Origin of the sequence: uncultured Alsobacter sp., from assembly GCF_945952055.1 — a bacterium.
In the GTDB taxonomy this organism is placed as follows: Bacteria; Pseudomonadota; Alphaproteobacteria; order Rhizobiales; family Beijerinckiaceae; genus Alsobacter.
In genome coordinates this window covers 1-53,919 of record NZ_CAMFHB010000023.1, presented here as the reverse complement: position 1 = coordinate 53,919, position 53,919 = coordinate 1, and the positions used below count along the sequence as shown (strand labels likewise).

The 53,919-nt window shown below is 70.2% G+C and carries 57 protein-coding genes and 1 tRNA gene (1 of these 58 only partly in view); 25 read left to right on the top strand and 33 right to left on the bottom strand.

What is annotated here, in order from left to right:
• Together radC and map are read right to left on the bottom strand one after the other, a co-directional pair.
• A protein-coding gene (radC, locus tag Q0Q47_RS17535; protein WP_293862664.1) for a DNA repair protein RadC crosses the window boundary here: on the bottom strand, positions 1-17 show its 5' portion. 691 nt of this gene lie to the left of the window's left edge; only the first 17 of its 708 coding nucleotides appear in the window; it begins with the start codon at positions 15-17; the stop codon falls past the left edge of the window.
• 15 nt (positions 18-32) lie between these two features.
• The gene (gene map / locus Q0Q47_RS17530) at positions 33-857 is read right to left on the bottom strand and encodes a type I methionyl aminopeptidase (RefSeq protein ID WP_293862662.1); all 825 of its coding nucleotides are present in this window, start codon (positions 855-857) and stop codon (positions 33-35) included.
• A gap of 160 nt (positions 858-1,017) precedes the next feature.
• On the opposite strand from map, the gene Q0Q47_RS17525 reads away from it, so the two are divergent.
• Positions 1,018-1,890, top strand: coding sequence for an FkbM family methyltransferase (locus Q0Q47_RS17525; protein WP_293862660.1), 873 nt, complete (start codon positions 1,018-1,020; stop codon positions 1,888-1,890).
• Positions 1,891-1,921: 31 nt separating this feature from the next.
• On the opposite strand, the gene sfsA is transcribed toward Q0Q47_RS17525, so the two are convergent.
• Complete coding sequence (gene sfsA, locus Q0Q47_RS17520; RefSeq protein ID WP_293862658.1) at positions 1,922-2,635, bottom strand: DNA/RNA nuclease SfsA; 714 nt, start codon at positions 2,633-2,635, stop codon at positions 1,922-1,924.
• A gap of 141 nt (positions 2,636-2,776) precedes the next feature.
• Between sfsA and Q0Q47_RS17515 the strand changes: the two genes are divergently transcribed.
• The 4 genes from Q0Q47_RS17515 to Q0Q47_RS17500 all read left to right on the top strand — a co-directional run bounded on the left by Q0Q47_RS17515 (position 2,777) and on the right by Q0Q47_RS17500 (position 5,977).
• On the top strand, positions 2,777-3,532 hold the full coding sequence (locus Q0Q47_RS17515; RefSeq protein ID WP_293862656.1) for a competence/damage-inducible protein A: 756 nt from the start codon (positions 2,777-2,779) through the stop codon (positions 3,530-3,532).
• Between the two features lie 20 nt (positions 3,533-3,552).
• Complete coding sequence (gpt, locus tag Q0Q47_RS17510) at positions 3,553-4,059, top strand: xanthine phosphoribosyltransferase (RefSeq protein WP_293862654.1); 507 nt, start codon at positions 3,553-3,555, stop codon at positions 4,057-4,059.
• Positions 4,060-4,234: 175 nt separating this feature from the next.
• Entirely contained in the window at positions 4,235-5,818 is a 1,584-nt protein-coding gene (locus Q0Q47_RS17505) for an AMP-binding protein (RefSeq protein WP_293862652.1), read from the top strand.
• A 74-nt stretch (positions 5,819-5,892) separates the two neighbouring features.
• A tRNA-Leu gene (locus tag Q0Q47_RS17500) sits at positions 5,893-5,977 on the top strand.
• Between the two features lie 192 nt (positions 5,978-6,169).
• On the opposite strand, the gene Q0Q47_RS17495 is transcribed toward Q0Q47_RS17500, so the two are convergent.
• Positions 6,170-7,348, bottom strand: a complete 1,179-nt coding sequence (locus tag Q0Q47_RS17495) for an FAD-dependent monooxygenase (RefSeq protein ID WP_293862748.1) — start codon at positions 7,346-7,348, stop codon at positions 6,170-6,172.
• 99 nt (positions 7,349-7,447) lie between these two features.
• Complete coding sequence (locus tag Q0Q47_RS17490; RefSeq protein WP_293862650.1) at positions 7,448-7,708, bottom strand: zinc-finger domain-containing protein; 261 nt, start codon at positions 7,706-7,708, stop codon at positions 7,448-7,450.
• A 155-nt stretch (positions 7,709-7,863) separates the two neighbouring features.
• On the opposite strand from Q0Q47_RS17490, the gene Q0Q47_RS17485 reads away from it, so the two are divergent.
• The gene (locus tag Q0Q47_RS17485) at positions 7,864-8,628 is read left to right on the top strand and encodes an alpha/beta fold hydrolase (protein WP_293862746.1); all 765 of its coding nucleotides are present in this window, start codon (positions 7,864-7,866) and stop codon (positions 8,626-8,628) included.
• Complete coding sequence (locus Q0Q47_RS17480) at positions 8,625-9,515, top strand: alpha/beta hydrolase (RefSeq protein WP_293862648.1); 891 nt, start codon at positions 8,625-8,627, stop codon at positions 9,513-9,515. The genes Q0Q47_RS17485 and Q0Q47_RS17480 overlap by 4 nt, the downstream gene beginning before the upstream one ends.
• Before the next feature lie 72 nt (positions 9,516-9,587).
• Here Q0Q47_RS17480 and Q0Q47_RS17475 read toward each other — a convergent pair whose 3' ends face one another.
• Positions 9,588-10,403: an enoyl-CoA hydratase-related protein gene (locus Q0Q47_RS17475; RefSeq protein WP_293862646.1), complete on the bottom strand. Its 816-nt coding sequence runs from the start codon at positions 10,401-10,403 to the stop codon at positions 9,588-9,590.
• 99 nt (positions 10,404-10,502) lie between these two features.
• Between Q0Q47_RS17475 and cysE the strand changes: the two genes are divergently transcribed.
• Both cysE and Q0Q47_RS17465 read left to right on the top strand, forming a co-directional pair.
• Positions 10,503-11,348, top strand: a complete 846-nt coding sequence (gene cysE / locus Q0Q47_RS17470) for a serine O-acetyltransferase (RefSeq protein ID WP_293862644.1) — start codon at positions 10,503-10,505, stop codon at positions 11,346-11,348.
• Positions 11,349-11,540: 192 nt separating this feature from the next.
• Positions 11,541-11,753 carry a DUF3126 family protein gene (locus Q0Q47_RS17465; RefSeq protein WP_293862642.1) on the top strand — a complete coding sequence of 71 codons (213 nt, stop codon included), beginning with the start codon at positions 11,541-11,543 and terminating at the stop codon, positions 11,751-11,753.
• A 15-nt stretch (positions 11,754-11,768) separates the two neighbouring features.
• On the opposite strand, the gene Q0Q47_RS17460 is transcribed toward Q0Q47_RS17465, so the two are convergent.
• Positions 11,769-12,482, bottom strand: a complete 714-nt coding sequence (locus tag Q0Q47_RS17460; protein WP_293862640.1) for a hypothetical protein — start codon at positions 12,480-12,482, stop codon at positions 11,769-11,771.
• 128 nt (positions 12,483-12,610) lie between these two features.
• Between Q0Q47_RS17460 and Q0Q47_RS17455 the strand changes: the two genes are divergently transcribed.
• Positions 12,611-12,952, top strand: coding sequence for a hypothetical protein (locus Q0Q47_RS17455; protein WP_293862638.1), 342 nt, complete (start codon positions 12,611-12,613; stop codon positions 12,950-12,952).
• 51 nt (positions 12,953-13,003) lie between these two features.
• Positions 13,004-13,537 (top strand): gamma carbonic anhydrase family protein, encoded by a 534-nt coding sequence (locus Q0Q47_RS17450; RefSeq protein WP_293862636.1) that lies wholly within the window; start codon positions 13,004-13,006, stop codon positions 13,535-13,537.
• Positions 13,538-13,541: 4 nt separating this feature from the next.
• Here Q0Q47_RS17450 and Q0Q47_RS17445 read toward each other — a convergent pair whose 3' ends face one another.
• From Q0Q47_RS17445 to cysK, 4 genes are all read right to left on the bottom strand, one after another.
• Entirely contained in the window at positions 13,542-14,198 is a 657-nt protein-coding gene (locus Q0Q47_RS17445) for an NrsF family protein (protein WP_293862634.1), read from the bottom strand.
• A gap of 195 nt (positions 14,199-14,393) precedes the next feature.
• Positions 14,394-15,035 (bottom strand): transglutaminase-like cysteine peptidase, encoded by a 642-nt coding sequence (locus tag Q0Q47_RS17440; RefSeq protein WP_293862632.1) that lies wholly within the window; start codon positions 15,033-15,035, stop codon positions 14,394-14,396.
• 315 nt (positions 15,036-15,350) lie between these two features.
• Positions 15,351-16,847: a pyridoxal-dependent decarboxylase gene (locus tag Q0Q47_RS17435; RefSeq protein ID WP_293862630.1), complete on the bottom strand. Its 1,497-nt coding sequence runs from the start codon at positions 16,845-16,847 to the stop codon at positions 15,351-15,353.
• Positions 16,848-16,859: 12 nt separating this feature from the next.
• Complete coding sequence (gene cysK, locus Q0Q47_RS17430; RefSeq protein ID WP_293862628.1) at positions 16,860-17,957, bottom strand: cysteine synthase A; 1,098 nt, start codon at positions 17,955-17,957, stop codon at positions 16,860-16,862.
• A gap of 120 nt (positions 17,958-18,077) precedes the next feature.
• Here cysK and Q0Q47_RS17425 point away from each other — a divergent pair, with 120 nt between their 5' ends.
• Positions 18,078-20,069, top strand: a complete 1,992-nt coding sequence (locus tag Q0Q47_RS17425) for a transcriptional regulator (protein WP_293862744.1) — start codon at positions 18,078-18,080, stop codon at positions 20,067-20,069.
• Positions 20,070-20,332: 263 nt separating this feature from the next.
• Here the strand turns inward: Q0Q47_RS17425 and Q0Q47_RS17420 are convergent, their stop codons facing one another.
• Together Q0Q47_RS17420 and Q0Q47_RS17415 are read right to left on the bottom strand one after the other, a co-directional pair.
• Positions 20,333-20,938, bottom strand: a complete 606-nt coding sequence (locus tag Q0Q47_RS17420; protein WP_293862626.1) for a PilZ domain-containing protein — start codon at positions 20,936-20,938, stop codon at positions 20,333-20,335.
• A 116-nt stretch (positions 20,939-21,054) separates the two neighbouring features.
• Positions 21,055-21,651 (bottom strand): PAS domain-containing protein, encoded by a 597-nt coding sequence (locus Q0Q47_RS17415; RefSeq protein ID WP_293862624.1) that lies wholly within the window; start codon positions 21,649-21,651, stop codon positions 21,055-21,057.
• Between the two features lie 407 nt (positions 21,652-22,058).
• Here Q0Q47_RS17415 and Q0Q47_RS17410 point away from each other — a divergent pair, with 407 nt between their 5' ends.
• Entirely contained in the window at positions 22,059-22,856 is a 798-nt protein-coding gene (locus Q0Q47_RS17410) for a rhomboid family intramembrane serine protease (RefSeq protein ID WP_293862622.1), read from the top strand.
• A gap of 155 nt (positions 22,857-23,011) precedes the next feature.
• Entirely contained in the window at positions 23,012-23,440 is a 429-nt protein-coding gene (locus tag Q0Q47_RS17405; protein WP_293862620.1) for a CBS domain-containing protein, read from the top strand.
• A gap of 115 nt (positions 23,441-23,555) precedes the next feature.
• Here Q0Q47_RS17405 and Q0Q47_RS17400 read toward each other — a convergent pair whose 3' ends face one another.
• From Q0Q47_RS17400 to folE, 3 genes are all read right to left on the bottom strand, one after another.
• Positions 23,556-24,518, bottom strand: coding sequence for a patatin-like phospholipase family protein (locus Q0Q47_RS17400; protein WP_293862618.1), 963 nt, complete (start codon positions 24,516-24,518; stop codon positions 23,556-23,558).
• Between the two features lie 85 nt (positions 24,519-24,603).
• A complete protein-coding gene (gene hisI / locus Q0Q47_RS17395; protein ID WP_293862616.1) occupies positions 24,604-25,020 on the bottom strand; it encodes a phosphoribosyl-AMP cyclohydrolase in 417 nt (138 codons plus the stop codon).
• A gap of 110 nt (positions 25,021-25,130) precedes the next feature.
• Entirely contained in the window at positions 25,131-25,769 is a 639-nt protein-coding gene (folE, locus tag Q0Q47_RS17390; protein WP_293862614.1) for a GTP cyclohydrolase I FolE, read from the bottom strand.
• Between the two features lie 163 nt (positions 25,770-25,932).
• Between folE and Q0Q47_RS17385 the strand changes: the two genes are divergently transcribed.
• Positions 25,933-26,379: an iron-sulfur cluster assembly scaffold protein gene (locus Q0Q47_RS17385; protein ID WP_293862612.1), complete on the top strand. Its 447-nt coding sequence runs from the start codon at positions 25,933-25,935 to the stop codon at positions 26,377-26,379.
• 244 nt (positions 26,380-26,623) lie between these two features.
• On the opposite strand, the gene Q0Q47_RS17380 is transcribed toward Q0Q47_RS17385, so the two are convergent.
• Positions 26,624-27,484 (bottom strand): MipA/OmpV family protein, encoded by an 861-nt coding sequence (locus Q0Q47_RS17380; protein WP_293862610.1) that lies wholly within the window; start codon positions 27,482-27,484, stop codon positions 26,624-26,626.
• A gap of 157 nt (positions 27,485-27,641) precedes the next feature.
• Between Q0Q47_RS17380 and yidD the strand changes: the two genes are divergently transcribed.
• Together yidD and thrS are read left to right on the top strand one after the other, a co-directional pair.
• Complete coding sequence (yidD, locus tag Q0Q47_RS17375) at positions 27,642-27,995, top strand: membrane protein insertion efficiency factor YidD (protein ID WP_293862742.1); 354 nt, start codon at positions 27,642-27,644, stop codon at positions 27,993-27,995.
• A gap of 56 nt (positions 27,996-28,051) precedes the next feature.
• Complete coding sequence (thrS, locus tag Q0Q47_RS17370; protein ID WP_293862608.1) at positions 28,052-30,046, top strand: threonine--tRNA ligase; 1,995 nt, start codon at positions 28,052-28,054, stop codon at positions 30,044-30,046.
• A gap of 290 nt (positions 30,047-30,336) precedes the next feature.
• Here thrS and Q0Q47_RS17365 read toward each other — a convergent pair whose 3' ends face one another.
• From Q0Q47_RS17365 to Q0Q47_RS17355, 3 genes are all read right to left on the bottom strand, one after another.
• Positions 30,337-30,711: a cytochrome c gene (locus Q0Q47_RS17365; protein ID WP_293862606.1), complete on the bottom strand. Its 375-nt coding sequence runs from the start codon at positions 30,709-30,711 to the stop codon at positions 30,337-30,339.
• Between the two features lie 92 nt (positions 30,712-30,803).
• Positions 30,804-31,769 (bottom strand): hypothetical protein, encoded by a 966-nt coding sequence (locus Q0Q47_RS17360; protein WP_293862604.1) that lies wholly within the window; start codon positions 31,767-31,769, stop codon positions 30,804-30,806.
• A gap of 32 nt (positions 31,770-31,801) precedes the next feature.
• Entirely contained in the window at positions 31,802-34,282 is a 2,481-nt protein-coding gene (locus tag Q0Q47_RS17355; protein ID WP_293862602.1) for a YfhO family protein, read from the bottom strand.
• Positions 34,283-34,469: 187 nt separating this feature from the next.
• Here Q0Q47_RS17355 and Q0Q47_RS17350 point away from each other — a divergent pair, with 187 nt between their 5' ends.
• From Q0Q47_RS17350 to Q0Q47_RS17340, 3 genes are all read left to right on the top strand, one after another.
• On the top strand, positions 34,470-35,057 hold the full coding sequence (locus tag Q0Q47_RS17350; RefSeq protein WP_293862599.1) for a nitroreductase: 588 nt from the start codon (positions 34,470-34,472) through the stop codon (positions 35,055-35,057).
• A 16-nt stretch (positions 35,058-35,073) separates the two neighbouring features.
• Positions 35,074-35,682 carry a flavin reductase family protein gene (locus Q0Q47_RS17345; protein ID WP_293862597.1) on the top strand — a complete coding sequence of 203 codons (609 nt, stop codon included), beginning with the start codon at positions 35,074-35,076 and terminating at the stop codon, positions 35,680-35,682.
• 288 nt (positions 35,683-35,970) lie between these two features.
• Positions 35,971-37,203 (top strand): MFS transporter, encoded by a 1,233-nt coding sequence (locus tag Q0Q47_RS17340; protein ID WP_293862595.1) that lies wholly within the window; start codon positions 35,971-35,973, stop codon positions 37,201-37,203.
• Between the two features lie 24 nt (positions 37,204-37,227).
• On the opposite strand, the gene Q0Q47_RS17335 is transcribed toward Q0Q47_RS17340, so the two are convergent.
• Genes Q0Q47_RS17335 through Q0Q47_RS17310 form a run of 6 tightly spaced genes read right to left on the bottom strand, consistent with a single transcriptional unit; the run spans position 37,228 to position 40,400 of the window.
• Positions 37,228-37,929: an SDR family NAD(P)-dependent oxidoreductase gene (locus Q0Q47_RS17335; protein ID WP_293862593.1), complete on the bottom strand. Its 702-nt coding sequence runs from the start codon at positions 37,927-37,929 to the stop codon at positions 37,228-37,230.
• 14 nt (positions 37,930-37,943) lie between these two features.
• Positions 37,944-38,186: a hypothetical protein gene (locus tag Q0Q47_RS17330; RefSeq protein ID WP_293862591.1), complete on the bottom strand. Its 243-nt coding sequence runs from the start codon at positions 38,184-38,186 to the stop codon at positions 37,944-37,946.
• Entirely contained in the window at positions 38,183-38,965 is a 783-nt protein-coding gene (locus Q0Q47_RS17325; RefSeq protein WP_293862589.1) for a hypothetical protein, read from the bottom strand. The genes Q0Q47_RS17330 and Q0Q47_RS17325 overlap by 4 nt, the downstream gene beginning before the upstream one ends.
• Positions 38,962-40,017, bottom strand: a complete 1,056-nt coding sequence (locus Q0Q47_RS17320) for a Rieske 2Fe-2S domain-containing protein (protein ID WP_293862587.1) — start codon at positions 40,015-40,017, stop codon at positions 38,962-38,964. Before Q0Q47_RS17320 ends, Q0Q47_RS17325 begins: the two co-directional genes overlap by 4 nt.
• 13 nt (positions 40,018-40,030) lie before the next feature.
• Entirely contained in the window at positions 40,031-40,171 is a 141-nt protein-coding gene (locus tag Q0Q47_RS17315; protein ID WP_293862585.1) for a hypothetical protein, read from the bottom strand.
• A gap of 4 nt (positions 40,172-40,175) precedes the next feature.
• Positions 40,176-40,400: a hypothetical protein gene (locus Q0Q47_RS17310; protein ID WP_293862583.1), complete on the bottom strand. Its 225-nt coding sequence runs from the start codon at positions 40,398-40,400 to the stop codon at positions 40,176-40,178.
• Between the two features lie 261 nt (positions 40,401-40,661).
• On the opposite strand from Q0Q47_RS17310, the gene Q0Q47_RS17305 reads away from it, so the two are divergent.
• Both Q0Q47_RS17305 and Q0Q47_RS17300 read left to right on the top strand, forming a co-directional pair.
• Positions 40,662-41,219 carry an adenylate kinase gene (locus Q0Q47_RS17305; protein WP_293862581.1) on the top strand — a complete coding sequence of 186 codons (558 nt, stop codon included), beginning with the start codon at positions 40,662-40,664 and terminating at the stop codon, positions 41,217-41,219.
• A gap of 337 nt (positions 41,220-41,556) precedes the next feature.
• A complete protein-coding gene (locus tag Q0Q47_RS17300; protein WP_293862579.1) occupies positions 41,557-43,452 on the top strand; it encodes a caspase family protein in 1,896 nt (631 codons plus the stop codon).
• 21 nt (positions 43,453-43,473) lie between these two features.
• Here Q0Q47_RS17300 and Q0Q47_RS17295 read toward each other — a convergent pair whose 3' ends face one another.
• The 5 genes from Q0Q47_RS17295 to Q0Q47_RS17275 all read right to left on the bottom strand — a co-directional run bounded on the left by Q0Q47_RS17295 (position 43,474) and on the right by Q0Q47_RS17275 (position 47,820).
• Positions 43,474-43,938, bottom strand: a complete 465-nt coding sequence (locus tag Q0Q47_RS17295) for a hypothetical protein (protein ID WP_293862577.1) — start codon at positions 43,936-43,938, stop codon at positions 43,474-43,476.
• Between the two features lie 156 nt (positions 43,939-44,094).
• Positions 44,095-44,463 carry a response regulator gene (locus Q0Q47_RS17290; RefSeq protein ID WP_293862740.1) on the bottom strand — a complete coding sequence of 123 codons (369 nt, stop codon included), beginning with the start codon at positions 44,461-44,463 and terminating at the stop codon, positions 44,095-44,097.
• An 11-nt stretch (positions 44,464-44,474) separates the two neighbouring features.
• Positions 44,475-45,956, bottom strand: coding sequence for an ATPase domain-containing protein (locus Q0Q47_RS17285; RefSeq protein WP_293862575.1), 1,482 nt, complete (start codon positions 45,954-45,956; stop codon positions 44,475-44,477).
• Between the two features lie 2 nt (positions 45,957-45,958).
• Positions 45,959-46,729, bottom strand: a complete 771-nt coding sequence (locus Q0Q47_RS17280; protein ID WP_293862573.1) for a sensor histidine kinase KdpD — start codon at positions 46,727-46,729, stop codon at positions 45,959-45,961.
• A 674-nt stretch (positions 46,730-47,403) separates the two neighbouring features.
• Entirely contained in the window at positions 47,404-47,820 is a 417-nt protein-coding gene (locus Q0Q47_RS17275; RefSeq protein WP_293862570.1) for a cupin domain-containing protein, read from the bottom strand.
• A 92-nt stretch (positions 47,821-47,912) separates the two neighbouring features.
• On the opposite strand from Q0Q47_RS17275, the gene Q0Q47_RS17270 reads away from it, so the two are divergent.
• Positions 47,913-48,815 (top strand): LysR family transcriptional regulator, encoded by a 903-nt coding sequence (locus Q0Q47_RS17270; RefSeq protein ID WP_293862568.1) that lies wholly within the window; start codon positions 47,913-47,915, stop codon positions 48,813-48,815.
• A 133-nt stretch (positions 48,816-48,948) separates the two neighbouring features.
• Here the strand turns inward: Q0Q47_RS17270 and Q0Q47_RS17265 are convergent, their stop codons facing one another.
• Positions 48,949-49,719 (bottom strand): MBL fold metallo-hydrolase, encoded by a 771-nt coding sequence (locus Q0Q47_RS17265; protein WP_293862566.1) that lies wholly within the window; start codon positions 49,717-49,719, stop codon positions 48,949-48,951.
• 78 nt (positions 49,720-49,797) lie between these two features.
• On the opposite strand from Q0Q47_RS17265, the gene Q0Q47_RS17260 reads away from it, so the two are divergent.
• Complete coding sequence (locus tag Q0Q47_RS17260; protein ID WP_293862564.1) at positions 49,798-50,718, top strand: LysR family transcriptional regulator; 921 nt, start codon at positions 49,798-49,800, stop codon at positions 50,716-50,718.
• 376 nt (positions 50,719-51,094) lie between these two features.
• Here the strand turns inward: Q0Q47_RS17260 and Q0Q47_RS17255 are convergent, their stop codons facing one another.
• Positions 51,095-51,970: a restriction endonuclease gene (locus Q0Q47_RS17255; RefSeq protein WP_293862562.1), complete on the bottom strand. Its 876-nt coding sequence runs from the start codon at positions 51,968-51,970 to the stop codon at positions 51,095-51,097.
• Positions 51,971-52,365: 395 nt separating this feature from the next.
• On the opposite strand from Q0Q47_RS17255, the gene Q0Q47_RS17250 reads away from it, so the two are divergent.
• Positions 52,366-53,829: a DEAD/DEAH box helicase gene (locus tag Q0Q47_RS17250; protein WP_293862560.1), complete on the top strand. Its 1,464-nt coding sequence runs from the start codon at positions 52,366-52,368 to the stop codon at positions 53,827-53,829.
• Positions 53,830-53,919 lie beyond the last annotated feature (90 nt).

Sequence of the window (53,919 nt, the reverse complement as noted above, 5' to 3'; positions counted from 1 at the left end):
AGCACCGGATCGTCCATGGGAAGCCTCAGGCCCTAGGTTTGCGCGGGGGGCTGGTCCCAGCCCTTGGGGGACAGCGTGAAGATCTCGCAGCCGGTCTCGGTCACACCGATGGAGTGCTCGAACTGCGCCGAGAGCGAGCGGTCGCGCGTCACGGCCGTCCAGCCGTCGCCGAGCACCTTCACGTGGGGGCGGCCGAGATTGATCATCGGCTCGATGGTGAAGAACATCCCGGCCTTCAGCGGCACGCCCTCGCCGCGGCGGCCGTAGTGCAGGATGTTCGGCTCGTCGTGGAACAGCCGGCCGAGGCCGTGGCCGCAGAAATCGCGCACCACCGAGCAGCGCTCGGCTTCGGCGAACTCCTGGATCGCGGCGCCGATGTCGCCCGTCGTGGCGCCCGGCTTCACGGCGGCGATGCCGCGCATCAGCGCCTCGTAGGTCACCTCGACGAGCCGCACGGCCCGGCGCGGCACGTCACCCACCAGGTACATGCGCGAGCTGTCGCCGTGCCAGCCGTCCAGCACCAGCGTCACGTCGATGTTGACGATGTCGCCGTCGCGCAGCGGCTTGTCGTTGGGGATGCCGTGGCAGACCACGTGGTTGATGGAGGTGCAGATGCCCTTGCGGTAGCCGCGGTACATCAGCGGCGCCGGGTAGGCGCCGTGGTCCATGGCAAACTCGAAGATGGCGTCGTCGAGCACTTCCGTGGTGACGCCCGGCTTCACCAGAGGCACCAGCAGGTCGAGCGCCTGGGCCGTGAGCTGGCCGGCGCGGCGCATGCCCTCGAAGCCTTCAGGGCCGTGGAGCTTGATCTCGCCGGTCTTGCGCCCGGCAGCATGGCTCGCGTCGACGAACGTCATCGCAGTGTCCCGCGTCTCGCGCCGTCAGGATGGACGGCCAGGCCCCTTCCGGCACCCGGCCTCTCACATGGGACAAACCGCGCGCGCATGCAAGCGCCGCCATGGCGTCCCGGCGCTTGCCGCTGGCTTTCGCGGGCGTGACGCGCTACTCGTCGCGCCCATGACGGACCTTCAGGCCAGATCCGCCGCGCAGGCGCAGAACACCCCGGGCAACGAGACCCGCCCCTTCGGCGCGTATCGTCCCTCGCCCATGCTGGAGCGGCTCATCGCCTTCACGCGGCGCATGCCGCGCAGCTGGCTGGGGCGCCGGCTGGCCTACGCCACGCGCCAGATCGCGTTGTGGACGCTCGACGGCCGGCCGATCGACATGGAGTCGATGGGCGCGCGCATGCGGCTCTACCCCTACAACAATGTCTGCGAGAAGCGGCTCCTCTTCACGCCGCAGTATTTCGACGCCGACGAGCGTGCCATCCTCGAGGCCCGCATCACGGACGGCTTCGTGTTCGTCGACATCGGCGCCAACGTGGGTGGCTACGCCCTCTTCGTGGCCACCCGCGCCGGGACCCGTGGCCGGGTGCTCGCGGTGGAGCCGCAGCCCAAGGTGTTCGAGCGGCTGGTCTACAACATCCGCCAGAACCCGCTCGGCACCGTGAAGGCCGTCGATTGCGCCGTCGCCGACAAGGCCGGCGAGGTGACGCTCTTCGTGGACGAGAAGAACCACGGCGAATCGAGTGTGAAATACGTCGGCACCGCCAACGGACCCTCGGTTCGCGTCGCCGCCAAGACCCTGATGGATCTTCTCGCCGACGAGGGCTTCGATCACGTCGACGCCATCAAGCTCGACGTCGAGGGGGCCGAGGACCTGATCCTGGAACCCTTCCTGAGGCTCGCGCCCGACAGCCTGCTGCCGCGCCTCTTCCTCATCGAGAACGGCACCGGCCGCTGGCAGGTCGACCTGCCCAAGCTGCTGGCGGGCCGCGGCTACAAGCTCATCGCGAAGACCCGCGTGAACCTCGCCTTCGAGCGGGGCTGACCGCGCGGCTGGTCTCGCGCCTGTCAGCGCCTCACGCCTCCACCGGCACCGGCCTGTCGAGCCAGATCCCCTCGGGCGTGATCCGGCAGCACCAGGCCAGCGCCTCGACGCCTCGTGCCTTGGCGCGGGCGAAGGCGGCGGCGTAGCCGGGGTCGATGTCACCGGCGAGCGCAAAGCGGTCGGCGGCCATCTGCACGACGAAGAGCATCACCGCCCGGTCGCCTGCCTCCACCCGGTCGCCCAGCTCGTCGAGGTGCTTGGCGCCCCGCGACGTCACGGAATCGGGGAATTCGGCCAGGCCCGGGGTGCGCATCAGGTGGACGTTCTTGACCTCCACGAAGCAGGGCGGGCGGCCGGGATCCTCGAGCAGCAGGTCGACCCGGCTGTTCTTGCCGTACTTCACCTCGCGGCGCAGGACCGCATAGCCGGCGAGTTCGGGAATGACCGCCGACGCCACGGCCTCGGCCGCGATGGAGTTGGGATGGGCCGTGTTGATGCCCACGAGTTCGAGCCCGCGCCCGAAATCGGCTTCCACGATCTCCCAGGAATGGGCGAGCTTGCGCGCCGGGTTGTCGGAGCGCGACAGCCAGACCCGGTTACCCTCGCCCTGCAGCCCCATCATCGAACCCGGATTGGCGCAGTGCGCCACGATGGTCTCGCCCGTGGCATCGAGCACCACGTCGGCGAGGAAGCGCTTGTAGCGGCGCACGAGGCGCCCGGGCACGAGAGGGGCGGGAAAGAGCATGGGGCCTGTCTTCGCGGGTGGGGACCGGGGCAAATTGGCGCGATTCGGCCAAAACAACACCGTTTATGAACAGCCGTCCCCGCCGTTCGCCTTGAGCGGGGGAGGCGGGCGCGCTACATCCCGGCTCTTCCGGAGATTGCCATGACCGAGCCCGCGCCCGTCGTCACCGCCGCCGTCCTCGTCATCGGGGACGAGATCCTGTCCGGCCGCACCAAGGACAAGAACATCGGCACCATCGCCGACTACTGCACCGCGCTCGGCATCGACCTGCGCGAAGTGCGGATCGTTCCCGACGTGGAGGAGGAGATCGTCGCGGCGCTCAATGCCCTGCGCGCTCGCTGGGACTACGTGTTCACCACGGGCGGCATCGGCCCGACCCACGACGACATCACGGCCGACGCCGTGGCGAAGGCCTTCGGGGTCGGCATCTCGCACGACGATCGGGCCGTCGCCATGCTGCGCGAGCGCTTCCCCAATCCGGCCGACCTCAACGAGGCGCGGCTGCGCATGGCCCGCATCCCGCACGGGGCCGACCTCGTCGACAACCCGATCTCCAAGGCGCCGGGCTTTCGCATCGGCAACGTGATCGTGATGGCCGGCGTGCCCTCCATCATGCAGGCCATGTTCGACGCGGTGGCGCCCACGCTGCGCACCGGCGTGAAGATGCTGTCGACGTCGATCGACAGCGGCGGCCTGCCCGAGGGCGCCTACGGCTCGGCGCTGGCGACCGTCCAGAAGGCCCATCCGGGCACCGTCATCGGGTCCTATCCGTCCTTCGACGGCCAGCGCTTCCGCAACCAGATCGTGGTGCGGGCCCGTGATCCCGAGCTGCTCGAGACGGCGAAGGTCGCCGTCGAGGCCATGCTCGTCGAACTGCACGCCAACCGTCCGTCCTGACGCCCGAGGGGAAACACACCATGTCGCAGCCGCAGCCCAAGGCCTTCCCCGTGTCGTGGGACCAGTTCCATCGCGATGCCCGCGCGCTCGCCTGGCGCCTGGCGAACTCCGGCCCCTTCGAAGCCATCGTCTGCATCACGCGCGGCGGGCTCGTGCCGGCGGCGATCGTGTCGCGCGAACTCGGCACCCGCGTCATCGAGACGGTCTGCGTGGCGAGCTACCACGACTACACCTCGCAGGGTGAGCTCCGGGTGCTGAAGACCATCGCTCCCAACCTGCTCAACCTCGGTGGCGAGGGCGGCAAGGGCGTGCTCGTGGTCGACGATCTCGTCGACACCGGAAAGACGGCGCGCGTTGTGCGCGACATGCTGCCCAACGCCCACTTCGCCACGGTCTACGCCAAGCCGCTCGGCCGGCCGCTGGTCGACACCTTCGTCACCGAGGTGTCGCAGGACACCTGGATCTACTTCCCCTGGGACATGGGCCTGGCCTACCAGGCCCCCATCGCCGAAGGCCACAAGGGCTGAGCCGCGGCGAAATCCTGCGTCCTTCGACACGCCGCCTATGGCGGCTGCTCAGGATGAGGATCTTTCTGGCAAGTCAAACGCTTACAAAGCTCCTCATCCTGAGCAGCCCGCGCAGCGGGCGTGTCGAAGGACGCACATCAGTCCAACCGCGTCTGAGCCTCGGGGAATGATCCGCATGGCCTTCGACGTCTCCACGACCCGCCGCACGCTGTTCCAGGGGCTCATCGACGCCGCGGGCAGGTTCGGGCGGAACCTGCCGATCCTGGAGGATCCCGAGCGCAGCCCGCTGAGCTATGCGCGCCTGGTGCTGGGCGCCCTCGTCATCGGGCGCAAGCTCGCCGCCCTGTCGGCGCGGCGCGAGGCGGTGGGGATCCTGCTGCCCAACGTCAACGCCGTCGCGCTGGTGCTGTTCGGCCTCTCGGCCTACGGGCGCGTCGCCGCGATGCTCAACTTCACGGCCGGCCTCGCCAACCTGCGCTCGGCCGTGCGCACCTGCCACATCCGGACCGTCGTCACCAGCCGGCGCTTCGTCGACAGCGGCAAGCTCGACGAGGTCGTCGCCGGGCTCGCCGCGGGCGACGAGGAGGGGCCAGGAGTCTCGATCGTCTACCTCGAGGACGTCCGCGCCTCGGTGACGAGCCTCGACAAGGCCCTGGCGCTGGTCGCGTCCTGGTTCGCCGCCTCCCTGCACGCGCGCCACGCGCTGGCGCCGGACGATCCCGCCGTGGTGCTGTTCACCTCCGGGTCGGAGGGCAAGCCCAAGGGCGTGGCGCTCAGCAACGCCAACATCCTCGCCAATGTGGGGCAGATCCTCGCCCATATCGGCTCGCCGCCGCTCGAGACCGGGCAGGTCATGCTGAACCCGCTGCCCGTGTTCCACAGCTACGGGCTGACCGGCGGGCTGCTGCTGCCGCTGCTGTGCGGCATCCGGACGGTGCTCTATCCCAGCCCGCTCCACTACCGGCAGGTGCCGAAGCTCGCCAAGGCGGTGGGCGCGACGATCCTGTTCGGGACCGACACGTTCCTGCTGGGCTGGGCCCGCGCCGCCGAGCCCGGCGACCTCGACAGCGTCAAGGTGGTGGTGGCCGGGGCCGAGCGCGTGCGCGAGCAGACGCGTGAGGCCTGGAACCGCTCGGGCACGACCATCCTGGAAGGCTACGGCGCGACCGAGTGCTCGCCGGTCATCGCCGTGAACCAGACCTTCGACAATCGCGCCGGCACGGTCGGAAGGCTGCTGCCCGGCATCGAGCACCGTCTCGATCCCGTCGAAGGCCTGCAGGAAGGGGGAGGGCGCCTCGTCGTGCGCGGGCCCAACGTCATGGCCGGCTACCTGGCGCCGGGCGGCGATGGCCGGCCGGCGTCCCTGCCGGACGGCTGGTACGACACCGGCGACATCGTCGCCATCGACGAGGACGGCTTCCTGCGCATTCGGGGCCGGGCCAAGCGCTTCGCCAAGATCGGCGGCGAGATGGTGTCGCTCGCCGCCATCGAGACGCTGGCCGCCGGTCTGTGGCCCGGCGCCACCCACGTCGCGGTCACCCTGCCCGACGCGCGCAAGGGCGAGCAGATCGTGCTCGTCACCGACAAGCCGGACGCCGAGCGGCCCGCGCTCCTGGCCCACGCCCAGGCGCAGCAATACCCCGAACTCTGGGTGCCGCGCGCCATCCTGGTGACGGCCGGCATCCCGGTGCTGGGCTCCGGCAAGATCGACTATCCGGCCACCCAGCAACTCGCCGCCACGATGCGCCCGCTGCTCTAGGAGCGCGGACGCAGGCCGTCGCGGCGCCACCCCCGTTGCCGCCCGCGCCGCGGCGGGCTAAGCCTGCTCCGCGGGCCCGCATGGCGAAATCGGTAGCCGCACGAGACTTAAAATCTCGGGCCTTCGGGCGTCCCGGTTCGAGTCCGGGTGCGGGCACCAGCACGGGCCAAGAAAAAGCCCCCAGCGACAGAGCCCTGGGGGCCTTTGAGTTCAGGGAGGACCCGCCGGCGGGGAAGGGTCACCAGACGCCAGCGAGAATGTGAATGTAGCGCGGGGCGCTCGAGTCGGCTGTGTCGTACCGGCAACAGCCGGTGATTGTTTCGCGGCCGATTACATCCCGGGGACGCAGAGTCAGCGCGTGGGGCCCCAATCGTAGAGCCAGGTGTAGCGGTTCATCAGGCCGTCGCCCCCGATGCGCTTCATCACCAGGTCGCGGGCGAAGGCGAAGGGATCGTGCATGTGGTAGATGGTGCCGTTGCGCCGTGCCGCGGCCTGGATGGCCGCCGCGCGCGGGCGGCGCGCGGCCGCGTAGGCCGCGAGCGCGGCCGGGACGTCGCCCGGCTTGCCCTTGACGTGGTGGGCCAGGACGGCGGCGTCCTCGATGGCGAAGGCGCCGCCCTGCGCCAGGAACGGCAGGATCGGGTGAGCGGCATCGCCGAGCAGGGCGGTGCGTCCGCTGGTCCAGGAGGTCCGCGGCGCCCGGTCGAACAGCGACCAGACCTGCCACTCGGGCACGGAGTCGAACAGCGCCTTGAGCTCGGGCGACCAGTTGCCGAAGCGGCGGCGCAGCTGGTCGGACGCGCCGGGGCGCGACCAGCCGGGCTCGGCGTTGCGGTCGCTCACCACGGCGACCACGTTCACGAGCTTGCCGGCCCGCAGCGGGTAATGGACCACGTGGGCGCCCGGCCCGAGCCAGAGGCCGGTCTCCTGGCGCCGAAACGGGGGAGGGGCCTTCTCGGCATCGACCACGCCGCGCCAGGCTACGAAGCCAGTGAAGTCGGGCTCGCTTTGGTCGCCGATCGCCGCCGCGACGCGCGACCACAGGCCGTCCGCGCCGATCAGCAGGCCGCCGCGATAGGTCTCGGGGCCGTTCGCCTCCGTCACCGACACGATCGCCTCGGCGCCTTCCTGGTCCACGCTCGTCACCGAGCGGCCGAAGAGGAGGCGGACGTTGGGCAGGCTGCGCACCGCATCGAGCAGCACGGTCTGAAGGTCGGCCCGGTGCACCACGTAGTAGGGCGCGCCGAAGCGTTCGCGCATGGTCTTGCCGAGCGGCATCGCCACCAGGCGGGCGCCGCTCATGCCCCGGCGCACCAGGAGGCGGTCCGGCTCGCCCGCCGCACGGCCCAGCGCCGGGCCGAGGCCCAGGCCCACCAGCACCTGCGATGCGTTGGGAGACAGCTGGATCCCGGCGCCCACCTCCTCGATCCGCGTGCGCTTTTCCAGCACGGTCACGGGGTGTCCGGCGCGTCCGAACAGGAGCGCGGCCGTGAGACCTCCGATGCCGGCGCCGGCGATCAGGATCGGCATGTCGGATCCCGCCTGCGCGGCGCTCACGACGGAAAACTCCTCGGGCGGGGGATCACGGAGAAAGGCGCGGGCCGGACGGCCCGACGGACCCGGCTGAAATCAGGCAGCGGACTTGCGAGCGCCCGCGGCGTCCCAGGAACAGCCGGCCGGAATCGTCTCGGAGCCGTGCAGGGTGGGATCGAAGCTGTAGAGCGTGGAGCAATACGGGCACACGATCTCGCTGTCCGAGCCCATGTCGAGGAACACGTGCGGATGGTCGAAGGGCGGAGTCGCCCCGATGCACATGAATTCCCGCGCCCCGATGCGGATGCCGGGCGCACCGCGGTCGTTCTGGAAGTGAGGCGTGCCGTGGTCGGCCATCAGGAAGGCTCCGCGCGAAGCTGGACAATCGGCGCGCACCATAATGGCCCGGGGCGCCGCGCGCTAGGGTCCAAAAGGCGAGTTCGCCAGCCTGCCGCAGGGGTTGCCCCGGCCGGCGCGGCGTGGCTTAACCCGGCGGAGAGGACATGAGACCGATGCACCGCTTCTCCTCCGACGACGTTTCCATCGCCTACATCGACGAGAGTCCGGACGCCGGCGCCGGGGAGCCGATCGTGCTCGTGCACGGGTTCGCCTCGAGCCACGCGGTCAACTGGGTCAATCCGGGCTGGGTGAAGACGCTGCTGGCCGACGGGCGGCGCGTCGTCGCGCTCGACAACCGCGGCCACGGCGCCAGCGACAAGCCGCACGATCCGGCCGCCTACGCCTCCGACGTCATGGCGCAGGACGTCCGCCGGCTCATGGATCACCTGGGCATCGCGCGGGCCGACGTGATGGGCTACTCGATGGGAGCCCGGATCACGGCCCATCTCGCCCTGGCCAATCCCGAGCGCGTCCGCTCGGCCCTGCTCGGAGGTCTCGGCATCCACCTGGTCCAGGGCGTCGGGCTGCCGCTCGGCATCGCCGACGCCATGGAGGCGAGCTCCCTCGCCGACCTCACGGACCCGATGCAGCGCATGTTCCGCGCCTTCGCCGACCAGAATCGCAGCGACCTGCAGGCGCTCGCCGCGTGCATCCGCGGCTCCCGGCAGACGCTCACGCCGGAACAGGTGGGCAGCATCCGGCTGCCGGTGCTCGTCAGCGTCGGCACGAAGGACCCCGTCGCGGGGGATCCGCACGCGCTGGCCGACCTGATCCCGGGCGCGGAAGCCTTCGACATTCCCGGCCGCGACCACAACCTCGCGGTGGGCGACAAGGCCCACAAGCAGGCGGTGCTCGACTACCTGAAGAGGCGTCCGTGACCCGTGGCGCGACGCGCACCTTCGCGGGCGCCGACGGCAACCGCCTGGTCGCCACCGTCCACGAAGCCGGCATGCCCTGGGTGATGCTGATGCATGGCGGCGGGCAGACGCGCCACGCCTTCGCGGGCACGGCGCGCGATCTCGCCAGGGACGGGTTCTCGACGGTCACGGTCGACCAGCGCGGCCACGGCGACAGCGACTGGGCGCCCGACGGGAACTACAAGAGCGTCGCCATGGCCGCCGACGTGCTGGCCGTGGCGCGCGTGCTGCGGGCCGAGAGCGGCCAGTCGCCGGTGGTCGTCGGCGCCTCCATGGGCGGCATCGCGTCGCTGCTGGCGAGTTCCATCGAACCGGCGCTCATCGCAGCCCTCGTGCTGGTCGACGTGACGCCCTCGATCCGCGAGGACGGGGTGGCCCGCATCGTCGGCTTCATGCGCGAACACGCCGAGACGGGGTTCGCGACGGTGGAGGAGGCGGCGGACGCCATCGCCGCCTACCTGCCGCATCGGCCGCGGCCGAAGTCGCTGGACGGGCTGCGCAAGAACCTGCGCCACCGCGCCGACGGCCGCTGGTACTGGCATTGGGACCCGCGCTTCCTGGACCATGCCAACCGGTTCGATCCCGACGCGGGCGACGTCGTGGAGCGGCTGCGCGATGCGGCCCGCGCCCTGCGGGTGCCGAGCCTGCTGGTGCGCGGCGCCTCCAGCGAACTCGTCTCGCCCGAGCAGGCGCGCGAGTTCCTGGACCTGGCCCCCGGCAGCGCCTTCGTCGACGTGGCCGATGCCCGCCACATGGTCGCGGGCGACAAGAACGACGTCTTCACCCGCGCCATCGTCGACTTCGTCGAGCGTCACTTCAGGCCGGGCGTCGCGCCGGCCCGCGGCTGAATGTTAGAGTCCGGGCAGGGGTCTACGCCTGCCGGCTGAGACGGTTATTCAACCTCAGCGGGCCGTTTTCTCTCATCTCCCGCGGAAGTGGGGGTCGCGCTTTTCGAGGAAGGCCGTGCGGCCCTCCCGGTAGTCGTCGCTGTCGAAGCAGGCCGCCGCCATGGCCTTCAGGGCCTCGGGACCGGGGGCGCCGGGCAGTCCCGCCGCCGCGTCGATCCCCGCCTTGGCGGCCGCCAGCGTCAGCGGCGCCTGGCTGGCGACGGTGGCGGCGAGCGCCGCGACCGAGGCCTCCAGGTCCTCGGGCGCGACGACGCGGGTGAGGAAGCCGGCCGCGAAGGCGTCCTCGGTCCCCAGCCGCCGGGCCGTGAAGAACAGCTCCTTGCTGCGCATCGCCCCGATGGCCGCCACCGCGTAGGCATAGGCCTGGGGCGGGTAGCCGACGCCGAGGCGGCCGGCCGGGATGCCGAACTGGGCTCCCTCGGCGGCGACGCGCAGGTCGCAGGCGAGCGCGAGGCCGAGTCCGCCGCCCAGGCAGAACCCCCGGATCATCGCGATCACCGGCTTGCGGCAGCGCGCCACCGCGTCGAAGGCGGCGACGTTCGCCTCCTCGTAGGCCAGGCCCCCGGCGGCCGTGGCCCGCACGGTGGAGAACTCGCTGATGTCGGCCCCCGACGCGAACGGAAGCTCGCCCGCGCCCCGGATCACCAGGACCCGGGCCTCGTCGTCCGCCTCGACGGCGGCCACCGCGTCGGGCACCGCTTGCCACATCGCAAGGTCGAAGGCGTTGCGGCGCGCGCCGTTGTCGATGAGCAGGACGGAGACAGGCCCTTGGCCGGCAAGGCGCAGCCGGCCATCAGCGAAACGTCGTTCGGTGGAACGGGGGCTCATGGGTGGCGCCTCCTTGCGTCGATGCAGACTTGCAGCGCTGGGTGGGGGACCCTAGCTGTGATAATCTCCGCCTTCCCGCGTCAAGCCCCGAGGCCGCCCATGACCGCCCACGGCTCTTCCCCTCTGCAGCGCGGCCCCGTCGCGGGACGTGTCGATCCCGTCTGGGACCGCATCCGGCAGGAGGCCGACGAGATCATCCGGCGCGACATGGCGCTCGGCGGCTTCATCATGGGCTCCGTGCTGAACCGGGGCACGCTGGAATCGGCCGTGATCCACCGCGTCGCCGCGCGCCTCGACCACGAGGCGGTGCCGGGCGAACTCATCGTGCACGCCTATACCGAGGCCATTGCCGCCGACAAGACGATCGGGGAGGCGTTCCGCGCCGACCTCATGGCCGTCACGGACCGCGACCCGGCCTGCCAGCGACTCGTCGAGCCGCTGCTCTACTTCAAGGGCTTCCACGCCATCCAGACGCACCGGCTCGCCCACGCCCTGTGGACGGCCGGGCGCCGCGACTTCGCGCTCTACCTGCAGAGCCGCTCGTCCGAGGTGTTCCAGACCGACATCCACCCGGCCGCGCGGATCGGCCGGGGCATCTTCCTCGACCACGCGACCGGCCTCGTCGTCGGCGCCACCGCCGTCATCGAGGACAACGTGTCGATGCTCCAGGACGTCACGCTCGGCGGGACGGGCAAGGAGCGGGGCGACCGGCATCCCAAGGTCCGCCAGGGCGTGCTCATCGGCGCCGGCGCCAAGATCCTCGGCAACATCGAGGTGGGGCAGTGCGCCCGCGTCGCCGCCGGATCGGTCGTGCTGAAGCCGGTGCCGCGCAACAGCACGGTCGCGGGCGTGCCTGCGCAGGTGGTGGGAACGGCCGGCTGCGCCGAGCCGGCCCGCAGCATGGACCAGCTCCTCGCCGAGAAGCTCTCGCCCGTCGGCGAGTGAAGCCCGCGGGGGCCGCGAAGGTCCGCCGCCAGGCCGGCCGGGACGGCCCGTCAACGCGGCTCCGCCGGGGGCGGGCGGCGTTTCCACCGAAACCGGGCGTGCTCTGGCGCCCATGCTTGCGGTGCGCCTTCAGCCGTGGCAAGTCCGACCCGGGAGCACCGCCCGACGGCGTGCGCGAGAGGCCGGATTTCCATGGACAAGACCGAACTCCTGAAGCTGCAGAACTATCTCCGCCGCCTGTTCAACAACGCGAACATCAAGGTGGTGCCGCGGCCCCGCAAGACCGACTCGGCCGAGGTCATGATCGGCGACGAGTTCGTGGGCATCATCTCGCTGGACGACGAGGACGGCGACCGCTCCTACGCGTTCAACATGTCGATCCTGGACGTCGATCTCGAGGATTGATCGGCAGCGCCGGCGTCAGCCGGCCGGTCGCATCCAGCGGTCGACGAGGGGCGTCAGGCCGCTCTCGATGCGCTCCCAGGATTCGACGAGACGGGGTTCGAAGCGGATCTGGACGGCGATGCCGTTGCGCTCGAACCGCGTGGTGCACAGGGGCGGCAGGACTTCCCCTGCGCGAGGCTTGGCGTCGCAGACGGCCAGGAAGCGCCGGCCGTCGGGCGGCGAGAACAGGAGCTCCTGGTTCTCGTAGGGCGTGCCCGCCTTGAACTTGCGCTCGATCAGGTTGGCGGGGCCTGCCTTCACCGCCGTCTCCAGGAAGCGAGCATAGAGGCTGCCGAGGCGATCCGGACGGGTCGTGGCGGGATCCGCGGCCGACAGCGTCACGAGCAGCACGTCGCCGATGCGCGGCGCCGCGGTCTTGTCGGACGTTCCCGTCGTCGCGGCGGGGCCGAGATCCGCCCAGCGAACCGCCAGATCGACCCGGCCTTCTCCGTCGTGCGTGCGCACGAGGCCGGCCGGGATGTTCAGCACCTGCGCGCCGATGCGGGCCACCACGTCCTTGGGGGCGGGCGGCGGGGCAGGGCGAAGGCCGAACGCGAGCCCGCCGACGACCAGGCCTGCTGCGATGGCGAGCAGCACCGTCAACCGGCCGGTGCCCGCGGCGGCCGCCTCCGGCTCGTGGGCAGCGACGCGCCGTCCGAAGGTCGGGGACGGATGGAGGGAAGCCGACATACGCGCGCATCCTCAAGGAACGACTACGGTCTTAACTATCCTGAAACGACGTTCTTTAAGGTTCCGTTAAGCCTGCCATAGTGGATCCGCGGTCGGCGTGGCCGCGTGTCGTGTTGCGGACATGCGTCATGGGTGAGCTCCCTCCGGGAACGATCGAGGCCTTCCAGTCGCTCCTGCTGGGCATCGCCGCCGCGGGCGTCCTGGCGACCGGATTCGAGGCCTTCACGTCCCGGCGGGCCAGCTTCGCCCTGCTTGAACTCGGCGGTCCGCAGGCCGTGGCCTCCGTGCCGCTGATCGTCTTCACCGCGCCCTTCATCATCCTGCGCAACACCGTGCTCGGGCGCCGTTTGGAGCGCCGGCCCATCCCGTTCGTGGCCCTCGCCACGGTCATCGCGTGCCTCTGGGGCTTGGCGTGCGGCAGGGTCATTCTCGACCTGATGGCGAAGGTGCTGGTCCTTCTGGGGGCTTGACGCGCGGCGTCCCCGCCCGCCTGACTGCGTGCTCCTGCCAGGAGACACGCCATGCCCGTCTACGCCCTCAACGACGTCGCGCCCCAGCTGCCCGCGCCCGGGACCTACTGGATCGCGCCTGACGCCCACGTGATCGGGAAGGTGAGGCTGGCCGAGGAGGTCGGGATCTGGTTCGGCGCCGTGCTGCGGGGCGACAACGAGCTGATTGCGGTGGGTGCGCGCAGCAACATCCAGGAGCACGCCATGCTCCACACGGACCCGTCGTTCCCGCTGACGGTGGGGGAGAACTGCACCGTCGGCCACCACGCGATCCTGCATGGCTGCACCGTCGGCGATTGCAGCCTCATCGGGATGGGCGCCTCGGTGCTCAACGGCGCGTCCATCGGACGCTTCTGCCTCGTCGGCGCCAATGCGCTGGTGACGGAGGGCAAGAGCTTCCCGGACTATTCGCTGATCGTCGGCTCGCCCGCCAAGGTCGTGCGCACCTTCGAGCCCGACATCGTCGAGCGGCTGATGACGTCGGCCAATGTCTACGTGAACCGCTGGAAGGCGTTCGCGACCGGGCTGAAGCGCCTGGACCCTTGAGGGGTCAGCGTCTGCGCTGGTCCGGGGCCGAGAGCCACAGCCGGCCCGCCGCCAGCCCGGCGACCGCGACGCTGGCGATCGCGGCGGGATACCAGAACGAAATCATCATCGCGTTGTCGCCGGTGCAGTGGAACGCATAGGCGAGGCTGCCCACGCCGCCGGCCAGGAGCCCTGCCGCGAGGCCGGCGAAGGCGGGGCTCTCCGGCCGGGCGCGCCGCATGGCGACGATGATCAGGCCGAGCGCCGGCAAGGCCAGAGCGACGATGGCGCCGAAGCTCTGCAGGCCGATCGTGAGCGGCACGGTGGGACGGTCGCCCGAGGGGAGGGTGAACTCCAGCCAGGCGGGAGCTGCGAAGACGGCCATCGCGGGGAGGGCGAGGACGAGGCCCAGGCCGAGCCCGTCCGCGCCGCGGCGCAGGGAGGAGCGGCAGACGCCGATCGCGCACAGCGCCAGCACTGCGCAGGCCGCGAGCTTGACGCTCTCCAGGCCCGAAAGAGCGCGCCCGAGGTCGGGCCGGATCCCCATCGTCACGACCATCAGGGCAAGGCTCGTGGCCAAAGCGGCGACGGTGGCCGGAAGCAAGGCAAGCCAGGCTGGCCCCCTGCGCTCGCCGCCTCGCGCGGACCCGTGGTCCGGTACCGGGGAACTGCCCGTCTTCATCACTTGCCGTCTCCCGTGAGCATCCGCGCTCCGTGAAGGGAGCCGTCCGGATTCCACGGCGGCTCCATGTGATCAGTGTAGGGCGGCGTCCGCGCCGGATGGCGCACAAACGCGCGAGCACACGGGGCCGTGAAGGACCCCGCGGGCCTGCGGACTGCGTCGGAAGGAAGGCTCAGGCGCGCCGGGTCGGCAGGTTCAATGACCCGCCACCGTCAGGCCGGGGCTCGCGGGCTCGCCCAGCTTCACCCACACGTTCGGGTTCACCTGCGACTGGCGCTTGATGAAGCCGTAGCCCGTGGCGCTCCAGGGCAGGATCTGGGAGGTCTTGCTGTCGAGGACGAAGTCGCCGCGGTCGGTGACGATGGTGATCACGGCATGGCCGGCGCCGGTCTCGTCGCGCACGACCGTCATGAGCAGGGACTGTCGGGGAAATCCCTCGCGGATGAGGATGCGGCGCTTCAAGAGCGCGATGTCCTCGCAGTCGCCCTTGCCGGCGTCCGGATAGGTCCAGAACTCCTGGCGTCCATAGAGCGTTATGTCCTCGACCTGCTCGATGGTGTTGTTCACGTAGCGGTTGACGCGGACGATGTCCGACCAGGTCGCGGCGGTGATGGCGATGGCCGTCGGGGACTTATCCCCGTCGCGGCAGTCGGCGTCGTGGCCGGAGCGGCAGAAGTCGATCCATCCGACCGGAGGCTTCACCTCGTCGAGGATGGGCGTGGCCGTCGTGGCGATCGGAAGGATGTTGCGCTGCGGCTGGCCTGCAACGGCCAGTTCGGTCCCGGCCATGGCGGCCAGCCCCATCAATCCCGCCAGAAAGGCGCCGAAATACCGCATCTCGCTTGGCCCCCAGAAGTTAACAGGAGGTTAATCGCAAGCGGGGGCTGGCTGCAACGATAGGGTAAATACAGGGTTAACGGCGCCGAATTGCTGAAATTGCGGCGTGATCGTGTTCGCCCTCAGGTGAAAGATTGAACGAAAGCAAGAGGGTGCGCTGTCTCGCGCAAAAAGAGAGCGTCCGGGGCACCGTCAACGGGGCCGCCGGCGGGTCCGTCCTGCTGTCGTCTCGGGAATCGATGGGCGCGAACGCCCCTCGAATCGCGCGAGCTTGTCCACAGAAACAGTGTCCCGCAGGGCTGCGGAGCGTCCGGCTTAACGCAGTCCCGCTCCCGCCCGGACGCCGTCCACCCCGCCACCGCGCTCGCGCACCACGTCGCGGCCGATCCGCAGCACGGCGGCAACAACCCGGTCGATGTCGGCCTGGCGGGTCCGGTGACTGACGACCGCGGCGCGCAGACAGTGGCGGCCGTCGAGGACGGTGTCGGACAGCGTAGCCTCTCCCTCTTCCTGCAGGCGCATCAGGATCTCCATGTTCACGTCCCGCGTCGTTGCCTCGTTCCATCCGTCGGCGCGGTAGCGGAAGCAGACGATGTTGATCTGCGCGGTGCCGATGGCCTCCAGTTCCGGCTCGCTGTCCGCCATGCCGCGCAGGTGCTGGGCCAGCGCGATGTTCTGGTCGATCAGGTGGCCGAAGGCTTCGATCCCGTGCTCCTTGATCGTCATCCAGATCTTTAGCGCCCTGAACCCTCGCGACGTCTGCAGGCCCCATTCGTGCAGCCACTCCCCGGAGGCGAGCCCGCGGGGGGATTGCTGGAGATATTCGGGGGTGAGGGCGAAAGTCCTCCTGTGCGCGGCCGCGTCGCGCACGATCACGCACCCCGCCTCGAAGGGCACGTGCAGCCACTTGTGCGGGTCCAGAGCGACCGAGTCTGCGTCGCCCAGGCCGCGGACGAGGTGTCGATGGGCGGGGGAAACCGCGAGCAAAGCGCCGATGCACCCGTCGACGTGGAACCACAGGTCTTCCCGTCGCGCGATCTCGGCAAGGGCGGGGAGGTCGTCCACGGCCCCGGTGTTGACCGTTCCGGCCGTGCCGATGATGCAGGCCGGCTGCAGCCCATCGCGACGGTCCTCGGCGATCGCCGCGCGCAGGGCGTCGAGGTCGATGCGCTGGCCGGCATCGCTTGGCACGCGCCGCAGAGCCACGTCGCCGAGGCCCAGCGCCTCCAACGCCTTGCGGTGGCAGCTGTGCACCTGGTCCGACGCGTAGTAGCGCAGCGGGCGCGGCAGGGCGGCCACCCCGAGTGCGCGCACATCGATGCCGGCCTTGGCGTTGCGCGCGACGGCCAGAGCCATGAGGTTTGCCATGGAGCCGCCGCTCACCAGGGCGCCGCTCGACCCCGCCGGGAACCCCACCGCCTCGCGCAACCAGTCCACGACCTGCCGGTCCATCATGGCCGCCGCGTGCCGCCCGCCGCCGAGGTTGGAGCCCTGCACGGCTGCCAGGAATTCGCCCAGTGCGCCGGTGAAGTTTCCCGCGCCCATGTACCAGGCGAAGAAGCGTGGATGGACGTTCCCCATCGGGTAGGGCATCAGGCTTTCGGAGAGTGTCGCATAGAGGTCGGGCAGCGGCGTGGGGCCGCGCGGAAGCGCCTCCCGGAACACGGCCTCGACAGGAGAGGGATCGCGCCAGGACGGTCGGTCCGACACACCCTGGAGATAGGCGATCGCGTCGTCGACCATGCGGTGGGCCACCGCCCGCGCCTCGTCCCAGGACGGCGGATCCAGCCCGCGCTCGGTGTTCTCGATCATGGCGGTCGCTCCTCAAGCCGCGAAGCGGCAGGCGGGCGTGGAGAGCGAGAGGGCGATTTCCTCCTGCGTCATCTCCGGCTCGATCCCCTCGAAGAGAGGCGTCGACATGTAGCGCTCGCCGGTGTCCGGCAGCATTGCCAGGACGGTGCTGCCGGCCGGCAGGCTCTCCGCGATCCGGCACGCGACCGCCGCCGACGCGCCGCCGGAGATGCCGGTCAGGATGCCTTCGCGCTGGGCCAGGGCGCGCGCCATGGCCACGGCATCCTGGCCGGAGACGGCCGCCAATTCGTCGTAGTGGCCACGGTCCATGGCCTCCTGCAGGACGAGAGGAATGAAGTCTGGCGTCCAGCCCTGAATCGGATGCGGCTGGAAGGCGGGATGGGTCGCGGAGGGGTCGCCGTCCGACCCGCGCGCCTGGGCCTGGCCGCTCGCCAGCAGCGCGGCATTGGCGGGCTCGGCGAGGATGATGCGGGTGTCGGGCCGCTCGCGACGCAGCACGCGGCCGACGCCGGTCACCGTTCCACCGGTGCCGTAGCCCATCACCACGGCGTCGAGCCGGCGGCCGGTGAAGTCGGCGACGATCTCGCGGGCGGTCGTGGTCTCGTGGATGGCGGCATTGGCGGGCGTTTCGAACTGGCGGGCGAGGAACCACCCATTGGCCTCGGCGAGCTCGATGGCCTTGCGCACCATGCCGGTGCCCTTCTCCGCGCGCGGGGTGAGCACCACCTTGGCGCCCAGCATGCGCATCAGTTTGCGGCGCTCGATCGAGAAGCTGTCGGCCATTGTGACGACGAGAGGATAGCCCTTCTGCGCGCAGACCATCGCGAGGCCGATGCCGGTGTTGCCGCTGGTCGCCTCCACCACCGTCTGGCCGGGGCGTAGCGCGGCGGTCCGCTCGGCCGCCTCGATGATGCCCAGCGCCAGCCGATCCTTCACCGAGCCGCCAGGGTTGAAGAACTCCGCCTTCACGTAGACGGTCGCATGGCGCGGCCCGACGTGATTCAGTCTCACGGTCGGGGTATCGCCGACGGTCTCGAGAATGGATTCGAACAGGCGTCCCCTTCCGGCGGTGGAGCGGATGGCGGGGTCCAGGGCTGGCTTTGCGCTCATCATGGGTCTCTGGTCCTCTATGGGATGACTTTCCGGCTGCCTCGGTGCAGCCGGTCCTCGCTCGTGGTAGAAGGAGTGGACCGCGATGCCGTGGGAGGGAGCGTGGAGGGGCGCGTGGAAATGGCCGTGTCGGCGGGCTCTCCACGCCTCGGCGTCAGGCTGCTGGGCCGTCCCGAGGTCCTGACAGGCGGCGTGCCACGCCCGCTTCCCGCGTCTCGCAAGGCGGTGATGGTGTTGGCCTACCTGGCGGTGGCGAGCCGGCCCGTCGCGCGAAGCCAGCTGTGTGACCTGCTGTGGGACGGGCCCAACGATCCGCGGGGCGAACTGCGCTGGTGTCTCACGAAGCTGCGGCGGCTGCTGTCGTCGGGTGACGCCGATCCCATCGAGGCGAAGGCGGACCACGTCGCCCTGGCGCTGGGCAATGCGGACGTGGACGTTTGGGCCCTGCAAGCCGCCACGCGGGATGGGTTGGCGCGGCTCGGCGTGGCGGACCTGGAGGACCTTGCGGCGCGCTTTCCCGGGCCCTTCCTCGACGGGGTGCAGGCCGACCGCGCCCCCGCCTTCGAGACCTGGTTGTCGGGCCAGAGGCGATCGTTCCGGTCCCTTCACCTGGACGTCGTCGGCCGGCTGTGCGAGGCGCACCCGGCGGGCACGCCGGGCCGACTGCGTGCCCTGGAGGTCCGCGCCGGACTGATGCCCGAGGACACCCCGGCGCACCTCGCGCTGCTCGAGGAACTCGCCCTCCACGGAGATCTCGCCGGAGCCGAGGCGCACCTCGCGGCCACTGCGAAGGTCTACGCCGCCGAAGGACTCGACTCCGCGCCGCTGCGCAGTGCCTGGCGGGCGCTGCGCGCGACGCCGCGGGTCCAGCCGTCGCCGGCCCTGACCGTGCCCCTCGCCCGGGCGGCTGACCCGTTGGCGCGGGCGGGTGGCGCGCGCCGGCGCCCGCGCGTCGCGATCATGCCGCCCACCGCGCAGACCGACGCCACCGGCCTCGCCGACGCCGTGGCCCATGACGTGATCGGCAGGCTGGCACGGCTTCGGTCCCTGGCGGTGATCGCGTGGGGCTCGGTGAGCGCCCTGGCCCGTCGAGGGCTTTCGCCCGAAGAAGCGGCCACGGCGCTTTCGGCCGACTATTTGGCGGGCTTCTCCACCCGGTCCTTCAGCGGGCGCACGCGGCTGGACGTCGATCTGGTCGATGCGGCGACGCGCACGCTGCTGTGGAGCGAGACCTTCGACCTCGTGCGCGAGCAGGGCCTCTTGCTTCTCGAGGAGGTGGGGAGCGCCGTCGTCGCCTCCCTGAGCCACGCGGTCGAACTGGCGGAGCGCGACCGTGCGCTCGTGAAGCCCGCCGGCTCCCTGACGGCGTGGGAGGCTTACCACCGCGGCCTGTGGCACATGTACCAGTTCACCGTCGCGGAGAACGGCCTGGCGCTGGCCGAATTCCAGGAGGCCGCCCGGCTCGATCCCACCTTCGCGCGCGCCCACGCTGGGATCTCGTTCACCCATTGGCAGAACGCCTTCCAGCGTTGGGGCGACCCGGTGCAGGAGACCGCGGCGGCCTACGCCGCGGCCTCCCGCAGCCTTCTCGTCGACGATCTCGATCCGCTCGCGCACTGGTCGATGGGCCGCGCCCTGTGGCTCAAGGGCAGCCATGGCGAAAGCCTCGCGGAACTGCGCCGGGCGATCGACATCAGCCCGAGCCTGTCGCTCGCCCATTACGCGATCGCCTTCGTGCAGTCCCAGTCCGGCGACCCGGTCGAGGCCATCCGAGCGGCGGAGCAGGCGCGCCAGCTCAGTCCGTTCGACCCCCTGCTCTTCGGCACGTACGGGGCGCTGGCCATGGCCCATGCGCGACTCGAGCAATTCGCGCAGGCCGCCGAGTGGGCCCTGTTGGCGGTGGCGCAGCCCAACGCCCACCGGCTCATCGTGGCGATCGCCGCCCATTGCCTTGCCCTTGCGGGCCGGCTGGAGGACGCGGCCCCGCTGGCGGTCCGTCTCAGGGCGGGGACGCCACCCTACCTGACGTCCGACTTCCTGGCGGCGTTCCACTTCGCGCCGGAGGGCCGCCAGCTCTTTCAGCACGCCGGGAGGCGCCTCGGGCTCGCCTGAGGTGGTCCCGGCTCCTGAAACGTAAAGAGCCGGCTCCTCGGGGCGGGGAGCCGGCTCGGCGATGCCGGTCGTGGGACGGATGGGGACGGGACCGGAACCGCGGGTCCTCCGCGGGGCGCGGGTGACGCTGGGCATCATCCGGGCGAACCGGTTGCCGCGCGCTCAGCGGGACAGCTCGAATGCGACCGAACGGCGACGCGGCCGGGCGCCCGGTCGCCTGCGCAAGGCCGGCCGGCGAAGGGGCAGTGCCCTTCGCGCCAGGCTCAGAGCTGGAGGTCCTCGTCGAACAGGTCTTCCGGAATGGGCCGGACGAACTCGACGGCGATGCCGGTGCCGAACTGGCGCACCACGCGGGCCGGGGTCGAGCCGATCGTCACGGCCGTGCCAGGCGGAACGGCGAAGTTCGTCGTGATGGCGACACCCGACATCGACAGGTCGATGATGCGGCCGGCGCCCTCGCGCCCGTTGGCGAGGCGGATGAGCACGTTGACCTGCCGCGGCGTGATGCGCTCGTGACGGCGGTCCTCCGGCAGGCCCAGCTCATGGCGGTTGGCGAGCCAGGTGAGCTGGTTGGCGAGTTTGTCCTGCTTGCGCTTGGTGGCGACGATGGTGGCCGCGAAACCGAGCTCCAGATGGCGCACCACGATGCCCTCGAGACGCCCGAGGTGCTCCAGGTACATCACGATCCGCTCGCCGATGCGACCCTTGATCGGGGCCATGACCGCGATGCCGCCCGGCGACATGTTGATCGTCTGGCAGGGATATTCCTCGCGGTTCTCCAACATAAACCGGCCGAGGACGACCACTTTCACCCGCTGGTGGCGGCGTCGTTCGAGCGGTCTGGCGCGCAGCTTGAGTGCCTGGGTCATTCCATGGCCGGACGAGAGAGCGGAAGGGTCTCCGCAGGATCGGCCACAGTGGTTAACACCCCTTTATCGTGCGTCAACGCGTTTGACTTATTTCTACCCAGCCGCGTTGCACGGCGTTAAGTCGTCAGGCCTCCCTCGAACACCCGCAGGTGCCCGCGTCGGCTTCCCACCACCGTGGGGCCCTGCTGGACGGGCTGCTGGGCGACCCGCGGCGTTCCGCGGACGATTCGCATGCTGACGAGGTGCAGGGACTGCAGCGGCGTCAGGCCGAACCATGGCGGCAGCGTCGCCGCGGACAGGCAGCCGAGCACCCTTGCGTGGGTTCGTCCCCGATGCCGCAGGGGGAGGAGCAGGAGCTCGAGCTCGATCTGCTCGCCGTCCTCGGTCTGTCCGACGACCCCCGCCACCGCCGGGCGAGCCTCGTCGCAGACCACGCGCACGAGGGCCGCCCCCTCGGCGCCCACCGCATTGGCGGGACTGCGCCACAGGAGCGAGAAGGGCGTGTCCTTGAGCTCGCGGCCGAACAGGGCGCAGACGCGCGTCCCCGCCAGGCGGAACGGGTGACTGCCGTCGGCCTCCACGTCGAGCATGAACGTGTCGGCGAGGGCGGTGCGGATCGCGCCGGGTTCGATCTCCGAGCGCTCGGGCGCCAGGCGGTCGCCTCGGATCTGGTCCCAGTAGGCGAACAGGGCGCAGGTGGTGGCGTGTCTCATCGTGGCTCACTCGGACGGTTGTCCCGTTTGGGGACAAACGTCCTGATCTGGTACGCGTGGCACATCGGTTTCCCGTTGTGGAGCCTTGGAAAGGTCACAACCGAGGAAAGTCAGCAGTCCGCGTGCCAACACTTTGGTAACCTTAAGAAGACGTTCCCGTTGTGAGGGAAGTCACGCGCTGCGACCTTGCTCTCGACCTGTCGGGCACCGCGTCGCTCCTGTGCGGTTACCGTCGAACTCGGGCGCGGACCTCCAACCGCGCACGCCCGGTCCAAAGGGGGAGAGTCGAGGCTCTCCCCCTCTTTTTTTGGCCACGCGATGCGGCACCTCCACGCTTGAAACCGGGGAAGCCCACGGCCATGGTGGCCGCGAGGCGGCGCACTCCGCGCGCTCAAGGCCGGATGCGCATGGATCCCAAGCTACGCGAACCTCTCTTCAACGTGCCGGGCATCGTCATCGGGCTCATCGCCGTGATGCTGCTGATCTACGGGTTCGGCGATTCGCTGCTGGACGAGGAGACGCTGTTCGTCGACTTCGCCTTCATCCCGGCCCGGCTGGGGCTCCTGTTCGGGATGGATCCCGCAGCGGTCCTGAACGCGAGGGTGCTGGCCAACCCCAGCGACGCCAACCGCCTGGCTGCCTCGCTGGCGCAGGAGTTCGCGATCCGCGGCGAGGTGAAGCCCTGGACCCTGGTGACCTACGCGCTGCTGCACGGCAGCTGGGCCCATGTCCTGCTCAACTCGGTATGGTTCGTGGCCTTCGGCACCGCCGTCGCCCGCCGCTTCGGGTCCGTGCGCTTCCTGGTGCTGTTCGCCGTGACGGCCGTGGGCGGCGCGCTGGCGCATTTCGCGACCCACAGCTCCGAGGTGATCCCCATGGTGGGGGCCTCGGCCTCGGTCTCCGGCGCCATGGCGGCCGCCATGCGATTCGCCTTCCAGCCGGGCGCCCCGCTGGGCGTGTTCCGGGTGGACGACTCGCTCGCCTACCGGCTGCCGGCCCTAGGGCTCGGCTCGGTCTTCGCCGACCGGCGCGTCCTCAACTTCGCGCTGGTGTGGTTCGGCCTGAACATCGCGACGGGCCTGCTCGCGCCCGGCCTCGGCCTGGTCGATTCCTCGATCGCCTGGGAGGCCCACATCGGCGGGTTCCTCACCGGCCTTCTCGTCTTCCCGCTGCTGGATCCGGTGCCGCGCGGCCCGCAGGCCTGACGGGCTCGTTGCGACAAACGGCCGATTGGCGCATTGTAATCTCCCGGGCGCCGTTCACACGGCCTGCCTCGCAGCGGAGACCCTGGAAGGGCGCGCGGGTGGGACGGGCGCGCGCCGCATCGTCCCCCACAACCGCAACGCCAATGGAGGGACGCATGACCGTGGGTCTAATCCTCGCCTCGAAGGGGCGAGACGTCGTCACCATTCCGCCGCACCGGACGCTGACCGACGCCGTGCAGCTTCTCGCCGAGAAGCGCATCGGCGCCGTGATCGTCGCCGGTGCCGATGGCAAGGTGCTGGGCATTCTCTCCGAGCGCGACATCGTGCGCGCCCTGGCCGCCGGCAGCCACGTGATGGGCGATCCGGTCTCGCGCTACATGACCAGCAAGGTCGTCACCTGCGGTCCCGACAGCCTCATCGGCGACATCATGGAGGACATGACGTCGGGCCGCTTCCGTCACATGCCGGTGGTGGAGGGCGGTCGCCTGGCGGGCATCATCTCCATCGGCGACGTGGTCAAGTTCCGCCTGGCGGAGTTCCAGCACGAGGCCGAGGCGCTGAAGGAATACATCACCGTCGGGTGAGGGCGCAGTCCCGAAGGCCCCGAAGGTCCAGCCAGGTGCAAAGCCGCGCTGGAGATGGATCCGCACGCTCTCGGGACGACGTGAGGGGCACGCCCGGCCATGGAGCCTGGCGCGCTCACGCGGGTTGCGTGAGGGATTCCATAGCGGCCTGGATCTCGTCGAGGGCATGCGCGACGGCGTTCTCGCCCAGCGCGATGCATTCCTCGGCGCGGTGGAAGTCGAACAGGCCGACGCGGCCCAGCTTGGGCTTGAGGTGAATGTCCGGCGGGTCGCCGGCCAGGCGCGACCGCGCGATGCGGTCCTGCGTGATGTTGAAGGCGTCGACCATCACCGAGGCGAGGCCGGGCCCCGTCACGGAGCGGCGCGTCATGCGCTGGCCAATAGACCGCGCCGCGCCGATCACGGGGGAGAACAGCCCCTCGGCCAGCGTCTCGGCCATTTCGTCGGTCGGCGGCTCGGCGAGGCTGCCATGGTCCGGGATCACCGCGCCCCGGCCGTAGAGATCGTGGTTGAGGTTGACCGCGATGATCAGGTCCGCCGACATCGCCCGCGCCGTCGTGACCGGGATCGGGTTCACGAGCGCGCCGTCGAACAGCCAGCGGCCGCCGAGCCGGATCGGGTCGAAGATGCCCGGCAGGGCATAGGAGGCCTGCAGCGCCTCCACGAGGTGCCCGCGGGTGAGCCAGATCTCGTGGCCTGTCCGCAACTCGGTGGCCACGGCCGCGAAGCGGGTCGGCAGGTCCTCGATGGCGAGGCCGCCGACGTCGCGCACGAGGAGCTTCTTCAGCCGTTCTCCGCCGATCAGGCCCGAGCCGATGTGGAAATCCATGAGCCACAGCACGCGGCTCTTGGTCAGCGAGCGGGCGAAGTCTTCCAACTCGGCGAGCTTGCCGGCGGCGTGGCAGCCGCCCACCACGGCGCCGATCGACGTGCCGGTGATGACGTCGGCCTTGATGCCGGCCCGCTCGAGCGCCCGGATGACGCCGATATGGGCCCAGCCGCGGGCCGCGCCGCCACCCAGGGCGAGCCCGATGCGGGGAGGGCGGCCGGGGCGATCGGTGGGGAGGTCAGTCAGCATGGCGGGTCCGCGCGAGGGCCGGCCAGCACTCTAGCCGGTCGGGCGCCGCGGACAATCGGTTACCTCGGAAGAGACGATCCGCGCGTCAATGGTCCGCGAAGGCGAGCGTCACCGTGCCGTCGGCCCCGGTCTCGACCCGGCGATAGAAGCAGGCGCGCCGGCCGGTGTGGCAGCAGCCGCCGTCGCCGGCCACCGTCACGCGCAGGAGCAGGCAGTCCTGGTCGCAGTCGGTGCGGATCTCGACGAGGGTCTGGATCTGGCCCGACGTCGCGCCCTTCAGCCAGAGTTCGCCCCGGGAGCGCGACCAGTACCAAGCCTGGCCCGTCGCCAGGGTGCGGGCGAGCGCTTCAGTGTTCATGTGGGCGACCATCAGCACCTCGCCGGTCGTCGCCTCGACGGCGACGGCGGTGATCAGGCCGTTGGCGTCGAAGCGGGGCGTGAAGGCGGTGCCTTCCTCGATCTCGGCCTTGCTGCCCGGCGGCGGAAACGCGGCGGCCACCATGCGGCTCTCCCTGCAAATGAAAACCCCGCCCGCGATGTCGCGGGCGGGGTTCCATAGCATGATCTCCGGAGGTGGCCAGAGAATCGCGCTCGTCCCGTCAGGCCATGGTGTCAGCGCAGGCCGCGCACCATGGTCAGGAACCGGACCTGCTCCGCCGGGTCGTCCCGGAAGATGCCGGTGAACTGGGTGGTCATGGTCGAGGAGCCCTGCTTCTGCACCCCGCGCATGGACATGCACATGTGCTCGGCCTCGATGATCACGGCGATGCCCCGCGGCTTCAGCGCCTCGTCGATGGCCTCGACGATCTGCGCCGTCATGGTCTCCTGCGTCTGCAGGCGGCGGGAGAACACGTCGACCACGCGGGCGAGCTTGGAGAGCCCCACCACGCCCTCGGCCGGGAAGTAGCCGATATGGGCCTTGCCGACGAACGGCACCATGTGGTGCTCGCAGTGCGAGTAGAACGGGATGTCCCGCACCAGCACCATGTCGTCGTATCCGGCGACGTCCTCGAACACGCGCGCCAGAACCTCGGAGGCGTCCTCGCGGTAGCCCTTGAAGAGTTCGTCGTAGGCCTTGGCGACACGCTTGGGCGTGTCCAGCAGTCCCTCGCGCTCCGGGTCGTCACCGGCCCATCGGATGAGGGTGCGAACTGCCGCCTCAGCCTCCTCGCGCGTGGGGCGCTTCAACGTCGACTTGTCGGCAATCGGCTGGGCCGGTCGCGCGGACAAGGGCTTAACCACGGCATCCATGTGGAGCCTCCGCTCTTGATTTACGTGTCTGATACGTTTGCCCCCGCGCCCTGGACCATAGGCGCGGCGCTTGGACGCAGCACCATCACGTTCACGGGAAGGGGGTGCAACCGATCATTTCGCGGACCTCGCAAGCGGCGTCCGAAGGCCTTATATTGGGGCCATGCTGAACGACATCTACAACAAGCGGATCCTCGAGCTGGCGGCCGACATCCCGCGGCTGGGACGTCTGGATCACCCGCAGGCGAGCGCGACCGCGCATTCGAAGCTGTGTGGCTCCACCGTGACGGTCGACGTGGCGATGGACGGGGACACGGTCGCGGACTTCGCCCACGACGTGAAGGCCTGCGCTCTCGGCCAGGCCTCGTCGTCGATCATGGCGCGCCACGTGGTGGGCTCGACCTCCGCCGAACTGCGCGCGCTGCGCGAGACCGTGCGACGGATGCTCAAGGAAAACGGTGATCCGCCGGCCGATCCCAAGTGGGCGGACATCGCGGTGCTGCTGCCGGTGCGCGACTTCAAGGCGCGCCACGCGTCAACCCTGCTCACCTTCGACGCGGTGGTCGACGCGATCGGCAAGATCGAGGCGGCACGGGAAGCCGCGGAGTAGGGCAGCGGAAACTCTGCGTCCTTCGACACGCTGCCTGCGGCGGCTCAGAGAGTGTGAATCAGGTTCCGGTGCGGCGTTGCATCTGACGTCTCCAGCGCACGGCCACCTCTCCATCGTCCTGCCCGGGCCAAGCCCTGCCAGGGCGCCGAGAGGGAGGTGCAGGCTGAACCGCCGAAAGACTCATGCGCTCTGAGCAGGCCGCGGCACGGCCGTTTCAAACGCAGGACCCATCAGCCACGCGCCGTCAGGGCGCGTAGCCGAGCGGGAAGGTGTAGCTCGCGCTCGCGCCCAGCGTGAACTGGTCCTTGGAGCCGAGGTTGCGGACAATCGGGCTGTCCGCCGCACCGCCGACCAGGCGGTCGTAGCCGCCACGCACCGTCGTCGACCACTGGTCGTTCCACCGGTAGGTGGCCGCGGCGGCGACGCCGACCGACTTCACGCCGGGATCGGCCTTGTACTGCGTGACGTTGCGGTTCTGCAGGGCGTCGACGCCGGTCACGCCGAAATAGGTGTCCATGTACTCGGAGCCGGCGAACTGCACGCGCGGGCCGCCCGAGATCACGAACTTGCCGACGCGCTGGACGTAGTCGAGGGCGAGGGTGCCGACGAGGCCGTTGTAGCCGTTGATGCCGTAGCGCATCTCGCCGCGCACGCGCAGCGTGTCGGCCAGGGCCCAGAACTCGCCGTACAGGCCGGGCTCGAGCGCCCACTTGGCGTCACGGATGCCGTAGAGGCGGCGGTCGTTCTCGCGGTAGCGGCCCGACTGGTACTTGCCGACGAAGCCGATCGCCCACTGGCTGTCGCCGAAGAGGGCGATGCTGACGCCGTCGTCCGGCGCGCTGTAGTTGTCCGGCGTGCCGGCGCGGCGCAGGCTCAGCGACGGATAGGCGATGAAGCCGTAGGACTTGGCGCCCGGGAAGTTGGGCGAGAGGACCACGTTGCCCTTGATCGTGAGGAGCCAGCCATAGGGCTGCTCGGCGACCTTGGCCGTCCGCGGTGCGGTATCGGCGGCATAGGTGCCGGCGGAACCGACCAGCGCGGCCCCGAAACTCAGAACACCGACGGACCGTGCAAACGAAGACGCAACGCGATATGGGAACGACATTCCAGCTCCAATGATCTCCCGCCACGCCGCAGCGGGTACGCACGAGACGCTGGCCGAACGGCCCGCTTCGACGAAACCGACAGGACGACCGAACCACGTGCCTGACGACACGGATCGCCCTCAAAGCAGTCACAAATGTGGCTCTGCTCGAGCGTCGCTGCAACCTCACGCAGGGGTTTCGGTCGCGAGATTTGTCCTGCGTGTCTATCAGGTCACGGCTTCGTCGCTGATCGGGCGTCAGTGCCGCCACCTCCCGAGCTGTTCGGAGTACATGGACGAGGCGATGCTGCGGCACGGCTTCTGGGCCGGCGGCTGGATGGGATTCGCCCGGATCTGTCGCTGCAACCCCTTGGGAACCCACGGACTCGATTTCGTCCCGGCCGCGTTGCCCGCGCAAAGCGCGTGGTATAGACCGTGGCGCTACGGGCGCTGGCGGGGGACGAACTCCGAGCCGCCCGTCTGCGAGGCCGTCGTTCCGGGCGACGGGGCGGCCCCGCGCCGTTCCTCCTGAGCCGTCCGCCCCATCGCTTACCTGCTTCGTGCGCAGGAGTGAGCCGGAGACCCGCCATGATCAACGTCACTTTTCCCGATGGCGCCGTGCGGTCCTTCCCCGAGGGAACGACCGGCCTCGACATCGCCAAGGGCATTTCGCCCTCGCTCGCCAAGCGCACGGTCGCCATGGCGCTCGACGGCACGCTCGCCGATCTCGCCGATCCGATCGCCAGGGACGCGAAGCTCGAATTCGTGTCGCGGGAGGATCCCCGCGCGCTCGAGCTCATCCGCCACGACGCCGCCCACGTGCTGGCCGAGGCGGTGCAGAACCTCTGGCCGGGCACGCAGGTCACCATCGGCCCGGTGATCGAGAACGGCTTCTACTACGACTTCGCCCGCAACGAGCCCTTCACGCCCGAGGATTTCCCGGCGATCGAGGCGGAGATGCGGGCCATCATCGCGCGGGACAAGCCCTTCACCAAGGAGGTGTGGTCCCGCGAGCAGGCCCGGCGCGTCTTCGCCGAGAAGGGCGAGGCCTTCAAGGTCGAGCTCGTGGACGCGATCCCCGAGGGGCAGGACCTCAAGATCTACCGGCAGGGCGACTGGTTCGACCTGTGCCGCGGCCCGCACATGACCTCGACGGGCAAGATCGGCCAGCACTTCAAGCTCATGAAGGTGGCCGGCGCCTATTGGCGCGGCGACAGCAACAACCCGATGCTGACCCGCATCTACGCCACCGCTTTCGCCACGAAGGAGGAGCTGGACGCCTACCTCACCCAGCTCGAGGAGGCCGAGAAGCGCGACCACCGCCGGCTCGGCCGCGAGATGGACCTCTTCCACTTCCAGGAGGAGGGGCCCGGCACGGTGTTCTGGCATCCCAAGGGCTGGACGCTGTTCCAGACCCTGATCGCCTACATGCGCCGGCGCTTGCGCGGCGACTACGACGAGGTCAACGCTCCGCAGGTGCTCGACAAGAGCCTGTGGGAGACCTCGGGCCATTGGGGCTGGTACCAGGAGAACATGTTCGCGGTGAAATCCGCGCATGCCTTCACGCATCCCGAGGATCCGGAGGCCGACCAGCGCATCTTCGCGCTCAAGCCGATGAACTGCCCCGGCCACGTGCAGATCTTCAAGCATGGGTTGAAGAGCTACCGCGACCTCCCGATCCGCCTTGCCGAATTCGGCGCGGTGCACCGCTACGAGGCGTCGGGCGCGCTGCACGGGCTGATGCGCGTGCGCGCCTTCACGCAGGACGACGCGCACATCTTCTGCACGGAGGAGCAGCTCGAGGCAGAGTGCCTGGCGATCAACGACCTGATGATGTCAGTCTACCGCGACTTCGGCTTCGAGGAGGTGATGGTGAAGCTCGCCACCCGTCCCGAGAAGCGCGTCGGCACCGATGCCATGTGGGACCACGCCGAGGGCATCCTGAAGAAGGTGCTCGGCAAGATGGCGGCCGACTCGAACCGCATCAAGACGGGCGTGAACGAGGGCGAGGGTACCTTCTACGGCCCGAAGTTCGAGTACACGCTGCGCGACGCGATCGGCCGCGAATGGCAGTGCGGCACCACGCAGGTCGACTTCAACCTGCCCGAACGCTTCGGCGCGTTCTACATCGGCGCCGACGGCGAGAAGACGCGGCCCGTGATGGTGCATCGTGCCATCTGCGGCTCGATGGAGCGCTTCCTCGGCATCCTGATCGAGAGCTATGCCGGCAACTTCCCGCTCTGGCTCTCGCCCGAGCAGATCGTGGTCTGCCCGATCACCAGCGACGCCGACGACTACGCCCGCGAGGTCACCCGCGCCGCGCTCGACGCGGGGCTGCGGGCCCGCTTCGACCTGCGCAACGAGAAGATCAGCTACAAGGTCCGCGAGCACTCGCTGGCCAAGGTGCCGGTCATCATCGCGGTGGGCCGCAAGGAAGCCGCCGAGCGCACCGTGTCGATCCGCCGCCTGGGCTCGCAGGCCCAGCAGGTCCTGGGACTCGACGCAGCCTTGACCGCCCTGGTGGACGAGGCCGTGCCGCCGGACCTGAAGCGCAAGGCGGCGATGCGGCAGGCAGCGGAGTAGGAGCGGGCGGAGAAATCTTGCGTCCTTCGACACGGCCGCTGCGCGGCCTGCTCAGAGCATGTGAGCCTCTTAGCCAAGGACCGATACTCCAGCTCAAACCGACCTTTCAGCCGTCATCCCCGGGCTTGGCCCGGGAACTACGACTTTGCCTGCGCCATTCTGCAGTCGTGGGTGGCCGGGCCAAGCCCGGCCATGACGCGGAGAGAGTGAGGCAAGCTGGACGGCTGAATGATTCCCATCCTCTGAGCAGCCGCATGGCGGCCGTGTCGAAGGACGCACCGCCCTCGACCTCACTTCTTCTGCAGGTCTATCCAGGCCACCAGGTCGGCGGCCTCGTTCCGGCCGATCTGCATGTCCGGCATCTTGGGATGCGGGTTCATGAGGAAGCGCTGGAGGCTGTCGTCCTTGTAGCCCTTGGCGGCGATAGCGGAGAAGGGCGGGACGTCGGCCTTGCCGCTCGTCTGCTCGGGCGTGACCACGTGGCACTCCGCGCACCAGCGCTGCGCGATGACCTTGCCGTTGGCCGGATCGCCCTTCCTGGCTGCGGCCGCGGGCTCCTGGGGCAGGGGCGTCGGCGCCACCACCTGGGCGGCGGCCGGAACGGCCAGGGCGGTCACGAGGCCCAGGGCCAGAACGCGAAGCGTGAAAGCGGGGGAGCGGTCCATGGTCGATCCTCAGGGCCGGCGCGGAATGCGTCTGCGGAGAAGACTCCCACGCTCCGCGCCGGGTTCAAACGACATGGATCAATGCCGGCCGGCTATTTGACGATGACCTCGATGTCCCTGTCGAAGCCGGACTTCACGTTGAACTCCTGCGTGTACACCTTGCCGCCGTTGCGGGCGATGACGACGTAGTCGCCTTCCGCCAGCGTCATCGACGGAAAGGCGCCGATCGCCTCGCGGATGGTGTCGCCGCCGGGCGTCAGCACGCTGAAGGAGGTGTTGGCCAGCGCCTCGGTGCCGGCGGCGATGACCAGCTTCAGGGTCACGGTGGCGGCGCGATGGCGCAGCGTCGCCTCGGTGACGCGGCCGCTTTCGACCTTCAGGTCGGCATTGGTGATGGCGTTGGAGTCGCCATAGGTGGAGACCACGCGGTAGGTGCCCTCCGGCAGGCGGATGAGCTTGCCGCCGCTCACGTCCGACACCACGACGCGGGCTTCCGGGTCGTTGCCGATCGGCACGAAGACGTTGAACTTCAGCTTCTCGGGCGGGATCGGCGTGTCGCCGATGACGCCGCCCAGCACCAGCGCGCCTGCGTTGATGACGAGGCTCTCGTTGACCGCCGTCGGTCCCATGACGATGCGCTTGGTGGCGCTGGCCAGGCCGAAGGTGACGTGCACGACGTAGACGCCGGGCTCCAGCGAGAAGGACGGCGCCGGCTGCTGGGAGGTCTGGACCAGCTGCGGCTCGTCCCCCGCGTCCCGGTAGAGGCGCCAGACGAGCCCGTTGCGGATGAGCCCCGATTGCCCTGGCAGGGTGGCGTAGATGTTGAGCGTGCCGGTGTCGCGCGGGCCGGTGGTCGCGTTCGAGTCGCGGCCGGGCGTCGGGGGCGCGAGCGGTGGGGTCGGCGTGGTGGCCGAACGCCCGTCCGCCGGGGAGGCGGGGGCGGGAAGCGTCGGTGCCGGCAGGGTAGGTGCCGGCAGGGTCTGCGCCGCCGCGCCCGCCGCGGAGGCGGCGAGGGCGAGGGCGACGACGGCCGTTCGGAATGCGGTCAACAACGTCATGGATCTGCCAATGCGCCGCCCGGTGACGAACGTCAACGGGCAGTTGCCACGGGTGCCGCCTCCTCGCGGCCTCTCACGAGGTCGGCGGCGGCCGTCAGCAGATTGTCGCGCGAAAGCGGCCGGAACGTGAACTCCACGCGGTGATGGCCGGCGGGCACCTCCACGCCACGGAACAGCAGGTTGGCGCGCAGCACCGTCATCGGCTCGCCGTCCACCGTCACGTCCCAGCCCGGATAGTAGAGGTCGTGCAGCACGAGCAGCCCGGCCTGTTCGGTGCTCACCTCCAGCGTCACCTTGTTGCGCTTGTAGGCGAGGATGCTGACCGTGGCGTGGGAGGGCGGCGTGCCCGTGGTGCGGTCGGGATCGGGGTAGCTGCGGTCGAGCAGCTCGACGTCCGACTTGTCGATGAGGGCGGCCTGGGTGCGGTCGAATTCGGGCAGTTCCTCCTGGTCCAGGGCCTCGTCCACGTCCACCGGCTTCAGCAGCGTCGCGACGTAGGCCCGCGGCGCCGCCGGCGCCAGCCGGTAGATCCACAGCGTGTCGGAGCCGTGCAGCAGGGTGGCCCCGCGCAGCCGCGGGAAATGCGTGGGCAGCTTCTCGGCGGGCCGGTCGAGCACGAGATATTCGAGGCCGAGCAGCGAGGCGAGGCTGCAGCGGTAGCCGCGGAACGTGCCGGGGAACTGGCGCAGTCCGAGCTCCACCGCGTTCTCGCCCGAGCCGACGGCGCGCTCGTACTCGGAGATGCGCAGCGCGTTGTAGCCCACGGTGTCCTCCAGCCCGAGGACCATCGAGGCGTTCTGCCAGGCCCCGCCCAGGCCCAGGATCTCCACCCGGGGCCGCTCGCCGCGGGCATGGCGCTCGTCGAGCTCGCGCTTCAGGGTGGCGAGGCCCGCATAGTCGGACGGGCTCAGCGCGTTGTAGACGGCGTAGCGGGTGGCCGGCTCCATGTTGAGCGCCGAGGCGGCGTTGCGCCACACGAGCTCGCCTCCGGTCAGCGCCACGATGGCGGCCGCCGCCATGGCGCGCGTGGCCGGGCTCGGCTGCGGCATGGCGAGGCTGAGGCCGATGAGCGCGATGCCGAGGAACAGCGCCGCCTGGATGAAGGCGGCCTCGCCATGGCCCACGCGCAGGGAGAAGCCCACGCCGACGGCGATCAGGCCGGCGGGCAGCAGGGATGCGGCGAGGCCGGAGGCCACCCGGCCCAACCCGCCCGGCGTGCGCTCGCGGCGCGGCGTGCGCACGTAGCGGTGCAGGCTGTAGCCGGCCAGCACGGCGAGCGCGATGTTGATGTAGAACGTCGCGTCCGCGGGGCGGCGGTACAGCGAGATGCCCGGCACGTGGTCGAACAGGCGCACGAAGATCGGGGTGTAGCGCCCGAAGGAATAGATCAGCGCCGCCACGAGCAGCGCCACGAAGAAGCGGACCTCGCGGTCGGCGAGGGCGCGGCGGCCGATGCCCTGCCAGAAGATCATCACCATCGGCAGCGTGCCGGCGAACAGGTAGTTCACCGCGCGGTCGGTGTAGGTGCCTTCCGGAACCGTGTCCCACATGGGACCCCAGTAGTCGTAGGTCAGGTTCAGCGTGCCGAAGATGTTGGGCGCGACGAGGGTGGCCAGGCTCGAGGGTGGCAGCGAGTTCATGGCCGCGACGCCGTAGGAGATGGCGGGCCGGTTGGAATCCATCAGGAACTGCAGCGTCAGCAGCGCCGGCACGGCGAGCAGCGCCACCACGGCGAGGCCCATGCCGAAGAGCAAGGGCAGGCGGCCGGCGAACCAGCGCAGTGGCCGGTCCTGGCCGAGCGTGAGGTGCAGCACGAGGCCGGCCAGCGTCAGCGTGCCGAGGAAGGCGATCTGGTCGCGGCCCAGCGCCATCAGCGCGGCGCTGAGCGCGAAGCCGGCGGCCTGCAAGAGGCGCGAGCGGCGCTCCGGCGCGGTGAGGGCGCCCTCCAGGAACACGAAGGCCGGCACGAAGAAGGCGTAGCTGAAGATCATGCCCGTGTGCTGCAGGCGCGCCGCGGCCGAGCCGCCGAGCACGATCATCATGGCCGCCAGCACCGCGCCCGCGGGATGCCAGCCCTTGCGCGCGAACAGCGCCAGGATGGCGAAGGCCGGCAGCAGCAGGTGGGCGAAGACCACCGTGTCGAAGAGCTCCATGGAGGGCGCTGGCACGAGCCAGGCGAAGGCCACCATGGTGGGCGTGAAGAGCAGCGACTGCGGGTCGGCGACCGCCGGATGCCCGCTGAAGTGATAGGGGTTCCACAGCGGCCACTCGCCCTGGGCGAGCGAGGCGCCCAGGTGCCGCAGCATGGGATAGAAGTGGTTCTTGCTGTCCCAGGGCACCACGCCGCCGGCGATCCACCACAGCGAGGCCGCCACGGTCCAGAACAGGCACACGGCCGCGACCGCCACGCCCACGTCGCGGCGCGACCAGGTATGCGGGGGAACGGTGTGGGAGCCACCCTGAGTGCTCGCCGCCGGCGGGGCCGGGGAGCGCTGGGCGAAGGGGAAGCGCATGGGCTGGGGCGTCCTGCGGGCGCGGGGGGAGGGGAAGCGGCCTTGACGGACGTCGGCCACCGCCTTAGCTCGGTAGCCCTGCGCGCCCGGGGGGCCATCACCGGCCTTGGCCCGGGATATGCCAGCGACGCCCTGAACGGCGCATGAATGCGTCAGCCCGACGCACGAGATCCTGCCGACGGACACCATGACCGACACCTCCGCCTGGACTTCGCCCGCCACGATCGAGCTTCTGCGCACGCGCCGGTCCCTGGCGCCGCACCTGATGACCGGACCCGGCCCGACCGCGGCCGAGCTCGAGGCGATGCTGGCCATCGCCGCGCGCGTGCCCGACCACGGCAAGCTCGCGCCCTGGCGTTTCGTGATCGTGGAAGGCGCGGCCCGCGACCGGCTGGGCGCCATCGCCGGCGACATCTTCGTGACGAACAACCCCGGCGCGGATGCCGAGCGCGTGGCGCTGGAGCGCAACCGCTTCTCCCGCGCGCCCGTGGTGGTGGCGGTGGTGAGCCGCGCCGCGCAGCACCCCAAGATCCCCGTGTGGGAGCAGCAGCTCTCGGCCGGCGCTGTGTGCATGGCGCTGACCACGGCCGCCGTGGCCATGGGCTTCGTCACCGCCTGGCTCACCGAGTGGATGGCCTATGACCGGGCCTTCATGACCGCCTTCGGCCTCGCCGAGACCGAGGTGGTCGCCGGCTTCGTCCACATCGGCCGGGGCGAGCGCCCCGAGGATCGCGTCCGGCCGGTGATGGCCGACATCGTCACGCGCTGGGCCTGAGACCGGAGATCCCCCGATGTTCTACGACACCGTCACCTACGGCCACGGCCTGCCGCACGATCCGCTGAAGGCCATCGTCGCCCCGCGGCCCATCGGCTGGATCTCGTCGCTGAACAAGGCCGGCGAGCTCAACCTCGCGCCCTACAGCTTCTTCAACGCCTTCTCCTCGCGCCCGCCCATCGTCGGCTTCTCCAGCGAGGGCCGGAAGGACAGCGTCACCTTCGTCGAGGAGACGGGCGAGTTCGTCTGCAACCTCGCGACCTGGGACCTGCGCGACGCCATGAACGCCACCTCGGCGCCGCTCGCGCGCGGCAAGTCCGAGTTCGAGCACGCCCGCCTGGAGCAGGAGCCCTCGCGCCTGGTGAAGCCCCCGCGCGTCAAGGGCGTCGCGGCGGCGCTGGAGTGCAAGCTCGTGCAGGTCGTGCAGCTCAGCACCCACCAGGGCGAGCCCATGGACACGCACCTGGTGCTCGGCCAGGTGGTCGGCGTGTTCATCGACGACGCCTACATCACCCCCGAGGGCCGCTTCGACATGCTCAAGGCCAGGCCCATCGCCCGCTGCGGCTACGCCGACTACGCGGTGGTGGACAGCGCCTTCGCGTTGGAGCGCCCGACGCGGGCGTGAGGGCGCGCTGCGCCAGGTCACACGCCGCCCCCTCTCAGCCGTCCTGGCCGGGCTTGGCCCGGCCATCCACGACTTTGCCGGGACCGCGCCCAAGTCGTGGGTGGCCGGGCCAAGCCCGGCCATGACGGAAAGGTGGGAGCGTGGAAGAGGCAACCCTCCGCCCCCTGCCTCATGCGCCCGACGCAAGGCGCACACGCGCAAATATCCGGCAATTGGCAGGTGAGCCGCCCACGGATTGGGCTATGGTGGGGGAGCCCGCCCGTCCCGCCGCCCGTTTCCCCTGCCGCGATGAGCTACCGCCACCTTCTGCGCCAGCATGGCGGCATCGTCCTGCTGGGTTACGGCCTGGGGTTCCTCTCCTCGGTGGGGCAGACCTTCTTCATCTCGCTGTCTGGGCCGGACCTCCGGGCCACCTTCGGCCTCTCCAACGGCGCGTTCGGCTCCATCTACTCGCTGGCGACGCTGTGCTCGGGCCTCATCATGATCTGGGCGGGCGGCGTGCTCGACCGGGTGTCGACGCGTGCCTATGCCGGCGTGGCGCTGGCGGGGCTGGGCTTCTGCGCGCTGGGCCTGTCGCTGGCGCCCAGCGTCGTGGTGGTCGGCCTGTGCCTGTTCGGCCTGCGCTTCTTCGGGCAGGGCATGATCGCGCACGCCGCCGTCACCGCCGCCGCCCGGCTGCCCCAGGGCATCCGCGGACGGGCGGTGAGCATCGTCGCGCTGGGCTTTTCCAGCGGCGAGTTCCTGCTGCCCGGCCTCGTGCTGCTCGTCATCGCGACCTGGGGCTGGGTGTTCCAGTGGCGCATCGCGGCGCTGGTGCTGTTTTCGGTGCTGGCGGTGGTCCTCACCACCACGGTGCTCGCCGACCGCCGCGCCCGCCGCATGGCGGCCGCCGGCGCCGCCCCCGCGCCCGATGCCGCGCCGGCCCCGGCCGTGAAGCTCATCGGCCGGCGCGACGTGCTGAAGGACTGGCGCTTCCTCGTCTTCATCCCGTCGATGATCGCGCCGAGCGCCATCGTCACCGGCATCTTCTTCCACCAGCGCCTGCTCGCCGACATCTTCGGCTGGAGCCTGGAGGCGCTGGCCTTCGGCATTCCCGCCTATGCCGGGGCCGCCATCTGCACCAACATGGTGATCGGCTGGCTGGTCGACCGCTTCCGCGCCGTGCGCGTGTGCCGGTTCCACCTCGTGTTCCTGGCCATCGCGGCGCTGACGATGATGTCGCCGGACGGCCCGCCGCATCCCATCGTCTTCTTCGCGCTGCTCGGCGTGAGCTCCGCCGCCAATGGCGTGGTCGTGCCGGCGGTGCTGGCCGAGCTCTACGGCACGGAGCGGCTGGGCACGATCCGGGCGCTCGCCGGCGCCATCGGCGTCGTCGGCTCGGCCTCCACGCCGGGGCTTTTCGGCTTCGTCCTCGACGCGAAGGTGGGGTTGGCGAGCCTGGCCATCGGCTGCGCCATCTACCTCGCCGTCGCGTCCGCCCTGAACTGGCTCATCGCCGCCGGGCCTGCGAAGCGCAGTTGACGATCGTCATTTTCCGACGTTGCCTCACACCCGCCCCGGTACCGAAATGGCCGCCCCGGTGACGTCCGATGCCGCGTCGCTGAGGAGGAAGCCGATCACGGAGGCGAGTTTCTCCGGCCGGACCCAGCGGGCAGGGTCGGCATCCGGCATGTCCGCGCGGTTCTGGGGCGTGTCGATGATGCTGGGCAGCACGCAGTTGATGCGCACGGCGTCGGCCTTCGCCTCGTCCGCGAAGCTTTCCATGAGGCGCAGCACCCCGGCCTTCGCCGCCGCATAGGCGGCCAGGCCGGCCGGCGCCTTGACGGCCGCTCCCGCGGCGACGGCCACGATGCTGCCCCGCCTGGCCGCGCGCATGGGCGCCATCGCCGCGCGCACGACGTTCACCGTGGTCACGACGTTGAGGCGGAACATGCGTTCGAAGAGCGCGGCGTCGCTGTCGGCGAGCGATGCGTAGGCGAAGCCCCCGACGGTGTGGACGACCCCGTCGATGCGCCCGTACGCCTTCAGGGTGTCCTCGATGACGGTGGCCACCGCCCCGGCGTCGGTCAGGTCGACGCCGGCATGCAGCGCGTGTCCCTCTCCGGCCCCCGACAGCGCGGCCTCGAGAGCCGCATGCTCGCGGTCTACCGCGACGATGCGGACGGGGCGCTGCGCGAGTTCGCCGAGAACCGCGCGTCCGAGATTTCCCGAGGCACCGGTCACCATCACGACGCTGGGGCTGGTCATGTCTTGCTTCCTTGTCACGGTCGTCCGCGGCGGGACGTGGAAAGAACGATGGCCTCGATCCTGTCCCATGCGGCCTGCAGCGCCGTCAGCGCCAGCGCGATGGCCAGGACGGGGGCGAGCGGACGCAGGGGTTCGAGGCCGGTGGCGTCGAGCAGCATCGCCGCCCCCCTCCAGGCGGCGAACGCCACGAGGACGGCGACCGCGGTGGCCAGCAGAGGCCAGGCGAGGCCGCGCGGGCCGGTTCCGTGCCGGGTCACAGCAGCCTCGCATGGCGCATATCGACCTTGAAGATCAGCATGTCGCCCCGCCGCTCGACCTCGCCCTCGAGCTCGACGGGCAGGGCGGTGAGGTCCAGCAGCGCGGGCGGCGGCTTGCCGCCGTCCTGCGCCGCCAGCACCAGGAACTGGCGGCCCGCCACGGGCATCGCCGCGACGAAGATGGCGGGCACGTCGCCGAGCAGGCAGAGCTCGGCGCAGGCCCGGTGCGACAGCCCGGAACCGGGCCGCATGCCGCCGGCGTAGCACTTGCCGTCGCAGATCTCGCCCGCCACGCGCCACCGTCCCAGCCGCTGCACCGCCGGCGCCTCCCGGGCAGGCTCGCCCGCCACGGGACGGGGCGGGCCGTCGAGGACCAGCATGGCGACGTCGCCGCGCCGCAGCAGCCCGCCCGAGACCTCGACGGGGGTGGTCGAGGCCGCGACGTCCGCCCCGCGCTTGCCGTCGCCGACCAGCAGCACCGCCCGGCCGAACGGCATCGCGGCGTCCGGCGCCAGGTGCAGGACCGGGTAGGGGTCGGCGGTGACGATGCCCTTCAGGCTGCGGTCCGCCGCCCAGGGCTCCGGCCGCACCTCCACCGCCGGCGCGAAGGCGAGCAGGCGCGCCGCGGGATCCTCGACCGTCCGCCCGAGCAGCAGCCCCAGGCCGGCGAGAAGGGCCAGAAGCACCAGGGCCACCGCGCCGCAGAACCGCAGCAGGGACGGCGGCACGGAACGGCTCCAGCCGATGAAGAAGGGCTCCCGCTCGCCAGGCACGCTCATGCGTTCGCTCCGGCGGTCACGGGCGCCACGGGGGTGCCCGGCGGGTGGGCTCGCGGGTCGAGCAGGAGGCGGCCGTCGCGGATGGCGAGGGTGTAGGTGGCGATCCGCTCCGTGAACGGCGCCGGCGCGCAACCGTCCGTCACGCGGTACTGGTAGCCGTGCCACGGACACACGACACACCCGTCGATGAGCCGGCCCTCGCCGAGCGGGCCGTTCTGGTGGGCGCACAGGTTGCTGATCGCCGACAGGCGGCCGGCATCGTTGAAGATCGCGACGGCCTCTCCGCCCTCCGGCCTCACCACCAGCGACCCGCCCGCGGGCACGGCGTCGCTCGCGCCGACGTCGATCCAGGGCGCATCGTCCGCGGGGGGCCGCAGGGCCGCCTCGTCCTGCCGCCGGCTCGACAGCGCGGCGGCGAGATGCAGGCCCAGCAGGGCGGCGCATGACGACGCGACGACCAGCGCGAGGCCGGTCTCCCGGGCATCCTGCAAGGCGCCGAGCCCGACATGCGCCACGACGAGCCCATAGGCGGCATAGACCGCCATGTGCAGCGCCTTCCACGTGGCGGGGCCGAGAAAGGCCAGCCAGAAATCATGGCTGGTGGCGGCCATGATCGCCAGGATCAGCAGGGCCGCGACCCCGAGCGGGATGAAGGGAAAGCCCTGCCAGTGTCCCGACCCCGTGTCGGCCACGAGCAGGGCCCGCCAGGGGTCGAGGGAGCTGTAGGCGAAGTACCAGTCGAGCACGGCCGTGGCGTGCGCCGCGGCCATGAAGAAGACGAGCACGCCGAAGTGCCGGCGGTTGTAGAGACACGGCAGGAAGCGACGGTCCAGGCGCGCCAGCGGCCCGATGGCCAGCACCAGCGTGAGCAGGATGAAGGCGCAGGTTCCGTAAGCCCGGATGGACAGGGTCTGGTCGTCCAATGTGCCCGGCGCGGCCCGTCCACCCCAATGAAAGAAGGCGGCGAGGTAGGCCACGATGCCGGCGACGAGCACGGCGTCGTACACCCACTTGGCAGGGGTCCAGCTGACGGGGACGAAACGGACGCTCATGGTCGTGCTGTCCTCACGGCGGGGCGATCATCGTCGACGTGGGTGCCGTCACGACGCCGGGGCGCAAGCTCCACGCCGCCGCCAGCAGCGCGGGCAGGAGCAGCGCGAGAACCGACCAGGCGAGCAGGTGGGCGCGTCGATGGGCCAGGCGCATGGTGTCAGGCCTCCCCGTTGAGCCGGAACCAGCGCCACAGCACGACCGGCCACAGCATGACGAGCCCCGGGAGCAGGAGAGGGCGGAACGCGTAGGCCCCGCGCGCCGCGGGCATGACGCGGTCGATGCCGACGGCGAGGAACACCACCGCGACGAGCGCTCCGGCCGCGCCATAGGCCCACGCCACGGCCAGCACCCCGTCGCTCCAGCTCGCTGCGGTCACCGGCATTCCATCCTCGCGGCAGCCGGACCGTCCGTCTCGTCCCCGGCACGTGTCATGGAGTCTCCGATGTCCGACGTCGCCGGACCCTGGGCGAAATCCCGATCACATCCAAATGTCTTTGCCGTGACCGCCACGTTGCGCGCTCCGTCCTGCTCCGTGAAGAGGGCGTCGGCGCGGTTGCCGCCATGGCCGGCGTGGCCCACTCTGCGCGGACGATGCGCACGCCGCAGCGTGATGCGAGGACCCACCCAGAAGGAGGCCCCAGCGATGACACCGGCTCCGCGCCTCCACGTCACGGGCGCCTCCTGCGCGGGCGTGACCACGCTGGGCCGCCGCCTGGCGGAGCGGCTCGCGGTGCCGCATCTCGACGTCGACGACTATTTCTGGATGCCCACCGATCCGCCCTTCACCACCAAGCGCCGGCCGGAGGACCGCGTGCGGCTGATCGCGCAGGAGCGGCGCGCCGGGGGCTGGGTGCTGTCCGGCTCGCTGATGGACTGGGGTGACGCCCTCGTGGACGGGGCCAGCCTCGTCGTCTTCGTCCACACCCCGACGCTCCTGCGCCTGCAGCGCCTCGATACCCGCGAGCGCGAGCGGTTCGGCACGCGCATCGACCCCGGCGGCGACATGCACGAGATCCACGTGGCGTTCCGGGATTGGGCGTCGCACTACGACGACCCGGCCTTCTCCGGGCGCAGCCGGGCGCGCCACGAGGCGTGGCTGGGGCGCAGGCGCGAGCCCGTGCTGCGGGTGGACGGACGCGAGGACCTGGAGGCGCTCGTCGCCCGGGTCCTGGCCGCGCCCGTCCTGGCCGCCCTGGTGTGAGCCGCGGCCTCGACGCCGCGCGCCTTTGGCTTCATTCTGCCCCGGGAACGCCCTTCGGCATGCACTCACGTGATGCTCGATGGTTGAGCGCGTTCTCCCTCCCCTGGAGGGGAGGGTGGATCGCGCGAAGCGCGAGACGGGTGGGGGCGATGTCGCAGAACCTGGTACGACGCCGGCGCCGGCCCCTGCTTTGCCGCCTCGTTCTTCGCCGCGGCCCCCACCCGTCAGCCGCTTCGCGGCTGCCACCCTCCCCTGCAGGGGAGGGAGAGCGCCCTACGCCACGCCTCGAGTCAGGTGTGTGAATCCGGAACGTAGAACACCACGGCGAGGAGGTTCGATGCCGCGCGGACGCATCGCCGCATGCGGGCTGGCCCTGGGGCTCATGGCGTCGCCGGCGGTAGCGCAGGCTCCGCGTGCGGGCGACATGGCGGCCTGCGCGGACGAGCGCGTGAAGACGGCGGTGCTCACCCCCGCGCAGCTCGCCGCGGCGGAGACCGCCTGCGGGCGGGTGCTCGCCGGCCAGGCCGGCGACGCCGACCGGCAGAAAGCGTCCTTCTATCGCGGCCTGATGCGCTTCCTGCAGGTGGTGCAGGCGGGTGCGGCGAAGGCCGGCAAGGCCGACGGTTCGGTGGCCTATGCGCCGCCGACCCTGGCGCAGGTCCGGCCGGCGCTCGCCGATGCCGAGGCCGCGATCCGGCTCGACGGGCCGATGAAGGCCGACGCGCTGAGCCTGCGCGCGACGATCAACCAGACCATCGGGCGCAGCGCCGAGGCGAGCGCGGACGTCGCCGACGCCATGAAGGCCGACCCGCAGGGCGCGACGCCCTTCGTGCAGCGGGCGCTCGAGCACGAGCGCAACGGTGACGTGGCGGCCGCCCTGGCCGATCTCGACCGGGCGCTGGAGCGCGACCCGAAGGCCGGCACGGCGCTGTCCGCGCGGGGCGACCTGCTGCGCCGGCTGGGCCACCTGCAGCGGGCGCGGCCCGACCTGGAGGCCGCCGCGGCGCTGGGGCCGCCCTACCGTCGGCTGGCGCTCATGCGCAAGTCGGAGCTGGAACTGCGGGCCGGCGACCTGCAGGCGGCCCACGACGACCTCGTCGCGGCCTCGCGCGAAGCCGGCGACATGCCGAAGGCCGACGCGGCGCTGGCGAGCGCGGACCTGTTCGTGAAGGCGGGCGGGCTGGCGCTCGACACGCTGAAGGACCCCGACACCGCCGAGACGCTGTTCCGCGAGGCCGAGGCGCTGGCGCCGAAAGCCTGGGCGGCGACCCTCGGCCTGGCGCGGGTGGCGGAGGCCCGGGGCGACAAGGCCAGGGCCGAGGCCCTCTACAGGCGCATCCTGGCCGGCACGCGGTCCACCCCGAAGCTGCTCGAGCGGATCCTCGCGTCCTGGCGGCTGAAGCAGCTGTCGCAGCCCGCCCCGCGGGGCGCCGGGCCGTTCCGCAGCGGCCTCGATGCCGGCATCGCCCCGCCCAAGGCGTCTCCGGACGGCCTGCGGCGGGTCGCCTTCGTGATCGGCTCCAGCGACTATGCCGAGCTCTCCAGCCTGCCCAATGCGCGGCGCGACGCGGCGGTGATGGCGAACGCGCTCGCCGACATGGGCTTCGACGCCATCCAGATCGCCGAGAACCTGTCGCGGGCCGACCTGCGGCGGGTGCCCGCCGCTGTCGCCGAGGAGGCCGCCCGGGCCGACGTGGTGCTGGTGTTCTATGCCGGGCACGGCATCGAGACGGGCGGGGTCAACTACCTCGTGCCGACCGATGCGACGCTGGACAGCGACAAGACCCTGGAGACCGAGGCCCTGGCCTTGCGCGAGCTGATCGCCGCCGCGGCCGGCGCGCGACGCGGGGCCCTGGTGATCGTCGATGCCTGCCGGGACGACCCTTTCGCCGAGGCGCAGGCGGTGGCGGCCTCGCAGGGCGCGGCCGGCCGGCAGCCCGCGGCGCTGCCGCAACGCATCCATGCCGGCCTGGCGGCGGCACCGCCGCCCGCGCCCAACAGCGTGGTGCTGCACTCGACGCAGCCCGGCAGGACCGCGCTGGACGGCGATGGCCTCGACAGCCCCTTCGTGCGGGCGCTGCTGGAAACGCTGTCGTCGCCCGGCAAGAGCCTCGAGGCCGTCGTGCGCGACACCACGGCCCGCACGTCGGAAACCACCGCCGGGCGGCAGGTGCCCGCCGCCTATGGCGCGGCGCCGGCCGTGGCGCTGCTGCCCAAAATCGCTGCGCGCTGAACAGGACCGCCGCGCGCCGGGCTATTTCGGCTCGGTGACCGTGAGGGTCATCAGGCTGCGGCCCATCCGGCCCTGCAGGTCCAGCGCCTCGATGACGAGGACGTGCCGGCCCGGCGGCACGACGACGGCCGGCGCCTCGATGCCCGTCGGGGTCACGAAGGGCTTCAGCCGTGCCGTGAGGTCGACCTCGGGCTGGCGCCGATAGGTGACGCGTACGCTGTCGGGATCGATCGCTACCGTGTTGCGCGGCTTGAACTTCACCGCCAGGCGGAACGGCCCGCTCACGCCGACCGGGGAGGGCGCGACCGCGTCGATCCCGGGACCGCGCGTCACCGCCCGTTCCTCGCCGGGCACGGGGTCGCCCGGCGGCAGCCGCGCCTCCTCGGGCGTGATGAGGCGGACCGGCTCCGCCGCCAGGGCGGCCGACCAGCCACACACGACGGCGAGGCCGAGAGCGGACAGCCGGAGACGGAAGGCGCGGGTCATCGGATCCCCCGGAGCGGGCAGGCTTGCTGCCCGATGATCCCGGCGGGACGCCCGCGCGTCAACGGCCCGAGCGGGGTAGGCCGGCGATGCCGCGCGCACCCGAGTGGGTCTCGCAGGCCGGGCGCGGTGTCCCGCCCCCGCAGGGGAGGGAGGGCGTCAGGATCGCGGCCGGCGCCGGGCGAACACCAGCTCGATCGCTCGCAGGATGTCGTCGATCAGGAACGGCTTGCGCAGGAACGCATCGTAGCTGTCCGGGTCGACCTGCAGGCTGCTCTGGGGGAGCGACGTCATCATGATGACGGGCAGGTCGGCGAATTGCGGGCGCGCGCGGATGGCCGCCAGGGTCGCGACGCCGTCCATGATCGGCATCATGTAGTCGAGCACCACCAGCACGACGTCGGGATGCGCCTCCAGCATGGCGAGCGCGTCCCGCCCGTTGCTGGCCGACAGCACGCCATACCCTTCATCGGTGAGGAGGTCCGCCAGGACCGCGGCTATGGCCCACTCATCGTCGACGACCAGCACCTGTCGCAAGATCAGCCTCCGCGACCGAGCTCGTCAGGCGGCTCTGCGGCACCGCTCAGCGGAGGGAGAGTGGCAGGAGTGCCCGACATCAGCAGCGCCGCGTTTTCGGGTTGGTCTTCGATGAAGACGCCATCATCCCGGATATCAAAACGGCGAAAGCGGAGATCGGTTCGGTTGTCTCGCGACTTGAGGACGGTGAGCAGGCGCTGGAGCGAACTCCCGGCCGAGGCCATCCGCATCACGACGATGTTGTCGGCGACCGGCGAGAGGTCGCGCAGCGCCAGGCCGGCGAGGGGCTGGCCGGGGACGATGCCGGCGATGTCGGTTTCCGTGGAGGCCAGCGTCGTGACGCCCATCCCCCGCAGCTGGTTCATGAGGGCCGTGAGCAGCGGGCCGATGCGGTCGGTCTCGCCCGCGATCTTCTGGAAGCCGTCGAGACCGTCGATGAAGAGGCGCTTGGCGCGGGTCGTTTCGATGGTGCGCAGGAGGCGGTGGCACAGCTCGTCCACGCTCGCTTCCGTCACCGGCTGCCAGATCACCTCGAGCTCGCCCCTGTCGAACCGCTCCGCGGCCGGCAGCTTCATGCGGGCCGCCTTGTCGCGCAGCGCCTCGCCCATCTCGCTGAAGCTCAGGCACACGCCCGGTTCCGGGCCGAGGAAATGCAGGCCGAACGTCGTCTTGCCGATCCCCGCCGGGCCCAGCAGCAAGGTGCCGGAATGGCGCGCCGGCCCTCCCTCGAACAGTGCGTCGAGGCTGTCGATACCGGTCGAGGTCGCTTCGCCGTCGAAACCGGACGGGATCGAAGGCCAGGCGAAGAGGGATTCGATGCGCGGATAGATCTCGACCCCGGCATCCGAGATGGCGAAGGCGTGGAGGCCCGGCAGCGTCGCGCTGCCGCGGAACTTCTGGATCTCGATGCCGCGCTCGGCCCGCCGCCCGATCGGCCGACCGCGCAGCTCGATCAGCCCGTCCACCATGGTGTGCTCGGCCGCGACGAGGCGCTGGCTCATATAGGCGCTGGTCAGCATGAAGATGGTGCAGTTGGTGAGGCCCGCCTGGGTCTGCAGCTCGTTGATGAACTTCTTCAGCTCGCGCGGCGTGTTGGCCGTCTCCTCGGCCGAGACGAGGCCGTCCAGGATGAGCAGCGAGATCCCCGACTTGCGGATTTCGCGCCGGAGCGTCTCCAGCAGGCCCTCGAGCCCCTGCTCCTCGAGGATGTTGAAGGCGCTGATGTAGGAGACGAGCGACGGCACGGCCGTATCGTCGAAGAACGCGAAGGACTGCAGGTGGCCGATGAGCCGGGAATGGTTCTCGGCGAGCAGGGTGACGTAGAGCGCCTTTCCGCCGCCGGCGGCGTGGGCGAAGCACAACTGGTTGGCGAGGATGGTCTTGCCGGCGCCGGGGGCGCCCTGGATCATGTAGATGCCGCCCTTGAACACGCCTCCGCGCAGCAGCGTGTCGAGGCCGGGTATGCCGGTCGTCAGTCTCTCCATGGTCAATCCTCGGTCGTCGTGTTCGCGTGGCCGGCGAGGTGCCAGGGCGCATGGACCCTCACCTCCGCCCCGCCCAGGTCCGATGTCCCCACATCGATCGACCCGCCCATCGCATGGACCAGTTCGCGCACCAGCCACAGGCCGATGCCGAAGCCCTCGACCGGCACGCCTCCGTCCAGAAGCCGCTCGAACCGCGCGAAGACGCGCTCCCGGTCCGCCTCGGCGATCCCGGGGCCGCCGTCCTCGACGCGCAGGTCCCAGCCGTCGCCGTCCTCCGCGACCGTGACGCGGATCGGCGCGCCGCGGCCGTACTTGATGGCGTTGGTGACGAGGTTCTCGGCGATCTGCTCGACCACGAGGGGATCGGCCCATCCGATCGTGCCGGCGGGCGCCAGGCAGGTGATCGCGCAGCGGGCGAACTCGGCGGCCGGCAGGCAGTGGTCGACGCTGGCGCGCACGGTCTGCCCCACGTCGATCCACCGCGGATCCACCGCGAAGGCGCCGGCCCGGGCCCGGCTCACGTCGAGAAGCGTCGTCGCGCGCCGGACGAAATGAAGGATGTGCGCTTCCAGCGACTCAAGGGCCGGGCCGAGCTGCTCGGGGGTCAGCTGCCGTCGCTGGTCCTGCCGCCGCAGCTTCTGGACGTGCATGAGGATTGGCGTGATGGGATTGCGAAGCTCGTGCCCGACCACCGACAGGAACGCGTCGCGCGCGGCGAGCTCGGACCGGAGGCGGGCGATCTCATCGAGCAGGTCGGCGTCCCCGGACGGCACGCCCGGGTCCCATCGTCCTGAAGAAGGCTGGCCGATCTCGACACTCCCTCTCACGCCCGTCGTTCCATGGCTCGGCCCCCGGGCGCCCGATCGTCTGCGTGACCGGCCGGACGCAACTCCACCCAAAGCGGCAACGCCGCCGAGGCGTTTTGGTTCAATCGGGACCATGCCGATCACGACGGGGCAGGGCGTCGCGGCGTGCGCGACCATTGCACCCCCTCTCAGCGTCATGGCCGGGCCTGACCCGGCCAGCCACGACTTCGGCACGTCCCCGGCAAAGTCGTGGATGCCCGGGCCGAGCCCTTCGACATGCACACAGAGCGCGCTTTCCCTCCCCTGCAGGGGAGGGTGGATCGCGCGAAGCGCGAGACGGGTGGGGGCGGTGCGGCAGGACTTGGCGCGACGACTGGGCCGGCCCCGGCATATGCGCCTCTTTCTTTACCGGCGTCCCCACCCGTCAGCCGCTTTGCGGCTGCCCCCCTCCCCTGCAGGGGAGGGAGAGCGCCCTTCCTCGGGCTCGAGTGAGATGTGTGAATCCCGAAGGGCCGAGCCCGGGCGGGACGGCGGAGAGGTGGGCTCGGATCAGCGGAGAACGACCCGGCCATGACGCTGAGAGGGAGGTGCGAACCGCACGGCCGCAAGGGTCACGCTCGCCGAACCCGGGCCCGGCTCCCTCAGCCGGCGGCGGGGGCGGGATCCGCGAAGGGTTCGCCCGGCCTGCACACGTAGAACAGCAGGGTGCGGGCAGGGACCTCGCCGCGGTTGCGGCCGGTCATCGCCACGCCGCTCGGCTCGACGAACACCTGGCCGGTCTCGATGCTGACGGGGTCCCTCCCGTCCAGGTCGAGCGTGAAGGTGCCTTCCAGCACGTACACCGTCACCGGGTGGCGGTGGGAGTGCCGGGGCGTCACGTCGCCCGGCAGGAGCACGGCGTCCAGCACCCTGACCTCCACGTCGTCGGCCGGGGGCATGCCGTCCACGGTCTCGCGGTGGAGCGGGGTGAGCTTGGCCATCCCGCTGTCCTGCGCGCTGCGGGTGACGCCGACCGCCAGGCCGGCGGTCATGGTTCCAACGTCCGTCGTCTCGTGCATCCCGACCTCCTGTTGCAGACACCGGGAGGCTAGCGGCCGCCGGGCCCCGGCAGGAGCCGCAGGACTGCGCGAGGGGCGCGCAAAAGTGCATAATGGCCGGCATGTTCACCTGGGACGACCTGCGTCATCTCATCGCCGTCTCGCGGCACGGCAGCACGCTGGCCGCGGCGCGGGCGCTGGGCGTGAACCAGTCGACCGTGCACCGCCGCATCGCCGAACTCGAACGCCAGGTCGGGCTCGCTCTCGTGCGGCGCCAGACCGCCGGCTACCGGCTGTCGGAGCTCGGCGAGGCGCTCATCGACGAGGTGCTCGCGGTCGAAGGGGCCGTCGACGCGCTGGTCCGCCGGATCGAGGCGCTGAAGCGCGACCTTACGGGGACCATCCGGCTGACCTGCCCCGAGCCCACCGTGCCGCGCATCGCGGCCTCCGGCCTGCTCGACCGCTTCCACGCCCGCCACCCGGGCCTCACCGTGTCCTTCGTGACGAGCGACCGCTACCTGGACCTCACCGCCGGAGAGGCCGACGTGGCCTTCCGCTCGGGCGAGCCCGTGGACGAGCGGCTCGTGGGCCGCAAGATCTGCGACTCCGTCTGGGCGATCTACGCGAGCCAGGCCTATGTCCAGCAGCACGGCCGGCCGGCCACGCTCGCCGACCTCCGCGAGCACCGGCTCATCGGCTTCGACGGCATCATGCAGAACCACCGCGTCGCCACCTGGCTCCCCCGCGCCGTTCCCGACGCCACCATCGTCAGCCGCAACTCCAGCATGCTCGGCGTCGTCTCCGCCGTGAAAGCCGGCGTCGGCATCGCACCGCTCCCGACCACCCTGGGCGACGCGGAGGAGACGCTCGTCCAGGTGCTGCCGCCCGTGCCCGAACTCACGCGAGCCTGGTACGTCCTGACGCCGGCCGCGCTCAGAAAATCACCGCGCATCGCGGCGTTCGTGGATTGCGTGCTGGACGATGTGGCGGCGTTGCGGGCGGCGTTGGTGGGGTAGGGGGGAGCAGGGGAGCGGCTGCTGACCCTGGGCGGACGATGAAAGCCTCTGCGGCCAGCGGCCACATCGCCTCCCACGCCGGCCTGCCCGCTCGGCACGGGTGCATCGGAGCGCAGTCGGGCCTTGCCTCGGCTCATGCCGCGATCGTTTCTCCATCCGCAGGAACGAGAACGCGGGCCGCCAAGCCCGTCTCCTCCAGGAACAGCCGCAGCGCATGGCGGGACAGCATTGCGTGGTTCACGGCTTCCATGTGGCTCGCGACGACCATCGCGTTTGGTGCGGCCCGGCAGACCTCGAGGACGTCGTGCTGTCCCATGATGATCGATCCCACGCCGTTTATCCGGGCGTCTCCGCAGTTCAGAACGATGACGTCCGGTGCGTGCGTCCGCAGCGCGGCGGCCACGTGTTCGTTCCAGATCGTGTCGCCGGCGATGTAGAGGGTCTTCTCTTCGGGGTGTCGCATCACCACGCCGCAGACCGAACCGAGGCGCGCCCCGATCTTCTCCATGGCCTCGTCGCTGCCATGCTGCCCGGCGGTCTTCGTCAGCGAGACGTCCTCGAAGCCGCCATGGTCCGAGAGGATGCGCACGGAGGTGAACCCGGCGGCCTGCATCGCCGCGGCATCGCGCTCGTCTTGCACGAAGAGCGGCAGGGACTTCGGAAGGCTCTCCTTCGCCGTGTCGTCCCAATGGTCACGGTGCATGTGGGTCACGATCACCGCGTCGACGTCGACGAGCTCGTCGATGGCGACCGGCAGGTCGACCAGCGGGTTCGACCGGTCGCTGTTCAGGGTCCCCGCGAAGGCGGGGAAGGAGCCCTTCGGCGCCAGCATCGGGTCGATCAGAAAGCGAAGGCCTGCAAACTCCACGATCAACGTCGCGTTGCGAACCTGGGTGATCTTCATGGTGGGCTCCTCTCGGATCGCGTTCTCCGGCCTTGTATGGTGGTGGAATTGTTCGCAGGCTACGCGTAAGTTTTCGCAATGCCTGCGCGAAGACACACAGCCAGCGGTTCCCTGCTGGATTGGGACCGCCTGCGGATCGTCCTCGCTTTGGAGGCGGGCGGCTCCCTGTCGGCCGCCGGGCGCCTGCTCGGTGTGGACCACACCACCGTCGCGCGGCAACTGGAGAGCCTCGAGCGAGACTTCGGTGCGCCCTTGTTCGAGCGGGGGCCGCGGGGCTTCTCGGCGACGCTGCTGGGGGAAGAGGTGCTGACCACGGCGAGGCAGATGGAGGATGCGACCGAGGGGCTCCTGCGGCGCCTGCAGGGAGCCGCGCCCGGATTGTCGGGCACCGTGCGCATCACCACCGTCCCGATCCTTGCCAACCTGTTCTTCGCGCCGGCGCTGGGCGATCTGCGGCGCCGGCATCCTGAACTGCAGGTCGAACTGATCGGGCTCGATCGGAGCCTGGACCTGTCGCGGCGCGAAGCGGACCTTGCGGTCCGGCTGGCGCGGCCCGAGATGCCGGGTCTGCTCGTCCGGCGCCTCGGCGAGATGGCGTTCGCCTTCTACGCATCAACCGACGACGATCGCCCGTTCCACGCCCAGCACTTCCTGGCCTACGACGACACGGGCGGAAGTGTCACCCTCCAGCAGTTTCTCGCGGACCTCGCCGACCCCGGACGGATCGCGATGCGATCCAACTCCCTGCAAGCCCTGATGGAGGCTGCCGCAGCGGGTCTCGGATGCGCCCTGCTGCCCTGCTTCATGGCCGACGCCACGGGCCGGCTGCGCAGGGTGCCCGCACCCCGGCACCTGGCGCCCGTCCCCCTCTGGCTCGCCTACCACGAAGACCTTCGGCGAAGCCCGAGGGTGCAGGCCGGCGCATCCTTCATCAGCGACGTCGTGGTTGCTCGCCGCGCCGCGCTGGTGCCGGTCGGGTTCCCGTTTGACCCTGGCTGACGAGAAGAGCAACAGGGCGGCGGGTAGGGCTTTGGCTGGCACGGATTACTGCTGACTCGGAGCGGAAGTCGAACAGTTCTGCTTCGGGTCAGCAAATATTCAGGGGCAAGCTGTCGGACACATTTTCCGCACGAACTCCTTGTCGCGAACCGTGCGATGGGTCGTAGGAGTATTTCCTGTGATAAGGTTGAATGCGTGTTGGAATGAGGTCATTTCCGAATAGCCACTGAGCCAAGCGGCGGACGAAGCTTATCCAAAACCGCTACTATTGAGCCCAGCGCGCTCAGCGGCGCACAGTTTATACTGTTAGCCTTCAGCGGATGTGGCGTTCTGAGAACGTGAACGGCTGCCACTAGGGTGGGATTCAAAGACAATTCTAGCTGATCTTGAATTTTACGTTGACCAGCTCGCCGTGTTCGTTTGTGACTAGTTGAAGGTCACCGGAATGGGAAACCAAGTCCATCTTCCCCGTCGAAATCGCAAACTTCTTTAGCGCGAAATGCTGAGTAGGCTTAGCAAAGTGAAAATATGTTCCGACGCCAAACTTGATAGACGTGATATTTTCGCCAATGAACTCGGAGGGCAGTTCTGGGCTATCCCATCCGAATTCAATCCATCGTGGAGACCTGTCTTCGAAATACATCTGCCAGTTTTGCCCGATCAAATCTTGTATCAAATTAGCACAGTGTGCGCTGCGGGTGGACATGAAATGGTGCGACAGAAACGGATAGATTTTCGAAGCGAGCTCGCCAACGTGGCGGATTAGGGTTCCTTCTCGGTCCAACTCTGTCTTGCAAATCTCACGGCCTTCTTTGTCCCAGCAGCCAATGTATTGTAGCGTATGGGATTGTGTCATCATCTCGAACTGTTCGATTCTCGCCTTCCAATCGCCAGTCAAAGCTTCATTGACGGTAATGAGTTCAATATTGCGAGCGCGTGCCTTTACACGAGCCGCTTTTGTAAACGGTGAAGCGGATATTGCGATTACCTTATCAACCGGCAAGTTTGAGTATTTACCAATCAAGCCATCGATCCACTCAATCGTTTGCTCTCGCCCGCGTTTGCGACATTCTATTGCAACCGAATGCGAGTGACCTATAGCTGGAAAATTCACAAGAATATCAATCTCGCGCATTGCACCTCCAATCCGCTCTGGAACCATAGCCGACTCTGTGACAGTTCCGCCTGCCGGGACGATTGCCTCATACAAAGATCTGACAACCTTTTGAAAATCATCGGTTCGCTTCGGCATAGCTCATCCTCTTTACCGCTTCTAACGCGTCCCATAAATCGGTCGCATCCGCCGTTCAGCTGTAGCCTGCTCGAAAACGCGGTTAAAGTCTCTTTCTTCGTCGTTCGCGTGATACAGCAGGTGATACACTCGCAACGTAGCTTTGCTTTTCGTGATTGTAATTGCTAGGTTTTCCGTCGTCCAAAATGGAGGGATGGCCCCACTTCCGGCACCGAACTCCAGCAAATTGTTCGATAGACTGCGTGTATTGACAGAAGCTTCTTGTTACAGCGCAGGTCCGCTTCTGCGGCAATGCCGAGGGCCCGCTCATGGCGCAAAGCGGAACTTGCCGTTCCACCCCTCAACCCGCCTCTCCCCCTTCGCCCCACCCCCACCCCCCATGCTACCCTCCGCTCATGTCCCACGAATCCACCGACCCCTTCATCCCGCGGCCGCATCAGGATGAGGCGCGGGCTGCGATCTTGGGAGCCCGGGAGCGTGGGCGGCCGGGGTTTTTGCTGGGGGATTTGACGGGGCTGGGCAAGACGCTGTCGGCGTGGTCGGCGGTGTCCGACATGCCGGAGGGCGAGGTGCTGATCCTGTGCCCGAAGGGGGCCATTCCGCAGTGGCGGCGCACGATCGCGCGGTGGCGGCCGACGGGGAAGGCGGTCACCATCCTGAACTTCGAGCGCACCAAGTCGCTCATGGCGCCGCCGCAGGTCAGCACGCGGCGCTCCGTGCGGGGCAAGAACAACGAGCTGGCGAAGCTCGGCTCGCTCAAGCGGCACTGGGACCTCGTGGTGATCGACGAGGCGCACCGCATCCGCAACCCCAACTCGCAGCAGGGCCTGATCTGCCGCAAGCTGATCGAGGCGGCGCGGTTCACGGTGTTCCTCAGCGCCACCGCGGGGCAGACGCCGTTCGAGCTGTCCTATCTCGGCCGGCTGCTGGCCTCGGCGCTGGGGCTGGCCGATGGCGGCCTCGACGGGTTCCGCGCGCTCATGAAGCGCATCGGCATCGGCCGGCCGAAGGGGCGGTGGAAGAACTGGACCTGGGTGCGCAACGAGGACGACCGCAGGACCCTGTCGGACCTTCTCTACAAGGGACCGTCCGCCATCGGCCTGCGCCGGCGGCCGGAGGAGATCGCGGGGTGGCCGGAGGTCCAGCGCGAGGTCGCGCCCGTGTCCCTCGATGGCGAGGGCCAGCGGCTCTACGAGGCGACCTGGCGGGAGTTCCGGCGCGAGCTGGGCCTGGCCGGCGGCAGCACGCGGACGCCGCGGGGCTGGGCGGCGGATCTGCGGTTTCGCCAGAAGGCGAGCCTTTTGCGCGTGCCAGGGACGATCGATTTCGCCCAGATGCTGTTGGACGAGGACCAGCAGGTCGCGGTCTCGGTCGCCTTCCTGGAGACGAGCGCGCTGCTCGCTGAGGGTTTGCGCGGCCGCGGCTGGCGGGTCGGCGAGATCAATGGCGAGCGCAAGGGCGGCGAGAACGAGGCCACCCGGGTCGCCTTCCAGACGGGCCAGCTCGACGCCGTGGTGTTCACCGTCACCGAGAGCATCTCGCTGCACCGGGGCGAACTGCCGGGCGGCGAGCGCGAGCGCTCCCTCATCGTCCACGACATGCGCCACAGCGCCGTCGAGCTCGCGCAGGTGGAGGGCCGGGCGCACCGCGACGGGCAGCGGGCCATCATCTATTACGCCTTCGCGGAAGGGACCGTGGAGGAGACAATCGCGGTGCGGGCGGTGGAGCGCATGGCGGCCATGGACGGCATGGCCGGCGACGACACCCGCGCGCTGGACGACATCGCCCGCGCCATCGAGGAGGGCGCGGGCGATGAGGACGACGTGACGGACCCGGCCTTGCGGCCCGCCCGGGGTTGAACCCTTCGCGATTCACACATCTCACTCGAGCCCTTAGGAAGGGCGCTCTCCCTCCCCTGCAGGGGAGGGTGGCAGCCGCAAAGCGGCTGA

Coding starts and splice junctions, on each gene's coding strand:
- Q0Q47_RS17415 (WP_293862624.1), bottom strand. CDS start 21,651: ATGAGACACGCCACCACCTGCGCCCTGTTCGCCTACTGGGACCAGATC.
- Q0Q47_RS17475 (WP_293862646.1), bottom strand. CDS start 10,403: ATGAGCCCCCGTTCCACCGAACGACGTTTCGCTGATGGCCGGCTGCGC.
- Q0Q47_RS17490 (WP_293862650.1), bottom strand. CDS start 7,708: ATGGCCGACCACGGCACGCCTCACTTCCAGAACGACCGCGGTGCGCCC.
- Q0Q47_RS17410 (WP_293862622.1), top strand. CDS start 22,059: ATGGATCCCAAGCTACGCGAACCTCTCTTCAACGTGCCGGGCATCGTC.
- Q0Q47_RS17420 (WP_293862626.1), bottom strand. CDS start 20,938: ATGACCCAGGCACTCAAGCTGCGCGCCAGACCGCTCGAACGACGCCGC.
- Q0Q47_RS17365 (WP_293862606.1), bottom strand. CDS start 30,711: ATGGACCGCTCCCCCGCTTTCACGCTTCGCGTTCTGGCCCTGGGCCTC.
- Q0Q47_RS17505 (WP_293862652.1), top strand. CDS start 4,235: ATGGCCTTCGACGTCTCCACGACCCGCCGCACGCTGTTCCAGGGGCTC.
- Q0Q47_RS17435 (WP_293862630.1), bottom strand. CDS start 16,847: ATGATCGAGAACACCGAGCGCGGGCTGGATCCGCCGTCCTGGGACGAG.
- Q0Q47_RS17270 (WP_293862568.1), top strand. CDS start 47,913: ATGGCCGGCATGTTCACCTGGGACGACCTGCGTCATCTCATCGCCGTC.
- Q0Q47_RS17310 (WP_293862583.1), bottom strand. CDS start 40,400: ATGCCGGTGACCGCAGCGAGCTGGAGCGACGGGGTGCTGGCCGTGGCG.
- Q0Q47_RS17495 (WP_293862748.1), bottom strand. CDS start 7,348: ATGCCGATCCTGATCGCCGGCGCCGGCATCGGAGGTCTCACGGCCGCG.
- Q0Q47_RS17260 (WP_293862564.1), top strand. CDS start 49,798: ATGCCTGCGCGAAGACACACAGCCAGCGGTTCCCTGCTGGATTGGGAC.
- Q0Q47_RS17460 (WP_293862640.1), bottom strand. CDS start 12,482: ATGTCGGCTTCCCTCCATCCGTCCCCGACCTTCGGACGGCGCGTCGCT.
- Q0Q47_RS17485 (WP_293862746.1), top strand. CDS start 7,864: ATGCACCGCTTCTCCTCCGACGACGTTTCCATCGCCTACATCGACGAG.
- Q0Q47_RS17335 (WP_293862593.1), bottom strand. CDS start 37,929: ATGACCAGCCCCAGCGTCGTGATGGTGACCGGTGCCTCGGGAAATCTC.
- Q0Q47_RS17425 (WP_293862744.1), top strand. CDS start 18,078: ATGGCCGTGTCGGCGGGCTCTCCACGCCTCGGCGTCAGGCTGCTGGGC.
- Q0Q47_RS17515 (WP_293862656.1), top strand. CDS start 2,777: ATGACCGAGCCCGCGCCCGTCGTCACCGCCGCCGTCCTCGTCATCGGG.
- cysE (WP_293862644.1), top strand. CDS start 10,503: ATGACCGCCCACGGCTCTTCCCCTCTGCAGCGCGGCCCCGTCGCGGGA.
- Q0Q47_RS17340 (WP_293862595.1), top strand. CDS start 35,971: ATGAGCTACCGCCACCTTCTGCGCCAGCATGGCGGCATCGTCCTGCTG.
- folE (WP_293862614.1), bottom strand. CDS start 25,769: ATGGATGCCGTGGTTAAGCCCTTGTCCGCGCGACCGGCCCAGCCGATT.
- Q0Q47_RS17350 (WP_293862599.1), top strand. CDS start 34,470: ATGACCGACACCTCCGCCTGGACTTCGCCCGCCACGATCGAGCTTCTG.
- Q0Q47_RS17380 (WP_293862610.1), bottom strand. CDS start 27,484: ATGTCGTTCCCATATCGCGTTGCGTCTTCGTTTGCACGGTCCGTCGGT.
- Q0Q47_RS17405 (WP_293862620.1), top strand. CDS start 23,012: ATGACCGTGGGTCTAATCCTCGCCTCGAAGGGGCGAGACGTCGTCACC.
- Q0Q47_RS17315 (WP_293862585.1), bottom strand. CDS start 40,171: ATGCGCCTGGCCCATCGACGCGCCCACCTGCTCGCCTGGTCGGTTCTC.
- Q0Q47_RS17295 (WP_293862577.1), bottom strand. CDS start 43,938: ATGACCCGCGCCTTCCGTCTCCGGCTGTCCGCTCTCGGCCTCGCCGTC.
- Q0Q47_RS17440 (WP_293862632.1), bottom strand. CDS start 15,035: ATGCGGTATTTCGGCGCCTTTCTGGCGGGATTGATGGGGCTGGCCGCC.
- gpt (WP_293862654.1), top strand. CDS start 3,553: ATGTCGCAGCCGCAGCCCAAGGCCTTCCCCGTGTCGTGGGACCAGTTC.
- sfsA (WP_293862658.1), bottom strand. CDS start 2,635: ATGCTCTTTCCCGCCCCTCTCGTGCCCGGGCGCCTCGTGCGCCGCTAC.
- Q0Q47_RS17250 (WP_293862560.1), top strand. CDS start 52,366: ATGTCCCACGAATCCACCGACCCCTTCATCCCGCGGCCGCATCAGGAT.
- Q0Q47_RS17525 (WP_293862660.1), top strand. CDS start 1,018: ATGACGGACCTTCAGGCCAGATCCGCCGCGCAGGCGCAGAACACCCCG.
- Q0Q47_RS17465 (WP_293862642.1), top strand. CDS start 11,541: ATGGACAAGACCGAACTCCTGAAGCTGCAGAACTATCTCCGCCGCCTG.
- Q0Q47_RS17400 (WP_293862618.1), bottom strand. CDS start 24,518: ATGCTGACTGACCTCCCCACCGATCGCCCCGGCCGCCCTCCCCGCATC.
- Q0Q47_RS17360 (WP_293862604.1), bottom strand. CDS start 31,769: ATGACGTTGTTGACCGCATTCCGAACGGCCGTCGTCGCCCTCGCCCTC.
- Q0Q47_RS17455 (WP_293862638.1), top strand. CDS start 12,611: ATGGGTGAGCTCCCTCCGGGAACGATCGAGGCCTTCCAGTCGCTCCTG.
- Q0Q47_RS17320 (WP_293862587.1), bottom strand. CDS start 40,017: ATGAGCGTCCGTTTCGTCCCCGTCAGCTGGACCCCTGCCAAGTGGGTG.
- Q0Q47_RS17265 (WP_293862566.1), bottom strand. CDS start 49,719: ATGAAGATCACCCAGGTTCGCAACGCGACGTTGATCGTGGAGTTTGCA.
- Q0Q47_RS17385 (WP_293862612.1), top strand. CDS start 25,933: ATGCTGAACGACATCTACAACAAGCGGATCCTCGAGCTGGCGGCCGAC.
- Q0Q47_RS17325 (WP_293862589.1), bottom strand. CDS start 38,965: ATGAGCGTGCCTGGCGAGCGGGAGCCCTTCTTCATCGGCTGGAGCCGT.
- Q0Q47_RS17450 (WP_293862636.1), top strand. CDS start 13,004: ATGCCCGTCTACGCCCTCAACGACGTCGCGCCCCAGCTGCCCGCGCCC.
- Q0Q47_RS17355 (WP_293862602.1), bottom strand. CDS start 34,282: ATGCGCTTCCCCTTCGCCCAGCGCTCCCCGGCCCCGCCGGCGGCGAGC.
- cysK (WP_293862628.1), bottom strand. CDS start 17,957: ATGAGCGCAAAGCCAGCCCTGGACCCCGCCATCCGCTCCACCGCCGGA.
- hisI (WP_293862616.1), bottom strand. CDS start 25,020: ATGGTGGCCGCCGCGTTTCCGCCGCCGGGCAGCAAGGCCGAGATCGAG.
- Q0Q47_RS17445 (WP_293862634.1), bottom strand. CDS start 14,198: ATGAAGACGGGCAGTTCCCCGGTACCGGACCACGGGTCCGCGCGAGGC.
- Q0Q47_RS17300 (WP_293862579.1), top strand. CDS start 41,557: ATGCCGCGCGGACGCATCGCCGCATGCGGGCTGGCCCTGGGGCTCATG.
- Q0Q47_RS17285 (WP_293862575.1), bottom strand. CDS start 45,956: ATGGAGAGACTGACGACCGGCATACCCGGCCTCGACACGCTGCTGCGC.
- thrS (WP_293862608.1), top strand. CDS start 28,052: ATGATCAACGTCACTTTTCCCGATGGCGCCGTGCGGTCCTTCCCCGAG.
- Q0Q47_RS17345 (WP_293862597.1), top strand. CDS start 35,074: ATGTTCTACGACACCGTCACCTACGGCCACGGCCTGCCGCACGATCCG.
- Q0Q47_RS17275 (WP_293862570.1), bottom strand. CDS start 47,820: ATGCACGAGACGACGGACGTTGGAACCATGACCGCCGGCCTGGCGGTC.
- map (WP_293862662.1), bottom strand. CDS start 857: ATGACGTTCGTCGACGCGAGCCATGCTGCCGGGCGCAAGACCGGCGAG.
- Q0Q47_RS17305 (WP_293862581.1), top strand. CDS start 40,662: ATGACACCGGCTCCGCGCCTCCACGTCACGGGCGCCTCCTGCGCGGGC.
- Q0Q47_RS17255 (WP_293862562.1), bottom strand. CDS start 51,970: ATGCCGAAGCGAACCGATGATTTTCAAAAGGTTGTCAGATCTTTGTAT.